This window comes from candidate division WOR-3 bacterium (assembly GCA_026418155.1).
Classification (GTDB): Bacteria; Hydrothermota; Tepidihabitantia; order Tepidihabitantales; family CAIPLT01; genus JAOABV01.
Genome location: JAOABV010000001.1, coordinates 1 through 57,671, shown reverse-complemented (window position 1 = coordinate 57,671; position 57,671 = coordinate 1). Strand labels below are relative to the sequence as shown.

52 protein-coding genes and 1 other RNA gene (1 of these 53 running past the window's edge) are annotated in these 57,671 nt (G+C 36.1%); 28 read left to right on the top strand and 25 right to left on the bottom strand.

Going from position 1 to position 57,671, the window contains the following annotated elements:
* From N2201_00265 to N2201_00245, 5 genes are all read left to right on the top strand, one after another.
* Positions 1-351: the final stretch of an asparagine synthetase B gene (locus N2201_00265; protein MCX7784658.1), read on the top strand. The gene continues 906 nt to the left of window position 1, outside the view; 351 of the gene's 1,257 nt are visible here — the last part of the coding sequence; the start codon falls outside the window, past its left edge; the stop codon is at positions 349-351.
* A gap of 225 nt (positions 352-576) precedes the next feature.
* Complete coding sequence (locus N2201_00260; GenBank protein ID MCX7784657.1) at positions 577-3,105, top strand: carbamoyltransferase HypF; 2,529 nt, start codon at positions 577-579, stop codon at positions 3,103-3,105.
* A 445-nt stretch (positions 3,106-3,550) separates the two neighbouring features.
* A complete protein-coding gene (gene dnaA / locus N2201_00255) occupies positions 3,551-4,918 on the top strand; it encodes a chromosomal replication initiator protein DnaA (protein ID MCX7784656.1) in 1,368 nt (455 codons plus the stop codon).
* A gap of 310 nt (positions 4,919-5,228) precedes the next feature.
* Positions 5,229-6,236 (top strand): cysteine synthase A, encoded by a 1,008-nt coding sequence (gene cysK / locus N2201_00250; GenBank protein ID MCX7784655.1) that lies wholly within the window; start codon positions 5,229-5,231, stop codon positions 6,234-6,236.
* Between the two features lie 477 nt (positions 6,237-6,713).
* Complete coding sequence (locus N2201_00245) at positions 6,714-6,848, top strand: hypothetical protein (protein ID MCX7784654.1); 135 nt, start codon at positions 6,714-6,716, stop codon at positions 6,846-6,848.
* Between the two features lie 212 nt (positions 6,849-7,060).
* Here N2201_00245 and N2201_00240 read toward each other — a convergent pair whose 3' ends face one another.
* Positions 7,061-8,128, bottom strand: coding sequence for a T9SS type A sorting domain-containing protein (locus N2201_00240; protein MCX7784653.1), 1,068 nt, complete (start codon positions 8,126-8,128; stop codon positions 7,061-7,063).
* Positions 8,129-9,046: 918 nt separating this feature from the next.
* Here N2201_00240 and N2201_00235 point away from each other — a divergent pair.
* The 6 genes from N2201_00235 (at position 9,047) to N2201_00210 (ending at position 15,131) form a co-directional block, all read left to right on the top strand.
* Positions 9,047-9,985 (top strand): ABC transporter ATP-binding protein, encoded by a 939-nt coding sequence (locus tag N2201_00235; protein ID MCX7784652.1) that lies wholly within the window; start codon positions 9,047-9,049, stop codon positions 9,983-9,985.
* A gap of 35 nt (positions 9,986-10,020) precedes the next feature.
* Positions 10,021-10,782, top strand: a complete 762-nt coding sequence (locus tag N2201_00230) for an ABC transporter permease (protein MCX7784651.1) — start codon at positions 10,021-10,023, stop codon at positions 10,780-10,782.
* 116 nt (positions 10,783-10,898) lie between these two features.
* The gene (locus N2201_00225; GenBank protein MCX7784650.1) at positions 10,899-11,576 is read left to right on the top strand and encodes a hypothetical protein; all 678 of its coding nucleotides are present in this window, start codon (positions 10,899-10,901) and stop codon (positions 11,574-11,576) included.
* A gap of 112 nt (positions 11,577-11,688) precedes the next feature.
* Positions 11,689-13,122 carry an ATP-dependent protease ATPase subunit HslU gene (gene hslU, locus N2201_00220; GenBank protein ID MCX7784649.1) on the top strand — a complete coding sequence of 478 codons (1,434 nt, stop codon included), beginning with the start codon at positions 11,689-11,691 and terminating at the stop codon, positions 13,120-13,122.
* Between the two features lie 274 nt (positions 13,123-13,396).
* Positions 13,397-14,323, top strand: coding sequence for an ornithine carbamoyltransferase (gene argF / locus N2201_00215; GenBank protein ID MCX7784648.1), 927 nt, complete (start codon positions 13,397-13,399; stop codon positions 14,321-14,323).
* Between the two features lie 73 nt (positions 14,324-14,396).
* Entirely contained in the window at positions 14,397-15,131 is a 735-nt protein-coding gene (locus tag N2201_00210; protein MCX7784647.1) for a metallophosphatase family protein, read from the top strand.
* A gap of 127 nt (positions 15,132-15,258) precedes the next feature.
* Here the strand turns inward: N2201_00210 and N2201_00205 are convergent, their stop codons facing one another.
* The 9 genes from N2201_00205 to N2201_00165 all read right to left on the bottom strand — a co-directional run bounded on the left by N2201_00205 (position 15,259) and on the right by N2201_00165 (position 25,744).
* Positions 15,259-17,028 carry an NAD(P)H-hydrate dehydratase gene (locus N2201_00205; protein MCX7784646.1) on the bottom strand — a complete coding sequence of 590 codons (1,770 nt, stop codon included), beginning with the start codon at positions 17,026-17,028 and terminating at the stop codon, positions 15,259-15,261.
* A gap of 238 nt (positions 17,029-17,266) precedes the next feature.
* On the bottom strand, positions 17,267-17,923 hold the full coding sequence (locus N2201_00200; protein ID MCX7784645.1) for a hypothetical protein: 657 nt from the start codon (positions 17,921-17,923) through the stop codon (positions 17,267-17,269).
* A 73-nt stretch (positions 17,924-17,996) separates the two neighbouring features.
* Positions 17,997-18,893 carry a hypothetical protein gene (locus tag N2201_00195; protein MCX7784644.1) on the bottom strand — a complete coding sequence of 299 codons (897 nt, stop codon included), beginning with the start codon at positions 18,891-18,893 and terminating at the stop codon, positions 17,997-17,999.
* A 26-nt stretch (positions 18,894-18,919) separates the two neighbouring features.
* Complete coding sequence (locus N2201_00190) at positions 18,920-20,797, bottom strand: tetratricopeptide repeat protein (protein ID MCX7784643.1); 1,878 nt, start codon at positions 20,795-20,797, stop codon at positions 18,920-18,922.
* Between the two features lie 89 nt (positions 20,798-20,886).
* Positions 20,887-22,260 carry an acetyl-CoA carboxylase biotin carboxylase subunit gene (accC, locus tag N2201_00185; GenBank protein ID MCX7784642.1) on the bottom strand — a complete coding sequence of 458 codons (1,374 nt, stop codon included), beginning with the start codon at positions 22,258-22,260 and terminating at the stop codon, positions 20,887-20,889.
* Positions 22,261-22,464: 204 nt separating this feature from the next.
* Entirely contained in the window at positions 22,465-23,022 is a 558-nt protein-coding gene (gene efp / locus N2201_00180) for an elongation factor P (protein MCX7784641.1), read from the bottom strand.
* A gap of 76 nt (positions 23,023-23,098) precedes the next feature.
* The gene (locus N2201_00175; protein ID MCX7784640.1) at positions 23,099-24,199 is read right to left on the bottom strand and encodes a Xaa-Pro peptidase family protein; all 1,101 of its coding nucleotides are present in this window, start codon (positions 24,197-24,199) and stop codon (positions 23,099-23,101) included.
* A 452-nt stretch (positions 24,200-24,651) separates the two neighbouring features.
* A complete protein-coding gene (locus N2201_00170; protein ID MCX7784639.1) occupies positions 24,652-25,410 on the bottom strand; it encodes an integrase core domain-containing protein in 759 nt (252 codons plus the stop codon).
* Positions 25,411-25,438: 28 nt separating this feature from the next.
* Positions 25,439-25,744, bottom strand: coding sequence for a helix-turn-helix domain-containing protein (locus N2201_00165; protein ID MCX7784638.1), 306 nt, complete (start codon positions 25,742-25,744; stop codon positions 25,439-25,441).
* 247 nt (positions 25,745-25,991) lie between these two features.
* Here N2201_00165 and N2201_00160 point away from each other — a divergent pair, with 247 nt between their 5' ends.
* From N2201_00160 to recR, 9 genes are all read left to right on the top strand, one after another.
* Positions 25,992-26,543: a LemA family protein gene (locus N2201_00160; GenBank protein ID MCX7784637.1), complete on the top strand. Its 552-nt coding sequence runs from the start codon at positions 25,992-25,994 to the stop codon at positions 26,541-26,543.
* A 29-nt stretch (positions 26,544-26,572) separates the two neighbouring features.
* Positions 26,573-27,475: a M48 family metalloprotease gene (locus N2201_00155; protein ID MCX7784636.1), complete on the top strand. Its 903-nt coding sequence runs from the start codon at positions 26,573-26,575 to the stop codon at positions 27,473-27,475.
* 205 nt (positions 27,476-27,680) lie between these two features.
* A complete protein-coding gene (locus N2201_00150) occupies positions 27,681-27,857 on the top strand; it encodes a hypothetical protein (protein ID MCX7784635.1) in 177 nt (58 codons plus the stop codon).
* On the top strand, positions 27,805-29,316 hold the full coding sequence (locus tag N2201_00145) for a tetratricopeptide repeat protein (GenBank protein MCX7784634.1): 1,512 nt from the start codon (positions 27,805-27,807) through the stop codon (positions 29,314-29,316). The genes N2201_00150 and N2201_00145 overlap by 53 nt, the downstream gene beginning before the upstream one ends.
* Before the next feature lie 277 nt (positions 29,317-29,593).
* The gene (locus N2201_00140) at positions 29,594-30,565 is read left to right on the top strand and encodes an ABC transporter substrate-binding protein (GenBank protein MCX7784633.1); all 972 of its coding nucleotides are present in this window, start codon (positions 29,594-29,596) and stop codon (positions 30,563-30,565) included.
* A 132-nt stretch (positions 30,566-30,697) separates the two neighbouring features.
* Positions 30,698-30,964: signal recognition particle sRNA large type (gene ffs / locus N2201_00135), an RNA gene on the top strand.
* Between the two features lie 40 nt (positions 30,965-31,004).
* A complete protein-coding gene (dnaX, locus tag N2201_00130) occupies positions 31,005-32,747 on the top strand; it encodes a DNA polymerase III subunit gamma/tau (GenBank protein ID MCX7784632.1) in 1,743 nt (580 codons plus the stop codon).
* Positions 32,748-32,879: 132 nt separating this feature from the next.
* Positions 32,880-33,179 carry a YbaB/EbfC family nucleoid-associated protein gene (locus N2201_00125; GenBank protein MCX7784631.1) on the top strand — a complete coding sequence of 100 codons (300 nt, stop codon included), beginning with the start codon at positions 32,880-32,882 and terminating at the stop codon, positions 33,177-33,179.
* Positions 33,180-33,271: 92 nt separating this feature from the next.
* Positions 33,272-33,865: a recombination mediator RecR gene (gene recR, locus N2201_00120; protein MCX7784630.1), complete on the top strand. Its 594-nt coding sequence runs from the start codon at positions 33,272-33,274 to the stop codon at positions 33,863-33,865.
* A gap of 57 nt (positions 33,866-33,922) precedes the next feature.
* Here recR and N2201_00115 read toward each other — a convergent pair whose 3' ends face one another.
* Complete coding sequence (locus N2201_00115) at positions 33,923-34,897, bottom strand: heparan-alpha-glucosaminide N-acetyltransferase domain-containing protein (GenBank protein ID MCX7784629.1); 975 nt, start codon at positions 34,895-34,897, stop codon at positions 33,923-33,925.
* A 1,033-nt stretch (positions 34,898-35,930) separates the two neighbouring features.
* Between N2201_00115 and rmuC the strand changes: the two genes are divergently transcribed.
* The 8 genes from rmuC (at position 35,931) to N2201_00075 (ending at position 41,955) form a co-directional block, all read left to right on the top strand.
* Positions 35,931-37,010 carry a DNA recombination protein RmuC gene (gene rmuC, locus N2201_00110; GenBank protein ID MCX7784628.1) on the top strand — a complete coding sequence of 360 codons (1,080 nt, stop codon included), beginning with the start codon at positions 35,931-35,933 and terminating at the stop codon, positions 37,008-37,010.
* Positions 37,011-37,310: 300 nt separating this feature from the next.
* Positions 37,311-37,601 carry a 30S ribosomal protein S16 gene (gene rpsP / locus N2201_00105; protein ID MCX7784627.1) on the top strand — a complete coding sequence of 97 codons (291 nt, stop codon included), beginning with the start codon at positions 37,311-37,313 and terminating at the stop codon, positions 37,599-37,601.
* A gap of 15 nt (positions 37,602-37,616) precedes the next feature.
* Positions 37,617-37,847: a KH domain-containing protein gene (locus N2201_00100; protein MCX7784626.1), complete on the top strand. Its 231-nt coding sequence runs from the start codon at positions 37,617-37,619 to the stop codon at positions 37,845-37,847.
* A 111-nt stretch (positions 37,848-37,958) separates the two neighbouring features.
* On the top strand, positions 37,959-38,675 hold the full coding sequence (gene trmD / locus N2201_00095) for a tRNA (guanosine(37)-N1)-methyltransferase TrmD (protein MCX7784625.1): 717 nt from the start codon (positions 37,959-37,961) through the stop codon (positions 38,673-38,675).
* A gap of 86 nt (positions 38,676-38,761) precedes the next feature.
* The gene (rplS, locus tag N2201_00090; protein MCX7784624.1) at positions 38,762-39,115 is read left to right on the top strand and encodes a 50S ribosomal protein L19; all 354 of its coding nucleotides are present in this window, start codon (positions 38,762-38,764) and stop codon (positions 39,113-39,115) included.
* Between the two features lie 80 nt (positions 39,116-39,195).
* Positions 39,196-39,822: a ribonuclease HII gene (locus tag N2201_00085; protein MCX7784623.1), complete on the top strand. Its 627-nt coding sequence runs from the start codon at positions 39,196-39,198 to the stop codon at positions 39,820-39,822.
* A gap of 66 nt (positions 39,823-39,888) precedes the next feature.
* On the top strand, positions 39,889-40,254 hold the full coding sequence (locus N2201_00080; protein MCX7784622.1) for a YraN family protein: 366 nt from the start codon (positions 39,889-39,891) through the stop codon (positions 40,252-40,254).
* Between the two features lie 159 nt (positions 40,255-40,413).
* Positions 40,414-41,955, top strand: a complete 1,542-nt coding sequence (locus N2201_00075) for a YifB family Mg chelatase-like AAA ATPase (protein ID MCX7784621.1) — start codon at positions 40,414-40,416, stop codon at positions 41,953-41,955.
* Between the two features lie 294 nt (positions 41,956-42,249).
* On the opposite strand, the gene N2201_00070 is transcribed toward N2201_00075, so the two are convergent.
* From N2201_00070 to N2201_00005, 14 genes are all read right to left on the bottom strand, one after another.
* Positions 42,250-44,496 carry a M14 family zinc carboxypeptidase gene (locus N2201_00070; protein MCX7784620.1) on the bottom strand — a complete coding sequence of 749 codons (2,247 nt, stop codon included), beginning with the start codon at positions 44,494-44,496 and terminating at the stop codon, positions 42,250-42,252.
* Positions 44,497-44,689: 193 nt separating this feature from the next.
* Positions 44,690-44,965, bottom strand: coding sequence for a hypothetical protein (locus tag N2201_00065; GenBank protein ID MCX7784619.1), 276 nt, complete (start codon positions 44,963-44,965; stop codon positions 44,690-44,692).
* A gap of 294 nt (positions 44,966-45,259) precedes the next feature.
* Entirely contained in the window at positions 45,260-46,273 is a 1,014-nt protein-coding gene (locus N2201_00060; GenBank protein MCX7784618.1) for a T9SS type A sorting domain-containing protein, read from the bottom strand.
* A 390-nt stretch (positions 46,274-46,663) separates the two neighbouring features.
* Positions 46,664-47,320 carry a phosphate signaling complex protein PhoU gene (gene phoU / locus N2201_00055; protein MCX7784617.1) on the bottom strand — a complete coding sequence of 219 codons (657 nt, stop codon included), beginning with the start codon at positions 47,318-47,320 and terminating at the stop codon, positions 46,664-46,666.
* A 9-nt stretch (positions 47,321-47,329) separates the two neighbouring features.
* Complete coding sequence (gene pstB, locus N2201_00050; GenBank protein MCX7784616.1) at positions 47,330-48,118, bottom strand: phosphate ABC transporter ATP-binding protein PstB; 789 nt, start codon at positions 48,116-48,118, stop codon at positions 47,330-47,332.
* The gene (gene pstA / locus N2201_00045) at positions 48,112-48,969 is read right to left on the bottom strand and encodes a phosphate ABC transporter permease PstA (GenBank protein MCX7784615.1); all 858 of its coding nucleotides are present in this window, start codon (positions 48,967-48,969) and stop codon (positions 48,112-48,114) included. The genes pstB and pstA overlap by 7 nt, the downstream gene beginning before the upstream one ends.
* A gap of 96 nt (positions 48,970-49,065) precedes the next feature.
* Positions 49,066-49,944, bottom strand: a complete 879-nt coding sequence (gene pstC / locus N2201_00040; protein MCX7784614.1) for a phosphate ABC transporter permease subunit PstC — start codon at positions 49,942-49,944, stop codon at positions 49,066-49,068.
* 818 nt (positions 49,945-50,762) lie between these two features.
* The gene (locus N2201_00035) at positions 50,763-51,593 is read right to left on the bottom strand and encodes a phosphate ABC transporter substrate-binding protein (protein ID MCX7784613.1); all 831 of its coding nucleotides are present in this window, start codon (positions 51,591-51,593) and stop codon (positions 50,763-50,765) included.
* Positions 51,594-51,683: 90 nt separating this feature from the next.
* Entirely contained in the window at positions 51,684-53,081 is a 1,398-nt protein-coding gene (locus N2201_00030) for a hypothetical protein (GenBank protein MCX7784612.1), read from the bottom strand.
* Positions 53,071-53,472 carry a hypothetical protein gene (locus N2201_00025; protein MCX7784611.1) on the bottom strand — a complete coding sequence of 134 codons (402 nt, stop codon included), beginning with the start codon at positions 53,470-53,472 and terminating at the stop codon, positions 53,071-53,073. Before N2201_00025 ends, N2201_00030 begins: the two co-directional genes overlap by 11 nt.
* A complete protein-coding gene (locus N2201_00020) occupies positions 53,465-53,779 on the bottom strand; it encodes a hypothetical protein (protein MCX7784610.1) in 315 nt (104 codons plus the stop codon). Before N2201_00020 ends, N2201_00025 begins: the two co-directional genes overlap by 8 nt.
* 365 nt (positions 53,780-54,144) lie before the next feature.
* Positions 54,145-54,597: an arsenate reductase ArsC gene (locus N2201_00015; GenBank protein MCX7784609.1), complete on the bottom strand. Its 453-nt coding sequence runs from the start codon at positions 54,595-54,597 to the stop codon at positions 54,145-54,147.
* A 112-nt stretch (positions 54,598-54,709) separates the two neighbouring features.
* Entirely contained in the window at positions 54,710-56,458 is a 1,749-nt protein-coding gene (locus N2201_00010) for a cell wall metabolism sensor histidine kinase WalK (protein MCX7784608.1), read from the bottom strand.
* A 6-nt stretch (positions 56,459-56,464) separates the two neighbouring features.
* Positions 56,465-57,148, bottom strand: coding sequence for a response regulator transcription factor (locus N2201_00005; GenBank protein ID MCX7784607.1), 684 nt, complete (start codon positions 57,146-57,148; stop codon positions 56,465-56,467).
* Positions 57,149-57,671 lie beyond the last annotated feature (523 nt).

The window sequence follows — 57,671 nt, the reverse complement described above, 5'->3', positions numbered from 1 at the left end:
CTCTTCGATTTTTCGGCTAAGTATGACCCAGTTCCAACAATGCTGGTTCAAAACCATGTTGCTTTGGTCAAAGAATTTCTGGGACAAAACTGCGGATTCCGGCGAGATAAAATAAAGAAAAATGTCTTGATATTAGGTGAAGTTCCTAATACCGAAGAAGTTAAATACATCCACGGAAAATTTGGTAAAGGCACATTTACTTTTTTAGGTGGTCATGACCCTGAAGATTTCGCACATCGCATTGGCGACCCTCAGACTAATTTAGAATTGCATAAAAACTCTCCTGGCTATCGACTAATATTAAACAATGTCTTGTTTCCTGCAGCCCAAAAAAAACCACTTAAAACCTAAGAATAAAATATACCTAACCCGGTTTCGCATTATTGCCACCAAGGACTTACTCTTTGAGGACTTCAAATCAAAACATAAGAATAAAATTGCTCACCTTTTGGAGAAGAACGGTTTTGTGACCGTTCTCCCAAACTTTGAAGACTTCAAATCAAAACACAAGAATCAAATCACACCTAATCCAAGAATTAAAAGCATTCTTTTAGCGAACAACTACTCTATTCTCAAATGAAAACTCTCTCAATTTTAGTTAAAGGACAGGTTCAAGGTATTGGTTTTAGACCCTATGTTTATAATGTTGCTAAAAAATTAAATCTTAGTGGTATAGTCAAAAACACAAAACAAGGTGTCTTAATTTTCTGCCAAGGAAAAAATAGCCGAAAATTTTTAAGTATCCTAAAAACCTCGCCGCCTAAATTAGCCAAAATTGACAGCATTATTGTAAAATCAATCAATACAAAAATCTATACAGATTTTACTATTGTTGCCAGTCAACCTAAAACTAAAAACAATATCTGTGCTGTCTCCATAATGCCTGATTTAGCAATCTGCCAGGAATGTATTGCTGAAATCCTAATGCCTAAAAACCGTCGGTTTTATTATCCTTTTACTAACTGCACGCAATGCGGACCAAGGTATTCCATAATCTTAGATACCCCTTATGACCGACCTCGAACGACAATGGCTATGTTTAAGATGTGTCCGGATTGCGAAAAAGAGTATAAAAATCCTCAGGACCGAAGATTCCACGCCCAACCTAATGCCTGCCATATCTGTGGACCCCATCTTACCCTAAGCCCGATTTCCCAACCACTTACGATTAAAAAAGAAAACAGCCAAAAGATTATTAAAAACGAAATCTCATTACTAAGCCAAGAAAAAATCAAACTTCTCGGTATTAAAAAAGCAAACTCCCAAGAAATTATTAAAAAGGCAGTCTCATTATTAAACCAAGGAAAAATACTATGTATAAAATCTATTGGCGGTTTTCTTTTAGCAGTTGATGCTCAAAATGAATCCGCAGTCCGAAGACTAAGAAAAAGAAAAAATCGACCCCGAAAACCTTTTGCCTTAATGTGCAAAGACATTAAGACTATAAAGCAATTATGCACTATTAACAAAGAAGAAGAAAATTTGCTGAAATCTAATATTGCACCAATCGTGCTTCTAAAAAAGCGCCTAAATCCTAAATTAAAAATAGCAGAATCTGTTGCGCCCAATAATGCTTATTTAGGCATAATGTTACCATATACACCACTACATAAACTATTATTTGAGACTAAAAATGTTTCACATGAAACATTCGGCAATAACAAGCATAAAACTATAAAAAAAACTTCTGGTCAATTAAAAGTACTAGTAATGACCAGTGCTAACCCTAAAGATGCACCGATTATCACAAATGCTATAGATATAAAAAATCGTCTTTCTAAATGTGTTGATTATATTCTTGACCATAATCGTAAAATTGAATCCCGGTGCGATGATTCTGTAGTATTTAATTATCAGGGGCAAATTTTAATAAGGCGCTCAAGGGGTTATGTGCCTTCACCGATTGAACTAAAAAATGTTAATCTAAAACCAGTTTTGGCATTCGGTTCTGACTTAAAGAATTGTTTTGCTTTAGGTGAAGATAAAAAAGTCTACTTAAGTCCTTATATTGGCGATTTTGGTTCTAATGAGAGCATCGATTTCTTTTGGGAGATGCTAACAAAGTATCAGAAGTGGTTTAGTATTAAGCCTGAGATTGTCGCGTGTGATTTACATCCAAATTATGTTTCTTTTCGATTGGCTGAAGCATTTGCTGAAAAACACAAAATTCCTTTATTAAAAATCCAGCATCATTTTGCCCATCTTGTGAGCGTTATGGCTGAGCATAATCTAAAACCTCCGGTTATCGGCTTAAGTTTTGATGGAACTGGATTTGGTCCTGATGGTAATATTTGGGGCAGTGAATTTATGTTGGTCAGTTATCAAAACTACCAGCGCTTAGCACATTTACGATATTTACCCCTGATTGGTGGTGATAGCGCAATTACCAATCCGAAAATGATCTGTGAAGCATATCTTATTGAATTAGAGTTATTAAAAAAAAGACCTAAGGTTTTTACTCATAATCAAATATTCACATCAAGTTTTGCACGGCTATTTGATGCAGTCGCTTATCTGTTGGGCACTTGCTCCTTACAAACTTACGAAGCCGAGGCGCCGATAAGTTTAGAGGCCGAAGCAATAAATTTTGCATCCAGCACTAAAACAAAAGAAAGAATAAGATATGAGATAATTCAAAATTCGATTTCATTAGTTAATAACCGTATTGACTCGCGCTCAAAACAAATTTATCAACCAGCGCTGAGTTTAAATAACCCTAAAGAAAATTTAATAAGACAATCTAATAAAGGTTCTTTACCAAGCCACGATGTTTATCAATATGATACTTTTATAATTGAACCAAAACCAATTTTTGAATTTCTCATTAAACAAAGAGATTCAGGGGTTGAAACTAATAGGTTGTCCTATCTATTTCATCAATGGGTGATTCAAACTTCAGTTGAAGTCGTAAAAAAAATATCTCAACAAACAAAAATATCTCAGGTCTGTCTTGCGGGCGGAGTCTTTCAGAATCGAATAATTCTTAACGGCATTGTCTCCTTGCTTGAAAACTCCGGATTTGATGTCTATTTTAATCGAACCGTTCCAATCAATGACGGTGGAATTGCATTAGGTCAAGCTGTAGTCGCTGGTAAAAAGATTTAGGTCCGCACCCAAAATTCTCGATTAATCAGACAAGGTTTAATTAAATATCTTAAAATGAGAGCAGAGAAAAGTCATATATATTCTTTTCCCAAGTAGAACCAATTGAAAAAATAGACACAAAATTAATTGAAAAAATAGAGACAAAATTAAACAACCGAATTTATTCTTTCAATTCCCAAAATAGGTTTTGGCAACAGAAAAAATTTTTTACTCCCAAAATTAAAAAATATCTTGACTTAACTCTAAACTTTAATAAAATTGATGCGAGCATTTGCGCGATACAGAAAGTTGTTGACGAGAATTAGTTAATTTATTAAAAATTATTATTATAGATTTGTGGAAAAATTAGCTTGTTTATGGTAAGTTTTTATTTTACAAACATTTATAAAATTAAGTTTTGTGGAAAACTTTGTGGAAAACTTTTTATGAAGTGGATAAGTAGTCGATGAGCGAATTGAAAGAGCAAGTCTGGTCAAAAATTATTTCCGGTCTGAGTGAATTAATTAATCAAGATGCGATTACTGCTTGGTTTCGTCCTTTAAGACCACTTAATCTTGATGACGGTTCTTTAGAAGTTGGAGCTCCAAATCAATTCTTTATTGAATGGATTTCTGAATATTATTCAAATGCTTTATCTCAGGTTCTTACTCAATTAAATCTAAAGATAAATTTCACAGTAATACCTGAAGAGTCTTCGCCTGAATCGACCAACACAGAAAATACTTATTCCAATAATACTACAGCAGCCAAACATATCTCTACTCATAATCAGACCTCAAATCGACTTACCAATCAATCACGACTTATTGAGCGATATACCTTTGATAATTTTATTATCGGAGAATCGAACCGATTTGCTTATGCTGCTTGTAAAGCAGTAGCAACAGCACCTGCCAAAACTTATAATCCACTATTTATCTATGGCGGAGTGGGATTAGGTAAAACTCACCTTTTGCACGCTATTGGCAATTATGTCAAAAATAACAATCCCCAAGCAAAGATTTGCTACACGCCCGCAGAACTCTTCTTTTTAGACCTTATCCAATCAATCCAAGAAAGAAACCAATTCGCCTTTAATAATAAATACCGCAACTTAGATTTATTATTAATTGATGATATTCACTATCTTAAAGGCAAAGAACGGTTACAAGAAGAAGTCTTTCATCTCTTTAATTACCTTCAGGGAATGGGTAAACAGATTGTTTTCACCTCAGACCGACCGCCTCGAGAAATTCCTACCTTAGAAGAGCGTTTAGTTTCACGGTTATTGTCAGGTTTAGTCTGCGACTTAAAACCACCAGATTTAGAAACAAGGATTGCCATTCTAAATAATAAAGCCAAAACTGAATCGATAAACATTGACCCGGAAATCATCTACTTTATCGCAGAAAACATAAAAACCAATATCCGGGAATTAGAAGGCTGTTTGATTCGCTTAGCCGGCTACGCATCCTTAACCAATACTCCGCTAACCTTAGATGTCTGTAAACAGGTTCTTTCAGACCTACATATCACCTATGAAAAACCTAAGCCATTGAAAATCATTGATGTAGTTGCGAAACAATTTGGGGTTACTGTTGAACAGTTGCAATCTAAAGAGCGGACTGCGAATTTGGCTTTAGGCAGGCAGGTTGCAATGTATCTTTTACGCACCTTATTAGGAATGTCGCTTAAAGAAATCGGGTCAATTTTTGGTGGTAAGGACCATTCTACAGTCATTCACGCTATTGAAAAAATAACAGAACTTAAAAAATCAAACCCGGATATTGCCCAAAAAATTCAAAAGGTTCTAATGTTAATAAACGGTGGATAAGTTGTGGAAAACTTGTTGAAAATGTAGTAATTATCCACTACAAAGAAAGTAAATTTGTCTGTTTGATCTTTCTTATCCACAAATAACAAAAAAGATTTTATCGGATGTGGATTAAGTTTATATATGTTTATTATGTATTTTAGGTATTCTTTAGTTATCCACATAATAAATAATAATAGTTTTTATCTTAATAATATTATTAAAATTATATATTTTTAATTGCTCTACCTTGTTAAACCTTAAAACAGATTTTATTTAAAAGGAAGTATTTACTCTTGACGAGAGAAAATGTTTGGCTATAATCGTTTCTATGTTAGAAAATTTCATACGCACCGAACCGATCTCCACAGTATTAGATGCTATAGGCAACACTCCATTAATTGAATTAAACATTAAATATGAGAACGAAAACTGGCGGATTTTTGCTAAACTGGAATTCTTAAATCCAACTGGCAGTATTAAAGACCGTATTGCTAAATATGTTATTGAGCAAGCAGAAAGTCGACACGAATTAAGTCCTAATTCAATAATAGTTGAAGCCACCAGTGGTAATACAGGTATTAGTTTTGCAATGGTTTGTGCAGTTAAAGGATATAAGTGTATTATAGTCATGCCAGAAAATGTTAGTATTGAACGACAGAAAATATTAACTATGTTAGGCGCAGAAATATGTCTTACTCCGCAAGAAGAATTTTATCAAGGTGCATTAACCAGAACACGCAAAATTGCAGACAATAATCCCAAAGTATTTTTACCTAAACAATTTGAGAATCCTGAAGACATTGCTTGCCATTATAAAACCACCGGCGAAGAAATAAGCAAGCAAATGGAAAATAAAAGAATAGATGCTTTTGTCGCCGGAGTAGGCACTGGCAGCACTTTAACTGGTGTTGGTAGGAAATTAAAAGAAATAAATCCTGAATGTAAAATTATCGCGGTAGAACCCGAAGAATCTGCGGTATTAACTGGATGTAAAAAGCCTATGCCCCATCAGATATTTGGCATCGGTACAGGTTTTGTTCCGGCATTAGTTGATATTAATCTTATCGACTGGTGTGAACCCATAAAAAGCATTGATGCAGTTAAAATGGCAAGAGAAATATGCCAGAAATCAGGCATGATGGTGGGAGTTTCATCAGGCGCAAATGTTTTAGGTGCAATTAATGTGTTAAAGAAAATAGGCAAAGATAAGATTGTGGTAACGGTCTTACCTGACCGTTCCGAACGCTATTTTTCTACAGAATTATATCAGGGCAAAAAAGATGTGATAATCAGAAATTGCCGTCAGGGTTGCGAAAATCCTTTCTGCATTGACTAAAAATTAACCATAAGTCACTTAACAAAACAAGACAACAAGAGCTAATAGTTATTAACATATTGGATTTTAATAAGATAGATAAAGCATCTAAACATTAAATAGAAAATTAGGTTTTATCAAGGAGTTTTTTATTAATAACTGAGGGTTCGTAAACTCCGCTTTGATTATAAAGGATGGTTGGGAATGACTTACTCGGATTTTTGTAATAAAGATATAAGCAATGGATTAACCGGTATATTGCACTGTAAATTCCATTGGGTAGGTTAGTATCTTTAGTGGGTTTAGGTTGAGTCTGCGCATATTTCCGGTTTTGGCCTAACCCGACCCTTGCTAATCAAATGAGCCGCGGGTCTGTTTCACCGAGAAGGTAAAGGATTAGGTGACTTTATCTACTATCCTATTGATAATCGAGGGGTTAAATCATTAGGTTACTAAAAGGACAATCTGAATATTTGTAGATTGGGTGGTCAGAAGGGTATGCCGGTGGGTTGCCGAGGGGTATGCCCCCCGGCTTGCCTCCTGGCTTGCCTCCTGGCTTGCCGACCGGCTTACCTATTAGGTAACCGAGGATGTCAGGGAAGTGAGTGGTTAAAGCGAAGGTATAGGTCTTGATTACAGGAACTGTCTGTTAAAAAAGTAGTCTGTAACATTAAAAATCTGGAGGAAAAGAATAATCTTGGCTTTATTTTACCAAAATTTCTACAATCGTTGCTAAAATTTTTATTAAGCACGACAATTAAAATTTTTATTTCTTTATCCCTTTTGTGTTAATAAAACTTATTTTTTAATGTTTTCAAGATAACTTATTTTTTTAATATTTTCTTTCATTCATCAAAATATATTTTATCTATTTTTATTATTTTCCTAACAAATTTTTTTCCTTTCTTTTCAAAACCAAGAAAATAGATACCAGATTGAACTATTCTATTATAATTATCTCTTCCGTTCCAATAGATGTAGTGTTCAGACCCAAACGATTTAATTAACCTGCCGGTTTTATCATAAATATTAATATTTTTTATGTCACAACCTAACCGAATTTGAACTGTAATTGAAAATGGGTTAGGATAGATAATTATTTTTTGAGAATTGTCTGGCGTTTCTTCAAGACAATTTGGTCGCTTGCGCGTAACATAATACATAATATAGCAACTATCTTTATAAACGATTGCTGGGTCTTTAACATAAAGATATTCTAAAGGATTGGTTGAGTCGTGTTGAAGCCGAAATCCATTTTCAAGTATCCAGTTCTCTCCATCAGAAGAATAAATAGACCTAATATTACGGTCATTGGGATTGTTGCTAAAACAATAAAAACGATAACCACTGGTAATTGCAGAAATACCATTTGCCATCATCAGGTTATTGATATTAAAATTAGATTGCTGAACAAATTGTAAGCCATTAGTAGAATGGGCGTGCCAATTAAAATTTGCCGGTGCACCACCAGCAAAATATTGTAAAGTTCCATTGGTCCATAATAAAGTAGGGTCAAGCACAGGAAAACCCGCAACTTGAAATCTGATACCGTTTTCCAAATTGAAATGAATACCGTCTAATGAGAATGCAGAATAAGTTTCTGGTTGCATATCATTAATTGGGTCACCAGTAAAATATAATCTAAAAGTATCTCCAAACATAATCACATCAGGGTCGCAAGGCTTTCCGGGCCAGTTCTCTGTGCCAGGAATTATAACTTGATAGTGTTGCCAATTATTTATGCCATTATTAGAAATTGCCACTTTAATACCATCAGACCAATGAGTTATGAGTCCTTGATAAAAAAGATAGACCGAGTTATTCGGACCAATTATAGCATCAGGCACATCAGCCGAATCGCAAAAAATCATATTTAGTTTATGAAATGTAAGACCATCAGCAGAGGTTGCCACAAGTATCCGATTTTGTAAAGGCTGGCCGATTATAAAAATAGGCAGAAGAAATAACAAGTGCTGTAAAATCAAGATAATGCGAAAGTCGCTAAATTACCTTTTGCTCTTGTTCATAAGTGTTTAATAAATCAGTTGGCATAGTGCTTAATGTTACACTTTAACTGATTAAGGTTTTTAATTAGCGCCGTTACACTGACTTGAATCTGTCATTAGGTTTGGTAGTTTAATATCAAGGACTGGACTATTCTGATGTTTTGTCCAAAAAGATTGCGCAAGAATTCGAGGAATAAAGGATAAAAGCGACCTAAAAATGATTCCATTTTACATTGATTATAAGTATTATTTAGCCCAAGTCAACAATGAGAAATAGAAGTTGCTAATAATCTTTCTCGGTAGGGTATAATATTTTGTGTAAATTTTAGTTTGATATGTTAAAGAAAACAGATAATGAAAGAATAAGTCTGTATGGAAGAAAAAGAAATTACACAAAATTCTTAGCGCTATCTCTATATATATTTACATCAGACTCTGCTATCTCACTATTTCATATACTACTAAATTGTAATCAATCGCACCAAGTTTATGTTTATTAAATAATATAATAATAAAATATATATAATTTCTGATAAATTTTGCGAGCGCAGAGTTGGAATAAATAGTATCTGTCTACCTATGGTAGGGTATAATATTTTGTGTAAATTTAGACTTGCTATGCTAAAAATAAAGATATATCCTCCTATGGTAAATAACGATAATTTCTGCCAATGGTAAGGTTGACAGTTAAATATTTAGTTGACAGTTAATATTTATTAGTTATAATTGACAATAGTTTTGCTCTAATTAGGTGTAGATTTGGATTGTAAACCAGGTACTGATAATAAGACTTTAATAAGTGATTTTCGTAAAAGATAAGACCAGATGGATCGCGTAATTTTTACAGAAAATCTTACTAAAGATTACCGAACTGGTTTTCGGATGCAAAAGGTTCGGGCAATTGAGAATCTCAATTTAGAAGTTTTTGCGCATGAAATTTTTGGTTTTTTAGGTCCGAACGGTGCGGGCAAGACCACGACACTTAAAATTTTAGTTGGTTTAGCCCATCCCACAAAAGGACGAGCCTTAATATTTGGCAAAAGTCCTAATCACATTGAAACTAAAAAGCGAATCGGCTTTTTACCCGAATCACCCTATTTTTATGAATATCTTAATGCTAAAGAGTATTTAGAGTTTTGCTGTCAAGTATCAGGAATTAGAGACAATGTTCGTCAACGGATTAACCGATTGCTGGAACTGGTTCGTTTGGCACCTTTTGCTAAATTACCTATTCGGGGCTATTCTCGGGGTATGTTGCAAAGATTAGGGATTGCGCAGGTTATGGTCACAGACCCGGAATTAGTAATTTTAGATGAACCAATGGGAGGGCTTGACCCAATTGGCCGACGAGAATTTCGCGATATTATTATCTCGCTTAAAGAACAAGGGAAAACGGTCTTCTTCTCAACCCATATCTTAACCGATGTGGAAATGATTTGTGACCGAGTAGGCATTATTCTTAATGGTAAACTTATTAGCACGGGTCAATTGGACACGATTCTCGGTGAGAAAGTTGAAATGATAGATATTGTTGCCGAAGGATTAGACCACAAGACGCTTCGGGCAATAGAAAAAATTGCGACAAAAGTAATTGAAGGAGATAATAAAGCATTGATTACTGTCTCGGATGAAGCATCTGCGGAACGGATTTTGACCATCGTTCGTGAAACCCGTGCGAAATTGGTCTCTCTTCAACCAAGACGCAAGACCTTAGAAGACCACTTCATCAGCCAGATTCAGAAAGAAAGATTAAAAGAAATATAATATGACTTTATAAAATAGAACTATATCAAGCAAGGATGAAAATTACCGGGATAATCTTAAATACATTTCGGGAATCGGTCCGAGATAAAGTCTTTATTACAATAATTGTCTTTGCGATTTTAGTAATTGGCAGTGGCCGAGTAATTAAACCCTTGGCATTAGGAGAAGAAGCCAAAGTGGTGAAAGATATTGGATTGAATGCGATAACTTTCTTTTCCGTATTAATTGCCATCTTAGTCGGAGGACGATTGGTGTATAAAGAAGTTGAAAAACGAACAATATATCTAATTCTCTCTCGACCCATTCCGCGCTGGCAATTTGTATTAGGAAAATACTTAGGCTTGTTGTTAGTGCTTTTTGAAAGTATTCTGATTATGACCGGTGCCTTTTATATTATAATGTTCTTGTTGAATATTCCCAGCAACATCTATCTTCTTTGGGCAATTTTTATGACCTTTTGCCAATTGTGGATACTTACTGCGGTTGCAATTCTTTTTTCTACTTTCTCTACGCCGATTACCAGTTCGATCTTTACTTTTGCAATATATGTGATGGGCCATTTAACCCGCGACTTAAAAGTTTTTGCCAAAGCGAGTAAATCGCCCATCAATGAACTTTTTGCTAATATTATATATTATATCCTACCCAACTTTTCCAATTTTAATGTTAAACCTGCGGTCGTGCATAACTTAATTATTGAAACCAATGCTTTACTCCTCACAGTGCTTTATGCAATCTTTTATTCGGGACTAATGCTTTTCATTGCCAGTCAGATTTTAGCCCGCAAAGACTTCTAAAAATGGATGAAAGATTGCTGGCAATTAAACACTAATTGCACAATTGCCATTTGGGACAGATATTTCTGAAGCAGAGTTTTTTATTAAATAAGATAACAGTATAGATTCTTATAGTGATGACTAACGAGATTATCCGACGAGTTATAGTAATTCCGGTTATTGCCATTGGATTTGTTCTTATTTGGCAGATTCAGAGTATTATCGATGCCTCTCGGCATAAATCACTTCAAGTTCGTATTGTCGAAGAATTGATGTATTTTCCGTCCGGCAAGTTCTTAAAGCCACTTACGATTGAATATGAGACAGCGATGGCAGATTTGGTCTGGTTGCGAGCAGTTCAATATTACGGCCAACATTTAATCACGGACCGGAAATTTATCTGGTTAGACCATATATTTGATATTCTTACCACCCTGGACCCAAGATTTATTGGTGCTTATCATTTTGGTGCAATTGTTATTGCTTGGGATGCTCGGCAATATACTGAAGCCTTGAAATTACTTTATCACGGAATGGCAAACAATCCCCTAAATTGGCAGTTAGTATTTGATGCGGGTTTTATCAATTATATGATAACTAAAGACTATGTCTCGGCCGGATATTATTTTGAAATTGCTTCAAAATTACCTGAGACTTGGACAATAACCGAACGCTGGGCCGCATTTGCTTTTGACCGTGGTGGGGCTAAAGATATGGCAATTGAAATTTGGCAGACAATTTATCAGACAACCCAGAATCGAAAACTTAAAGAAAAAGCTGAACAAGAATTAAGGCGTTTAGGTGTTTTTCCCTAACAGATAACTAATTTAATCAACACTAACATAGATTTTCCCTGATTTACACGCCAACAGCATTTTAATCGGGAAAGTGCTTGACTTTTAGTTAACAAGAAGGTAAAATTTTAATATGTCGATAGAGAATCTTTTGAAAACCACAAGAGATGCTGAGCTTTTTGCTGCTGGCGATGTTGATACGAAATTAGATAATAATTTTTGGACACCATCAGAAATTGTTGAGTATCTTGACCGCTATATTATTGGCCAGAAAAAAGCCAAGATGGCAGTAGCCATTGCGCTACGCAATCGCTGGCGTCGTCAGCAAGTAAGTGGTAAATTAAAAGAAGAAATCTATCCTAATAACATTATTCTTATTGGTCCAACAGGTGTTGGCAAGACGGAGATTGCGCGTCGTTTAGCCAAGTTAGTCCGCGCCCCATTTGTTAAAGTTGAAGCATCTAAATTTACCGAAATTGGCTATGTTGGCCGCGATGTCGATAGTATGATTCGCGATTTGATGGAAATCGGAGTTAATATGGTAAAATCGGAAAAGTTACAGTTGATTGCACCGAAAGCAGAAGTGTTAGCCGAGGAAAGAATCTTAGAACTATTGTTGCCTCAAAGCGAAAGAAAAAGGCCTACAAACGAGACCAAATCTAACTCAAAACGAGAAGAACAATCAATGGCTGAGACTAAAGAAAAACTGCGGAAAATGTTACGCAATGGAAAACTTGACAACCGATTGATTAAAATTGAGACAGTAAAACCAGTTTTACCGTTTATTGAAGTTTTTTCTCAAGCCGGAGCCGAAGAAATATCGATGCGGATTCAAGAAGTTTTTTCCGATGCTATCCCCAAAACTACCAAAAAACGAAAGATGACGGTAAAAGAAGCCAAAAGTGTTTTGGCTAATGAAGAAGCCCAAAAACTTCTTGATATGGATGAAATTGTATCTGAAGCCAAAACCCGCGTGGAAAATTCTGGTATTGTCTTTTTAGATGAAATTGATAAAATTGTTGGGGCGGGTAAATCTTTTGGTCCAGATGTTTCTCGAGAAGGAGTGCAAAGGGATTTGCTACCAATTGTTGAAGGCTCTAATGTCTTTACCAAATACGGTATGATTAAGACTGACCATATCTTATTTATTGCTGCTGGTGCTTTTCATAACGCCAAGCCATCGGATTTAATACCTGAATTGCAAGGACGCTTTCCGATTCGAGTTGAACTTGACCCACTTAATAAAGACGACTTTAAGAGAATTTTAGTCGAACCAGAAAATGCGCTGATTAAACAATATACGGCATTACTTGCAACTGAAGGTGTCAAATTAGAATTTGATGACGAAGCCATATCTGCGATTGCGGAAATTGCGGCACAAGTAAATGAGCAAATGGAGAATATCGGTGCCCGTAGATTACATACAATAATGAATGCACTCTTAGAAGATATCTTATTCAAACTTCCTGCACCCGATGTTCAACAGATTAAGATAACTCGAGATTATGTGCAGAGTCAATTGAAAGATATTATTGAGAATAAAGACTTAACAAAGTATATATTATGAGGACCCGAAAACAGACCACAAAGATATCAAGAACAAAAGGGAAACTTTAGATACTGGTTTTTAAATGATCGGTCACTTTGAGAATTTATCGGATGGGTGTTGGCGTAACAAAAAATGTATTTTGCAGATTTCTTAATTATAAGCAATTCACAAATTACCCCTAACAATCAATACCCAGAGAATATTTTTACCAAAAAAAATTACTTATCTTAGCAACAATCAACACTCAATGAAAATCAGTGGTTAAAACCAAGCAGTTTAGAAAGAAGGATAAATGAAAAAAGATTTAATAAGTATTTTAGATTTATCAAAAGATACAATTCAAAAACTAATCTTTAAGGCAATCGATTTAAGGGACGAACTAAAGTTTGAACCAACTTTACCGTATTTAGAAGGAAAAATATTGGCTTTAGTTTTTGAGAAACCGTCCTTAAGAACACGAGTTACATTTGAAGTTGCGATTCGTCAATTAGGTGGTTCAGCAATTTATTTGGGACCTACCGATATTGGTTTAGGAAAACGCGAGTCAGTGGCGGATGTTGCCAGAAATCTTAGCCGATGGGTAAATGTGATTAGCGCTCGAACTTTTAGTCATAATACCGTAGTGGAATTAGGTAAATTCAGCACGGTACCGGTTATTAACGCGCTTTCTGATTTAGAGCATCCTTGTCAAGTTTTAGCCGATTTTTTAACTATCTATGATAAAATTGGTAAGTTGCAAGATATAAAAATTGCTTGGGTTGGTGATGGTAACAATGTTTGCCATTCTTTAATGCTGGCATCAGCGCTTTTAGGCGTTCACTTAAAAATCGCAACACCCAAAGAATACGGGCCAAACCCATCAATTTTAACTAAAACTTTAGAATTGGCTAAAACCAGTGGCAGTAAAATTGAACTCTTTAATGAACCAGAATCTGCGGTTGCGGAAAGTGAATTTATTTATACGGATACTTGGGTTTCTATGGGACAGGAATCTGAGTCGGAAAAAAGACAAAGAATTTTTAAGAAATTTCAAGTCAATCGACAACTTTTGTCTTATGCACCAGATGTTTATTGGGTAATGCATTGTTTACCGGCACATCGAGGGGAAGAGATTACAGACGATGTGATTGACGGACCACATTCAATTGTTTTAGACCAAGCGGAAAATCGTCTTCATATCCAACGAGCCATCTTGCTCTACTTATTAGGAAGATTTTAAGGATTAAACGAACCGCAATTTTTAGATATTCAGCACAGCCTAAAAAAAGATATAGGTGGTCGACTTTGATTTTATGCGCATAGCCGTTTTTTCGGACATTCATTCTAATTTAGAAGCATTACAAGCAGTGCTAGATTTTCTAAGCCGAGAAAAAATTGACCAGTTTTTATGTTTAGGGGATATTGTCGGCTATGGGGCGAATCCTAATGAATGCGTGGAAATGATTAAAAATCTTAATTGTCTCTGTGTTGCCGGCAATCACGATTGGGGGGTTTTAGATAAAACGGACATTGCAAATTTTAATGAACCTGCCCAAGTTGCATTACTATGGACAAAACACAGGTTGAATAAAGAGAGCAGGGAGTATTTAGCCAAACTTCCACTCAAAGTAGAATGGGAAAAGTTCTTTTTGGTTCACGCCACGCCTAAAGAACCAGCAGACTGGCATTATATATATCGGTTAAATCAAGCAGAGGCACAATTTCAATATTTTAACCAGCCAATTGGCTTGATTGGGCATTCTCATTATCCAATAATTATTGAGCAGAACATCGAACGAAAACAGATTCAAGCAATCCAAACACACCAGGTATCAAGATTTAATATCGATTGCCGGTATCTGATTAATGTCGGTAGTGTTGGCCAACCACGCGATGGTGACTGTCGAGCGTGTGTTGTCATCATTGATAATGAGACCAATGGTATTAGATGTGAACGCATCGAATATAATATTAAATTGGCCCAGCAAAAGATATTAAAATCAGGACTGCCATCAATCCTTGCCCATCGTTTAGCATTAGGTAAATAATCGAGACAAATAATCAACCTTTTTCCCAAAGGCATTTTTATTATTTGTCATACTTTAGGGTGGATATCATAAGTTCAACTCACTTAAAAGAATAAAGATGGACTGAGGGGTCTGAAACAATTATGCTTTACGGCTTGCAATTTTTTATATCTTTTTGAGAATTTTCAGGGCTTAAGATCTGTTTAATGGCTTTGGGCAATTGATTAATTAAGTCAGAGGCGGTTAAACAATATTCCGTTGTGGATTTTACCTTCAAGTCAGCACTTAGTCCGTGAAGATAGACACCAAGACAAGATGCATATATTGGTGTGGCGCCTTGGGCAATAAAACCAGCAATAAGGCCAGTTAAGACATCACCACTACCACCTTTGGCAAGTCCGGAATTACCTGTTGGATTAATAAAAACTTTTCCGTCAGGTGTTCCGATTACAGTTGGGGCACCTTTTAAGACTATGTTGGTGCCAAGTTTTTTTGCCCAGAGTTCACACAAATCGATTCTTTCGCGATTAATTATTTCTGGAGCGATTCCGATGAGTCGACTGAATTCGCCCGGATGTGGCGTAAGGACTATATGGGCCCTTTGGTTTGCCGGTAACTTTAATAACATTGGAATTGTAATATTATTTATGCCATCAGCATCAAGCACGATCGGTATTTTTTTAGACGAGACCATGACCTTTTGAATCAATGCCTTAGTTTCGGGATGGGTTGTAATGCCTGGACCAATTATTAGAACATCTGTTTGGTCAAGGAGTTTTTTTATTTGGTCAAAGCCTGATAAAGCTAAGGTTCCTTCTGAAGTGGTTGGTAGGGGCACTTTAATCACTTCAGTTAATTTTTTCTCTACCGCGGAATTAATGCTTATGGGAAAACATAAGCGAACTAAACCAACGCCAGATTTTAAGGCACTCAGGCTGGTAAGACAAGCAGCACCAGAATAGCCTTTACCACCAGCAAGGACGGTGACTGAACCAAAAGTTCCTTTATGGCCATTTGGTCTTCGTGCCGGAAAAATTTGTTTAATAAACCGAGAAGTTAAAAGGTAAGTTTCTGTTGAGAACAGCGATTTAAGTTTTGGCGGTTTGTTTGAACTGATTATCGTAGTAAAGAGATTATTATAGGCAACGCCCAGGTCAGCAATTTTGACCATACCACAATACGACTTACCAGGATAAAGCCAATGTCCTCTTTTATATAAACCCATTGAGACAGTTTGATGGGCTTTAACGGCAAGGTTCCAAATTTCACCGGTATCGCCATTTACTCCTGAGGGTATATCAATGGCAATTTTATATGCATTAGATTGATTAATTAATTCGATCGCCTCACGAAAAACACCTTCAGGAGTGCCTCTAAAACCAGTGCCAAATATGCCGTCAATGATAAGGTCGGGATTAAAATTTTTTATCAGGGATAATTTTCTGGTATGGGTAACTTCAATGATTTTGATTATTGATGCCAGAGGTTGGCTTTGACTAATAAATTTATTAATGATTTCATAGTTTATTAAGGCATCATTATGATAGTTTGCTTTGGGCAGAATCAAAAGGATAATCTGTATTTTAGGGAATCGATTTACCAAATATCGGACGCTGACAATAGCATCGCCGCCGTTATTACCTGGACCAGCCAAGATAAGAATTTTGGGCGCGACAATATTATGGACTTGAAGATATTCAATCGCACATTCTGCAACCGCGCGACCGGCATTTTCCATCAGCAAAATTAAGGGTATACCAAATTGGCTATTAATTGCCATATCAAGACTACGCATTTGCTGATTAGTAACCACTGGCTCTAAGAGAGATGTTATTTGTAATAAATCGAGAGAATTCTTTTTATCCATCTTTGAGATTGTTCTGTAATCGTATTTGTAAGTAATTTTCTCTTTATCCATTTTTAAGATTCTACCGCAATCATATTTGAAAGCGATTTTCTCTTAAGAGTTCTTTTCATCAGTCCTTGAGAATAGTTTGCAATCATACTTGGAAGCAATTTTCTATTTTACTTGATATTAATAACAGCATATAATCAGTCAGCAATTTTTATTTTAATTGATAGTAATATGGTTTTGCTCGTTTGAATTATAAGGTATTTATCTTTTTGCAGCATAAAAGTCAGGCAGTAAGCAATTTTCATTTTAATTGGCAAGGTGGTTTTAGGACTTCCAACACTTTTTCTCGCACCGCATCTGCAGTTTTTATATTCAACAGGTTTATACCGATACTTAAAACAGGATAGCGAAAGCGCGTGTCGGTTAAGACCGATAAGATTTCAATACTTTTGATTTCCGGGTGGCTTTTGATAAACTCTTCATCAAAGACATCATAAAGATTTTGCCAGCCTAAAGGCAGGAGTCTTGGGGTTGAACCGCTAAGGAGAATGCCAAATTTTTTCATTAACACCGGGACAACATCTTTATAGTAGTTCAGAAACTGCAGACGATTTTCCGCAGCACCTAAAAGCCAACCAGTGTCTTCCGATGGGTCGATGAGAAGGAATACCTGCTGAATGCTAAAAGAATTTTGTAAATTACTATGCAGGGGCATCATAGATAACGCATTTTTACAGAATTCTTTGACGATAGCGTCATCTTCTAAAAGTGCTTGTGCAGGTTTATCGGCGAAAAGAGTTCGGATATGATAGACATTGAGTGCTTTTTGCAACATCTCACTGATATTGTGATAACGGCGAATATGGGATAAAACCAACCCACAGCCAATTTTAGGATTTAAGAGATTCTTGTCAATCACAAGATACCAATTTTTAACAATGCGTAAATTAGACACCATAGTTTACATTTCGCCCAGATGCCAGTTTATCGTGAAGGGAAAAACGGCTAACAGTGATTAATTTTTTTAGCATTTAGTAGCTCTGAAGTTTTTTGCGGAAAACTTCGGCTTCATAAGAATCTTCAGCCAGACATTTGACAAAATCATCAAAGCCATCTTTTTTTAAGAGATAATTGCCATTACCAATTACAATAGCTTTGCTTTTAATCCATTGCGCCATCACTTCAGGCGAATATTTGATTTGGAGATAAGTATCATAATTTGTAATCGGTTTTTTAGTTTTGGGGTCAAGGATAAATCCGATAAGCACATAAGGGTAAGATTGTAAGTCAATTTTATAACATGGTGGTAAGGTAACTTCAGTATGAACGGTCTCCATTTCAGGTGGAATGACTTCGACTTTAATAATATTTTGCGGGTTGAGCAGTTTAGGTAAATCAAATTCACAAGTAAGACCTAAGCGATGGGCAATGATGCAGATTCCCAGATTCTGTAATCTAATCGTAGTATCAGTTGGTTGATAGATTCTTATCATTCGAATCATAAATTTAACTTTTTTTTGAAGGAGCAGTAATTCTCGTAGCATATATCTGGTCATAAAAGATGCCAAGCCTTTCATTCGGTATTTAGGATTTACCATTACATCCCAATAGATTATCTCACTAGTGTGAAGGTTGCGGTCAATTAATGACCGGGCGATGGTTTCGTCTTTTGATTTCAAAAAGAGATTCATTTTACAATCAGTTATTTCTTGCTCTATTTCTAACTGCTTATCTTTTAACGGACCGCTCAGGATTTCTACGGTCAGCCGGTTTGATGGTGATGCGCTATTAGTGTCATAATAGATTTTGTAATCAAAGGTAAAAGGTTGTCGAAGAAACTTATGGTTTGTTTCACTTGCTTTTGATTTTGTCTGGAGCAGATAGGATTTTCTTAGAAAATTCTTTTTATAAAAGTCTCTCCAGTTCATATGATAATTTCGGTTGTAGCATTTGTTTATCGCATTAGATTAGGGTTTATGCGAATGGCTCGGGCAATACATTCGATGGCTTGTTTGGTCTCGCCTTGGTCTCGATAGATGATGCCGAGATTATACCAAGCAGAGGCATGGTCTGGTTTTAATTTTAAGATTTCTTTATATGTTTTGATACTGGTTTCGATTTCACCTAATTCATAATAAGTTTGAGCGAGATTATATAAAGTCCGAATCAATTGCGACTCTTTCTCTTGCGGTTCAAGTTGATTATGCATAGTAATTCTTAAGGCTTTTTCAAAATAGTGTAAGGCTTGCGCATATTGCTTTAATTGAAAATAGACATTTCCTAAACCAAAGACACCTTCAAAATAATCTGGTTGTCGTATTAAAAGTCGGGAATAAATTTTTTGTGCTTGTTCTAATTTTCCATTCTGATAATAGCAATTGGCAAGGTTGTTGTAAGCCTCAATAAGGTCAGGTTTTATGGCGATAACTTTTTCTAAATAGGGGATGGCGTTATCATAATCTTTAAGTAAACAATATGTAAGACCCAACAGATGGTTTATCTCAACCGCATCAGGATAATGTTGAGAAATTTCTTTAATCTGATGAAGGGCTGAATGGACCTGTCCGGTTTTAAGATAGAGTTGAACTAATTTGTTGAGAAAAATTGGATAATTGGGATATAATTTTACTGCACTGTAATACATCTTGTGCGCCTGGTCAATTTCTCGGCCAATTTTCATATGCATATCAGCAATATTAGTGATTGTTTTTGCAATTAAGAACCGATAGTCGTAATGATATTTCACTGCCGGCGGCACAAATAAAATTTGTGAACTATCAGCAATCTGCCACCAGACATTTATTGTCGGAAAGACAATTTCTAAAAGGTATTCATCTTTTTCAGTTATGACAATATAAACAGTAAACCCCCAATGGGTAAGTAAGATAGTGTCTAATATTGCAAAGACATCTTTTGAACCTTTAATTGATTTTGATCGTTGCCAATTCTGGTCTAATAAGTTAGTAAATAAAAAGTTATCTTCATCAAAATTACGAGCCGGCAATGTCTTTGCCATTTGATTGCGTAGAATCGAAAGAAATGTCAATTGGGCATCAAGACTATCTGTACTTTGCCAATGTTTAAGTTGATTGGAAACTACAGGTAGATTGGAGATTCGGGATAACAATACATCAAGCTTCTGAGCATAATAAAAAAATTTTGTATTCGATTTAACACCATTTAACAAAAGGACCGCATAAGTCAGTTCTAAGGCTGTGCCCAATTCTTTTTTGAGCATATCCAAGTTATTGATAAATTGGTCGATATTATCATAATCAACTGCTCGTTCTGTAGGTGTGCGAAAACCGGGACAGGTTAATAATTCTTCTATTTGGTCTTCAAGATACATAGGCAAAATTCCTAAGGCTCGACAGATTGCTTGTTGGTATTCCCAATCTGAGAGCCGAGAAAAATTTAATTTATGATGGATTAATCGTGCCTCAGATTCAGCACGAAGAATCTCAAGATGTTTTTGTAAAGGAGAAAGCGAATTGAATTCACTTTCAGTATAACGCAATAAGACATCATCAAAAAAATAGAGTGGCATCTGCCATTCTTTGGACAGGGTTTTTGAGCAAAAGCGAAAAGAATGATGCGGAAAAGTCGAAAGATTTGCCAAAGACTTTTGTTCATAAGGCATAGTGTGCATCAAGATATCATCCACACCAAGTAAATACTTCGCAAAGCGTTGAGCATAATCTAATAATTCCTTATCAGATTGACGAATAACAGATTTAAGAAATGAAGAAAAAGAGACAGCTGTACTTATCTTAGAAGTAGAAGGCGTATAGTCATTCATACGCAAAACAGATGGTGTAATATCAGTTAACACCAAAACTGCAACACAGATAGATACTGATAATGACAAAATGCCAGCCAGGTGTAATCAATAAACAGTCTAAATTTTTAATCAGTTCAATGTTAGTCATTAGAATTTAATCTTATTTTTTCAACTAATGAAGTTGACAATTTACCTTGCCGAAAATCCGACTGACTTAAGATTTTTAGGTGAAACGGGATGGTCGTTTTAATACCTTCAACAACCATTTCTTTTAGGGCTCGTTCCATTCGTACAATTGCATTTAGCCGGGAAGTATCCCAGGTGATAATTTTGCATATGAGCGAATCGTAATATGCGGGAATGTTGTATCCGGCATATATATGCGAGTCAACGCGAACACCTAATCCTTGGGGAAATTGTAATGCTGTAATCTTTCCTGGTGCTGGCTGGAAATCTTTAGAGACATCTTCAGCATTTATTCGACATTCCAGCGCATAGATATGGGGATTTCTTAATGATGGTAAGGTGGTATCGATTTTTTGTTTGTCTGCAATGAGTATCTGTTGTTTGACAATATCAACGCAGGTGATGATTTCTGTTATCGGATGTTCTACTTGAATACGAGTATTCATTTCCATAAAGTAGTAATCAAAGTTATTAGGGTCATCAGTCCGGGGAACGATAAGGAATTCCATAGTGCCGGCATTTTCATAATTAATAGCCGAGGCACCTAATACCGCGTCTTGGCAGATTTTAAGACGAGATGTTTCATCTAATAAAGGTGATGGAGTTTCTTCAATAAGTTTTTGATGACGTCTTTGAATGGAGCACTCGCGTTCGAAGAGATGAATTACATTTCCGTATGAGTCAGCCAAGATTTGGACTTCAATATGACGCGCATTATCAAAATATTTTTCCATATATACACGAGCATCATTAAAACTGGCTTGGGCTTCAGCTTGGGCTAAACGGAAGTTGGTTTCTAAATCGCGTTCTTGTCTTACGATCCTCATTCCTTTACCACCACCACCAGCAGCAGATTTTAATATTATGGGATAACCGAGAGCGTGAGCAATTTGCCGGGCTTGTTTAATGGATTCAATTGCATCTGGCGAGCCGGGCACAACTTTTAAGCCGGCTTCTTGCATTTTTTTTCTTGCTAGCAATTTATCAGCCATTAAGCGGATAATAGATGATTTTGGACCAATAAATCGAAGATTACAGGCTTCGCATTGTTCAGCAAAGTCAGGGTTTTCGGCTAAAAAGCCGTAACCAGGATGTATGGCATCGCAACCGGTAATTTCAGCTGCAGAGAGAATGCGGGGAATATTGAGATAACTGTTTTCAGCCGAAGGCGGACCGATGCAGATTGCTTCGTCACTGAGTTTAACTGGCAAAGAATCTTTGTCTGCTTCAGAATAGACGACAACCGCTTTAATGCCTAGTTCATGACAAGTGCGAATGATTCTTATGGCAATTTCACCACGATTAGCAATCAGTATCTTCTTAAACATAAAATAACATATCAACGAAAGTAATTGCTTTATTGGATGGAAATATCCTTAACTGATAACAATTACCTTTAATTGCAAATTTTTTAGACTCTTTCAGACACAAATCTTTAGATTCTTTCTTAATAATAATTAGATTGCCTTTAGTTGCAAAATCTTTAGACTCTTTCTCCATAAGAGTTAGATTATCTTTAGGTGTAAAATTCTTTAGACTCTTTCCACATATGAATTAGACCTGGTATCGATTCGGATTTTATCACCAACTTTAATAAAGAAAGGGACTGATATTACAAGACCGGTTTCTAATTTTGCGGGTTTGCCACCACCGGTTGCGGTATCGCCTTTGTAGTCAGGTTCGGTTTCGACCACGGTTAGTTCTACAAAGTTGGGTACTTCTATTGTTAGGGGTTTGGCTTCAACATATAGAATGTCGACGATGGTGTTTTCTGTAAGATAGAGAACCTTATCACCTAAAATCTCTTTTGATAGGGCAAATTGGTCGTAGTGCTCAAGTTCCATAAAGTGATAGTTTTCGCCATCGTTATATAGATACTGGCATTTTCTGCGCTCGACTTGTAGTTCTTCCAGTTTTTCTTCGGAAGAGAGATTTTCTTCAATTGTCTTGCCGGTTAGTAGGTGGCGAAAGGTAGTTCGGACAAAGGCACGGCGTTGGGCAATTTTTACGCGTTGGTATTCGACTATTTCCCAAATGTCATCGCGATATCGAACTAAAAGTCCAGGTCGAAAATCATTAGGTGTAATCATAATAGTTTTATTGGGTTAGGTTTTGTTGTAATTTAATGTGTCGGCTTGGTTTTAATTTTTTTCTTAGCATAATGGGTTAGATTTCAATTAATTCTTTAGGGCTGAGGGTTAAAATTTCGCCGCAATCTTTTTTAACTAAAACTAAATCTTCTATGCGGATACCATATTTTTGGGGCAGATAGATTCCAGGTTCGATTGTTATGGTCTGGCCTGTTTTTAATTTGTCAGTGCTCTTTGTGGTTAACATTGGCTTTTCGTGCACCATTATACCAACACCATGACCTAAGCCGTGTCCGAAATATTCGCCGTATCCTTGGTTTTGAATCCATTCGCGTGCAGTCTTATCAATATCAGCACAACAGACATCACTTTTAATTTTGGCTTGGGCTTTTTTTTGAGCACTGGATACAATATCATAGAGTTTCTTTATTTCTGCAGTTGCTTTGCCCAAAACTATGGTGCGGGTCATATCAGCACAATAATAGTCATAGCGAGCACCAAAATCAAAAAGTATGACATCACCTTTTTTTAATTTACGATTTGTCGGCTGAGCATGAGGTAAGGCACTCCTTTCGGCAAAAGCAACAATCGTAGGAAATGCTATATCTGCTTCTTTTTTTAATTGATAGTCAATTTCATTGGCAAGGTCTTTTTCGGTAACGTTGGGTCGTATCTTAGTTAAAATATTCCTATAAACTTTATCGGTGATGGCAACTGCTTTTTTTATTTTTTCTAATTCTAAATTACTTTTTATTGAGCGTAATTCTTCAATAAATCCATCATCCCGCGGTATTAATTTGACTTTATTTTTTAACTGCAGTTTTAATTTTTGATAATTGGCATAAGTGAGATGATTGCTTTCAAATCCACAGATTGAGATTGGGTCAAGGTCTTCTGTGGGAAATTGGGTAAAAAGATTGCGGTTAACTATTTTTATTTGGCAATTGTAGACTTCATTATATACTTGCGTCTGATAACGAAAATCAGTGTAGAAAATCGGTAGGGCTTGATTTTTCTTTATTAAAAGCATGCCGTTAGAGCCGGTGTAGTTAACTAAATAGAAAAGATTAGATAAATCTGTAATTAAGAAGGCATCAAGTTTATGTTGAGTAAGGTAATGTTTGACTTGCATTAGCCGAGATTTATAAGGTTCTTTTGAGGGTCTAAACTGATTCATTTTTTCAAGTGGTTGACATTAGGATATTTTACTAACATTAAGATAATCTGCCTGAGTTCAGCCATATTTTGCTACTAATCAATTAATTGCAGTTTTGCGTTTGTGCGACATACATCTTTATCAGAGATATTTTATTATGTAAAGTTACATAATTTTGAATAAATAATACATTAAATCCTGCTGTAAGTCAAGAGATTCCCCAATCCCAGAAAAGAAGCATATCTGGTGCAGACAGCGCTGATACGGCAAGAATTTGTGATTTTTAATTCTGGAGATTTTGTTTAAGCCCTTTCGGTTATTTCAACTCTATGGGGACATTGCAAAAGGTCATTTGGGTAGTGTCAAGATTTTGGGGAAGATTTTCCAGAAAGACTATGGTACAAAGGTGCAAAAGTTCAAAGGTACAAAGATTTAAGGGTAAACTTCTTGGTAGTGCAAGATTTAGAATAGAACTACATACATTTTCGGTGCGGCGCCAAGACATGGTATCCACTCCAAGGACCTAATTCTACCGCTACTTTATCTAACATTATCGGTACAACCTTACGAATATTATCATCAATATCCGGCATCTGCTCTTTAAGATACTCAAATGGTGTCTTAAAGTCAAGTGCTGAATGCTCCCGATAATTGTTGTAATAGTAATTGTATCTTAACCCTTCAGTCAGAAGCTCGGCTTCGGATTTGATTTTAAACACTCTCGGAATATAGAACTCTTCATCATCGGTCCGATGCGACCGTTCTAAATGGGCGCTCTCTTCCGGATGCCCTTTGTGATTCTGAACCAACCGACAACCAAAACCAATCAGTAATTTCCGCAACTCTTTTACTTTTAACCACGACCGACCACCAAATTCTTCACCATTATCCACCGTAAAGATAATCTGACACTTCACCCTATGCGAGCGTAACCACGATATCACCCAAAAATAAAAAAATAACCCGTTGATCCAGGACTTCTCTTGCGAATAAGCAATCAACTTAAAACGCGAGTTCACATCCAACGCACTCCACTGATAATTAGGTATCTTAAAAGTATCAAGATGGATAATCTGCTCGATGGTTAAGGCTTTTTGGTCACGGATGTGTTTGACATCAATTTGGACAATCTCAAAAGGTTTGGCTGAATACCAGTCAACACATTCTCTTTTCTCCTTCTTTCTTTTCTTCGAACGGATAAGTTCTTTAATTTGGGCTTGATGTCTTCGCAAGATGTGTCGGATTGTCCTGGCGGAGACATTACAGATATCTGGAGAGTCTTTTTGGTCCGAGATGGATTTTAGTTTTCATTGCGACTACTTTAGTTTCGATTTCCGGATCTGTTTTTCTTAGTTGATGAAGAGGTGTTTTAGGACGGTCTTTTAAGTTGCCTTGGCGGAATTTATCAATAATATCATAGACTACAGAGCGGTTGATGCCGAATGCTTTTGCGGTATGAGAGATATTATTACCGGTGGATTTAAGATATTCGATTACAGATTGACTGGCGTTTTGTGGGTTGATTTTTCTTAATTCTTTATAATTGATAAGGGGTATATTTTGCATATTGCTTTATGTTTTTGAATAAACGTTTAAAATTAATTTTTGCTAATTTCAAGACCTGTTTCACATATCCATTATAATTAAATCTCATAAACTGTATAGTATCTCTTGGACACATTGCATTCGGTATTGACATTCTTAAAAATGAAAGGTATTATTAATATTATTGTCAGATACATTATCAGCGCAAACATTATGTTTATAATTTGTGTTTTAATTGGTTGGATGAATTCAGCATAAGGAGTAATTTATGATTATTCTGTTAATAGTTATTGCGATTATTGTTGTTTGGTTAGTTAGCACTTATAATGTTTTAGTCAGTCGAAAGAATCGAGTTAAAAATGCCTGGGCACAGATTGATGTTCAGTTAAAGCGCCGATATGATTTGATTCCGAATTTAGTTGAAACAGTTAAAGGTTATGCCCAACACGAACGGGAATTGTTGGAAAAAGTTACGCAAGCACGAGCCCAAGCCCTTTCGGCTAAAACAGTCGGTGAGACCGCTAAAGCCAATAATGCGCTCTCCGAAACCCTGAAATCCTTGTTTGCGGTTGCAGAAAATTACCCCACACTTAAAGCTAATGAGAATTTCTTAAGACTTCAAGAAGAACTTTCGGCTACAGAAAATAAAATCGCCTTTGCCCGACAATTTTATAATGATGAGGCAATGGCGTATAAAATTATAATCGAACGGTTTCCCTCTAATATAGTTGCCGGCATCTTCCGATTCCGACCCGAAGAATTTTATACGATTCCAGAAACAGAAAAAGCACCTGTTAAAGTATCGTTTACACAAGACTAATAGCAAATCGCGGATAGCAGTTTTAAGGTATGAGACAAACTCTGTATGATTTAATTAATAAGAATAAAATCCGCACAGGTCTTTTTATTGTTGCTTTTAGTTTAATCTTAGGTGTCGTCGGTTATGTCTTAGTTCAAATCTTTCACTGGGGAACTGCAGGTTATATCTTTTTCGGATTGTTTATCATCTTTTATAATATTCTGTTATATTACAATTCGGATAAAATTGCCTTAGCCTTTTCATCAGCCCAAGTTGCTTCTGCAGATAAATATCCCCAACTTCATAATGTTGTTGAAGAATGCGCTATTGCCGCGGGTATTCCTAAACCGAAAGTTTATATTATCGCTGACCCAATGCCTAATGCCTTTGCTACTGGCCGTAATCCCCAAAAGGCTTCGGTGGCTGTAACTACCGGGCTTTTATCAATGATGAATCGTGAAGAACTTCAAGGTGTGATTGCGCATGAGATTTCGCATATTAGAAATTATGACATTCTGATTATGACCGTGGCTGCGATTATCGGTGGTCTGATTATCTTATTTCGAGATATATTTTTGCGATCAATGTTTTTTATGCCTAAAGGCAGAGACCGAGAACGACGCAGTGGCGGTGGCGTTTTAATAATAGTGGGAATTGCGTTAGCAATTATTGCACCAATTTTAGTCTGGTTGATCCGTGCCGCAATATCGCGCGAGCGAGAATATCTGGCAGATGCTTCTGGTGCTTATCTGTTGCGTTATCCAAATGGTTTAGCCTCAGCCTTAGCCAAAATCAAAAATTATCAAGGCAAACTCCGGTCCGCATCAGATGCCACGGCCCATCTTTTTATTGCTAATCCTTTTGGTTCAGACCGGAGTTCCATCTCTAATCTTTTTGCAACCCACCCACCAATAGAAAAGCGTATCCAACGACTAATGCAATTACAGATGTGAGTAAATAAAAAGATAGCATAAATACTTTGAATAAATTTAGACTTGCTATGTTAAAGATAAATGATGCTCTTTTAATGGTAATGTATATGTTCTGGTTAAATATAGACTTGGTATGTTAAAGATAAAGATGTGTCTGCTTATGGTAGCATATAATATTCTGGGTAAATTTAGACATAATATGTTAAATATAGTTGACTTTAAAGATATGTTAAATTATAATAATCTTAATTTTTTAGTATCGAATTTGGAAAAGATTGATTTTGCTTGTTTAATGAAATATCAGAATGCAGTTTTCATCATTGCCCATAATCTCAATTTTGGAGGTGTTAATGAAGTCTTGGCGATGGATAATTTGCCTTTGGCTTTTAGGAATCGTTTTTAACTGGGCTTATAGTGCAACACCTTTGGATGCCCTTCTGCGCGGGGGTAGAATCCATTTTCAAGGTGGCCGGTATGAAAGAGCCTTTCAGCAATTTCAATCGGCACTAAATAGTTATCCAGGAAATCCTGAAGCCCGGTTCTGGTTAGCATTGAGTTTAGAAAAGTTAGGTAAATCAGTTGAATCAGCCGAGAATTTTGATACTTGTTTTATCGATGCTCGAGATTATGTTGATAAGATGCTTAAGGATAATAATATTCAATATACGGTGTTTAATGCGTTCACCCGAGCAGGTAATATTATGAATCAAAAGGGCAATTACGACCTGGCAATTAAATATTTTACTCGGGCAACAGAATCTGACCCGAAAAATATTCAAGGTTATTTACAATTAGCCCAGATTTATAGCACAGTCGACAGTGTCGCAAAAATTAAAGGGATTGCGGATAAACTTTTTCAATTAGATTCGCTCAACCCACAAATTAATGTCATTTTAGGGAAATATTTCTTTAAAAAGCAGGACTGGGATTCTTCTTTGTTTTATTATGAAAAATCGGTCAAACAATTCACTAATAGCCTTAATAAAGCCAAAGATTTGTTAAGCACGGAATTAAAAATCGACTCGCCTAAAACCGAAACGGTCTTAATTAAGTTATCAGAATTGCGCGGCACAAAACAACTTGAAAGTTATATTGCCGAATCGTTAAAAGCCAAACCGAAAATGACAAAATTAGCCGGTATGAGTAACGAGATTTATCTGATTATTAATCTGCTTAGTAGCAGTTATTTCTATGCCGGCTCATCCGCATTACAAAAAGCAAATACTTTTACCACCGAAACCCAGCAAAAACAATATCTTAGTCTCGCCAGTAATTATTTTAATGAAGTCCTGCGCTATAATCCCTTAGATTATGATGCGTTGTTTAATTTAGGCTTTACCCAATATCGCTCCGGCGCTGATACTGAAGCCGAAAAGATTTTCAGTTCAATCACGCAATTAGCTCTATTGCCATTGTCATCATTAAAAGAATCTTTGGCTCGTAGTCTGATTGCAGGAGTTGATGATATGAAAAAAGGCTATTGGGAAATTAAAACAGAATTGATTAAAGATGTGGAACAAGAACTTGATAAGAGAAAGACTTTTAAGACCGGCTACTGGTATTTATACTTTCCAAGTCTAAAGAATACAACACCGGCTGAACTGGCTTCTAATTTATCAAAGGTTTTTGTCAGCGGATTAGACCCAGTAGCAGTTGAAGAATTGATGTTGTTTTATGGCGCAGTCCAAACTAATCTTAAAAAGTATGATTCTGCAATTGTCTCGTTTAATACAGTTTTAGCCTTAAATCCGAAAAATCAATCCGCTTATCGAAATTTAGCAGTTTGTTACCGGGAAAAAGGTGAACAGAAAAAAGCCTACGAGATACTTCAAGAAGGGGAAAGAATTAAAAAACAACCTTAAGAAAACAATTTCTAATCGGAAAAAAGTGAACAGAACAGAAAAGTGTATGAGATACTCCCAAAAGGTGAAAGAATCAAAAGGCAACCTTAAGAAGGCAAATTTCTAATCGGAAAAAATGAACAAAAAATGTATGAGATATTCCCAAAAGGTAAAAAGTATCAAAAAACAACCTTAAATAAAATATGCTACAGGGTTCAATGTTTGACTGCAGTAACATTTTCTTCAGTCCGACTGAGAAGTGGATGCTAAAACTCTGTGGCAAGATAAGGGGTGAAAAATGACGAAATTACTTAATGCTATTATTGCGATTTTAACATTAGTTTTGATATTTATTATTGTCTATCCGCAGTGGCAGGAAAGTCGTCCCGTTACTGTCCGAATCGGGTGTGATAGCACGGTTAGTTCAGTAGTGTTTGCAGTTACTCAAGAAAAAAACTTTTTTAAGAACGAACGGATAATTCCAGAATTTGTTTATTATTCTGACCCGAACCTAATGCTAAATGATTTGACTTTAGCAAAAATCCACTGTGCCATTGTGCCTTGGCCAACTTTACTGAAATATGTTCCTATTACATCAGATTCATTCAAAGTGTTAAGTTCTGTTGAATTCCGCGTTTCCATTCCGATTGATGCCATCTTTATTAATCCAGTTAATAAGACGAAAATTAAAGACTTAAAAGGACTAAAAAATAAAAGATTCGGTTATCCGCCTCAGGTGCGAGAACTAATACCAGTGGTGTTGAAACAATTAGGCATTAAAGAGACAGAAATTAAATTAATTGAAATGCCTAATTCCGCATTAGTTTCTGCATTGAGCCAAAATCAACTGGATGCAATCTTAGTCTTAGAACCAGAGCGAACTTCGGCTTTGAATCAAGGTCTGGTTGCATTAGTTGAAGCAGTTCTGCCGAAAAATATCGTAGCACCATTTCCCGGCTCAGCCTATACGATAACCGCTAAACTAATTAAGAACCAGAAAAGAATTGCAACTAAACTGAAAGTATTACTTGATGCAACGGTTGCTTTTGTTGATGCTAATGTGGAAGATTCGCGGAAAATGTTTTTGAAGTTCTATAATTTAGACCCGAACCGCTATCAAAATGTCTACTTACCACAATTTCAAAAACTGGTTGAAATCAATAAAGGCGCTGTGATTACTTTAATGAGCAGAATGGTGGAAGCCGGCGTTTTGATGAATTCATTTGACATTCAGCCCTTGTTTCCTGAACCAGCACAATTCAAACAATAGAGTCAGTTAACAAACATCAGATGAAGGAATTTACTTTAGTTCTTTTAATATGAGAAAGCAAATTATACTGGTTCTTTTAATGGGACATTAGAACTAAGTTAATTTACCCAATGAAACCTGTTATCTTTCCGGTCGTGCTAGATGGAGGGCTGCCGGTCCTCTGTAACCCGAAACCCGGCTTATGCGGGATTGATAAGGCAAATAGAGTATTCCCCAAAGAGCCTAAACTTTAATTGGTTTTGACGATGAAGACCGGGTCCGACAATAATTTTGCCTACAAACCCCGCCAGGACCGGAAGGTAGCAACGGTAAGTAGTGCTAAAATTAGTTGTCGGAGTGCCTGGTTGGAGCCAAAACCATTTAAAGACCTCTTTGGGCGAATGCGAATTTGCTGCACGACCGTTATGTTTGATATTATCGACTCTGTTGGTTAATAAGTATGGATTATCAGGTTTTACCGCTAAAATACCGACCCCAAACTTTGGACGAATTATGGATTCAAGAACATATTAAAACAACACTCAAAAAGGCAATTAAAGATAATCGAGTAGCCCATGCTTATCTTTTTGCTGGTCCACGAGGCGTCGGCAAAACAACTACTGCTCGAATTTTGGCAAAGAGTCTGAATTGTGTTAAGGGTCCAACTTTAACCCCTTGTCAAAAATGTTCGGTTTGCCAAGAAATTACTAATTCCCAGAGTTTAGATGTAATTGAAATTGACGGTGCATCTAATCGAGGCATTGACCAAATTCGCGAACTGCGCGAGAATATAAAATATTTGCCAACCGCGTGCCCCTATAAAATCTATATTATTGACGAAGTCCATATGTTAACCGAACAGGCATTTAATGCTTTGCTTAAAACCTTAGAAGAACCGCCCAAACATGTAAAGTTTATTTTTGCCACGACCGCACCTCATAAAGTACCCAGCACAATTTTATCGCGTTGCCAACGATTTGATTTCCACCGAGCAACAGTTGAAGAAATTGTTAAACGATTACAATGGATTGCAGAAAAAGAAAATATTAAAGTCAGCGAAGAAGCACTATTTGCTATTGGTAAACGCGCTGACGGCTCAATACGCGATGCGGAAAGCATCCTGGACCAACTGCGAGCATATAAACCTGAAGGCATTGAATTAAAAGATGTGGAAGACCTTTTAGGCATTATCTCGTCATCCGTCTTCTTTGAGTATACCGAACTGATTTTGACTAATGATAGTAATCCAGAACGGAAAATGTTAGAATTTATCGACCGAATCTTTTCGACTGGTTATGATTTTATGGAATTTTTCTCTGGATTGTTAGAGCACTTTCGGTTATTGTTAATGGTGAAATTAGGCGTTAAAAAACATATATTGGGAATACTTCCCAGTGATTATCCGAAGTTAGCAGAACAAGCCCAAAAATTCAGTCAGGAAAAAATCTTAGCCATAATGAAATTTATTGCGGATAATGAGAACGAAGTAAAAAGAAGTACAGAGCCAAAGATTCTTTTTGAAATTCTTTCTTTGCGACTGCTGGATTTATCAGTTGATACCACCAAATGTCTAAGTCTTTCGAAAAACGAAGTGAATGCAAAATTCACTACCAGAAATACTAATACTCCCAAGACTACTGAGACCATCAATGAAGTGAATTCGAAACTCAGTAACCGAAATTCTAATGATGCTCAAACTATTGAGACAATCTCAGAACCTACTTCAAATTTAATCGGCGAAAGGGTTCCTCAATCTCTCTCGGAAACAAATACGTCTTGGGAACAAATTGATGTTTCAGACGCTTCAGCCTTATTAATGTTATGGCAATGTTTAATTTCTGAGTTAAAGAATTGCCGGCCGTATTTAGCCCAATGTTTGGCAATGGTCTCAGTTGATAAAATGGTCAACAATACAATAATACTCATCTTAGACCAAAAATCGGCTTCAGACCATAAGGATTTTATTGAACAAGAAAAATCCGATATTGAACGTCGCTTGTCGGAGATGCTAAAAAAGCCCATACGCATTGCTTTGCAAATTTCTCAAGTTTGTGTTAGTAATGATACCCTAAAAGAAAAAGAACCCCTAACCTCAGATACCGAACAGGTAAACCAATCAATTCGAGCAGATAAAAACCAACCGTTAACTGACCCAGAAGCAATTTTTAAGTCGGTCTTTCCTAATGGCAAACGCATAAAATAATTTAAAATGCCCTTTGCAAAAGGACTATAATTCTAAAGAATATGCGCTCCTTTGGTGCCAAAGACAAAGTCACGGAAAGTCTTAATCTGTTTGTATTAACTACTGCAAGATTTTTAAGAATAGCATTTTAGTATGATGAATTTCGATTTTAAGAAACTGGCAAAAATTCAAGAAACTATCAATCAAGCAATGGCTAAAGTTAAAGCTGAAGCCTCAGCCGGCGGCGATATGGTAAAAGCAGTTGCTGACGGATATGGCAATATTGTCTCAATTAAAATTGAGCCGGAACTGCTAAAAGATTTAGACCTTGAGATGTTACAAGACTTAATCGTAGCCGCAGTTAATGAAGCCAAAAATAAAGCAAAAGAAGAAGTCCAAAAGGAAATTGAAAGAATCATTGGATTTCCCTTACCACCATTTCCTCAGGTGTGAAACTACTTGCATCTTGCTTAATGAAATCGTAAAATCAGCAAGAGGATTAAATTTCTACTTGAAAATCGAAATATATCATTCTGAATAAAAATATGACCAAGGTTCTTAATAATCTCATTGAACAACTGATGAAATTACCGAGTATTGGCCGAAAAACTGCTCAGCGCATAAGTTTCTATCTGCTTAAAGCCAAAACCGAAGAAGTCGAAGACTTGGCTCAAGCCATCATTGAAGCCAAAAGAAAACTTCATTTCTGTCCGGTGTGTTTTAATCTCACAGAGAATGAACTCTGTGAGATCTGTCAAGCACCTGACCGTGACCGAACTATAATATGTGTGGTTGAAGACCCGGCAGATATTCTTTCCATTGAAAGGAGTCATAAATACAACGGTTTGTATCATGTCTTAGGCGGAGCGCTTTCACCAATTGATGATATCGGACCAGAGGAGTTAAAAATAAAAGAACTGGTGCAAAGATTAACTAAAGAGAAATTCGCTGAAGTTATCATTGCAACTAATCCCACTCGCGAAGGTGAAGCCACAGCCCATTATTTAGTTAAAGTGCTAAAACCGTTAGGTGTTAAAATAACCCGTATTGCTCGGGGCTTACCCATTGGCAGTGATTTAGATTTAGCCGACGAAACAACTATTTCTGAAGCATTTGAAGGCAGAAAAGAATTTCAATAATCAGGATTAATTTCACAAAAGACCATCGTCCCGGATATTTTATTCTGAATGGTTCGCTTAAAGCCAAAAATAAACTTTTCTTGTATCCAGAAAACTAGCAAGGAGAATACAGATAAACAAAATTATGAATGAGATAAAGATAAGCAAGGCTCCATTCTGAAAATTAGGTAATACCTTGTAGATAATTACACTTAGAAGTTGACTGGTAATATAGCCGACTAAAGCGTTTTTACCTAAGGTCTCGAAAATAAAGATGCGGTGATGTCCAATTTCAGTAATAATGTGGAAAAGGAATAATCCCACGATGGCAACTCCAGTAGAAAATATAATATAAGAGATTGAGACCAGATGTTTATTAAAAGGAATAAGCAAAGAGAGTAATGCGCCAACAAAGAGATAGATTAATGCCCAGATGGCTAAAATACCAAAGGGATCTTTCTTTTGTTTTGATTTGAGTAAATACGCCAGCACTGAACCCGTAATAAGAACAAAATTCCAGGCAAGAATGGCATAAGGACCGGCTAAACCGGTTTCTATAAAATTCATAACCCAATTGTGCGCGCCATTAAGAATTGTAATTTGATAAACGATAAGCAATAACAGAGCAATAATTATGCGGAGAAATGGTTTCATAAACATAAAGCCCAAAGCCAAAATTCCAACTGCACCGATTAGTTGTAATACTTCCCATTGGAATTTGCCCATTGCGACAAAATAGCCCAAGAAACCAAACGCAAAGAGGATAAAGTATCTTTTTAAGAAATGGAGAACAGCAGAAAGTTTGGTATTATATCTAATTCTTTTATGCCAAGAGAGTTGATAAGAAATACCAAGGGCAAAAAGAAAAATTGGAACACCTAAGTCAGCAATAGTAAGACCATTCCAAGAAGCATGCCAAAACCAAGAAGGTAGAGTTTTATAGTAGGCAAGAAAATTTCCCAGTATCATAAAGAAGAGCGCAACTCCGCGTAAAACATCTAATGCCCGCCATCGGTCTGGAATTGGTGAAGTATAGATAAACGAGATTTTCAAAATATGTAGTCTTTGCTTAAAAGGTCATATCATTTTGTTGAGCGTAGCAAATAATCTCTATGCCCCCAATAACAACATTATCGTTTTTCGAATACTCGGTAATATTTAGTCATCAAATTAAATCGTCAGATCTATTTATAATTATCATACTATGCGTAGCAAACGATCTTCATATTAAAAGATAGTGACATTACAGTCCCGCAGGTACACAAACTATTTAGTCTTCAAATTAACTTTATATTTATAATTTATAACTATAATATCTTATCTGTCAACAGTAAAGGATAACAAGAACAATAAGAAGAAAACACGGTCGGAATCAGTGATGTCTAATCTAAGTTAAAGATTTAGATAACGAGTTTTCACATAAGCCTCAATTGGTATATTTATAATATCTTATTTTATTAACACTGAGTAAATATATGATAAGAAGAAAACACGATTGAGATGAAGGAAGTGAGGTCTAAATTAAAGATTTAGACAACGAGTTTTCTCATACACTTCAATTGATATATTTATAATACCTTATTTTGTTAATATTGGGTAACTATATGATAAGAAGAAAACACGATTGAGATGAAGGAAGTGTAGTCTAAATTAAAGATTTAGACAAAAGTTTTTCTCATATGTTTTAATTTCTTTCTTAGCACACAACCTTTAGTAAAAATTATTATAATTCCTGATAAATTATAACGCCTTAAATCTCGTTGGATTATTAACAAGATAAGAAGCAAAGACACTTATCAGGGCAAATATTTACTATATTGATTACATCCTACAAGACAATAGGATCTAAGATAAAATATATCTAAGACAACGAATAATCTTTTTAAGCGTTTTCTACCTGATAAGCGACCTTCTCTACCGCATATAAGTCAGATATTGCCTTTCCCAATGCTAAAAACGGGTTAGCCCCACCCTAGCCCCTTAACATAGAAATCTTGAAAACGCCTTCCTAATAGGCCTACAAAAAATCTTGTCAAAAGGTTCTTTTGTTCTTGACATTTCATAAAAATAGGTGTATTTTTCTCGTATGAATATTGTTGTCTTAGTTCTATCAGTTGTTATTATTGGATTGCTTATCTATTTGCTGTTGCGACCACAAAGACCTCAGGCTGAACAGAGTTTAATGATGCTACAGAATCAAATTGAGAGTTTAAGAAATCAGACCAGTGATAGTTTAACAAAACAACAGCAGTTAATTAATCAGCAACTGGCACAAATTACATCACAAATTAATCAACAACTGCAGACAATTGTTCAGCAACTTTCAATGACCACGGGTCATATTGGTGAACGGTTAGATAAAGCCGCAACAGTGATTTCGGATGTTAAAAAAGAAATCGGCGGACTTGCTCAAGCATCGAAACAGATATTTGATGTGGGTAAGGATATTGCTAAATTATCAGAAATTCTGAAAGCACCGAAAACTCGAGGGCTTTTAGGTGAATTTTTTCTAAACGATTTATTGAGCCAGATTTTACCTCAGGATTATTATGAATTACAATATCCGTTTAAGTCGGCTAAAGTGGATGCAGTAGTAAAACTCGGTCCGAAATTAGTTCCCATAGATGCCAAATTTCCCTTAGAAAACTTTTCTCGCATCATCGAAAGTTCAAGTGATGACGAAAGAGCGCGATTCCGTAAGGAATTCTTAAAAGATGTGAGAAAACATATTGATGATATTGCCAATAAATATATTCTACCGGATGAGGGAACTTATGACTTTGCGCTGATGTATATCCCAGCAGAAAATGTCTATTATGAAGTAATTATCAAAGAAAATCCAGAGGAGAAGAGTGTTGCTAAATATGCCTTAGAGCGGAAAGTGATTCCGGTTTCGCCGAATAGTCTTTATGCTTATCTTCAAGCAATTGTGCTTGGTTTACGCGGTTTGAAAATTGAGCAGAGCGCGGAACAGATTTTACAAGCATTACAAAAACTGACCAATGATTTTGATAGTTTTCGCGAAGATTTTGAAACCTTAGGAACGCATTTGAGAAATGCCCAAGGAAAATACGAATCTGCGGAAAAGAAACTTATTAAATTTGACGATAAACTATCAAGTCTGGAATCAATCAGTCCTGAAGAAAACATCAAAAAACTGACATAAGGTCCGGGAAATTATTTTCTCTTCCTGAAGTCACTAAAATAACTAATTTGGGGTTTTGTTTAGAAGCAATTTTCTGAAGCATTCTTATAAAGAAGAAGGAAGATACGGAATACAGAAATGTATTAGTAAAAAGAAAAGGTAGTGTATAATATTTTGTGTAAATTTAGGCTTGATATGTTAAAAATAAAGGTGTATCCTCCTATGATATGATAACACAGATAATTTTAATAAGAAAATTAACTATTGACAGTTTGGGGTTTTTTTATTATTATATTTAATATTTAACGACGAGGTGCAAAATTGGTAAAGATAAGACTGAAACGAATCGGACAGCGTAATCGTCCGTTTTATCGGATAGTAGTAGCAGATTCACGACGCTCGAGGGACGGCAAATATATTGAGTCCGTAGGATACTATAATCCGAAAACTAAGCATCTAACCCTAAATAAACAACGAGTCGAATACTGGCTGTCAAAAGGTGCACAGGCTACAGACACTGCCAAACGACTCTATGCTCGATACATAAAGCAAACGCAAACGCTCGATGCGGGTGAAAACTCATCCGAAACGGATGTCCACGCCCGCATTTAGTCATAGGAGGACACTATGAAAGAACTGATTGAATATATGGCAAAAGCCCTTGTCGACCATCCAGAAAAGGTTTCCATTAAGGAAATCGCCGGGGAAAAAACTTTAATTTATGAATTAAGGGTTGGCGAAGGCGACCTCGGCAAAATTATCGGAAAAGAAGGGCGCACGGCAAAAGCAATGCGAGCGATTATTACTGCCGCCGCAATGAAACAAGGAAAACGCGCTCAACTCGAAATCTTAGAATAAAAAATATCCTTTCACTCAATATATTTGCCGGCCCTCGAGGTATCAATTCATTAATTACCTCGTAAAAAATTAAGATGCGATGTTAATATAATATTTATTGTTTATAATCTACTGATGCTAGTCCACATCATTACAATTTTCCCCGAATATTTTGCTAATCCGATTAACTGCGGCGTTTTACGAATTGCCCAAGAAAAAGATATTGTCCAAATTCAACTTATCAATCTCCGAGATTTTGCTACGGATAATTATCGCACGGTTGACGATTATCCGTTTGGTGGCGGACCGGGAATGATTTTAAAACCAGAACCAATTTTTAAGGCCGTGGAAAGCGTAAAAAAAGATGATTCGTATGTAATTCTTCTATCACCCCAAGGACGACAGTTCAACCAAAAACTGGCTTGTGAATTATCGCAAAAAAAACATTTAGTTTTAATCTGCGGCCGGTATAAAGGAGTTGACCATCGAGTGAGTGAATATTTGGTTAATGATGAGATTTCGATTGGTGACTATGTCTTATCCGGCGGCGAAGTTGCGGCATTAGTTATCTTAGAAGCAACAATAAGACTCCTTCCCGGTGTAGTTGGCGACCGAGACTCGGTTGATTCGGATTCTTTTAGTTCAGGATTATTAGATGCACCATATTATACTCGGCCTCAAGATTTTCGTGGCTATAAAGTTCCCGATGTTTTAGTCTCTGGTGACCATAAAAAGATTAAAGAATGGCGAAGACAACAAGCATTAAAATTAACCCAACAAAAACGACCGGACTTATTAAAGGTTAAGTCTACAAGCCAGAATGAAAACGATTGTTCAGAAGTATGCTAAAATCTATCAATGTCTTTAGGAAAGGATTAACAATTTTTAATAGGACAGATTATCTTGAAATCTTTTAATCTTTTAAGGAGATAATTATGGCTAAAGAAAAGAAAGTTAAAGAGAAGAAGGCAAAAGAAACACCAGAAAGAATCATTGCACCAGATATTAGACCAGGCTCAATTGTAAAAGTTACTCATAAAATTGTCGAAGGCGATAAAGAGCGATTAGTTACTTTTCAAGGCACAGTAATTAAAATGCGTGGGGTTGGTGAAAGCAAAACCATCACCGTCCGCAAAATTAGTCGCGGTATCGGTGTTGAGCGCATTTTCCCTTTGCATTCACCAATTATAACTAAAATTGAAGTTAAAAAACAGACCAAAGTCAGACGAGCGAAACTCTATTATCTCAGAGAGAAAAAAGGACAAGAAGCCAAATTAAAAGAAGGATAGTTGCTAACAGTCTACGATTTTTTTCCAAGTAAGGATTAGTTTGGTAGGTTATTAGTATTGTTGAAATAAATTCCTTTAATTTGAAAGCAACCCCAGATTGGAAACTTTGGCAGAAAGGTATTATTTTTTGTGGTGTCGATGAGGTTGGCCGAGGTGCTTTGGCTGGACCAGTCTTTGCCGCCGCAGTAATATTACCTCCTTTTTCTTTTTTTCCAGAAATCAAAGATTCTAAACAACTAACACCGAAAGCGCGAGAGAGATTTTATTCAATGATAATTAGAAAGGCAATAGCCTATGGAATCGGTAAAGCAAGTGTCAAAGAGATTGATAAACTCAATATCCGTAATGCCGCATTTTTAGCAATGCAGAGAGCAATAGAAAACCTGAAATATAAATTTGATTTAGCACTAATCGACGGATTTGCGATTCCTCATCTCGAGATTCCTAACCAAGGAATTATTAATGGCGACGAAAAAAGTCTTTCAATTGCTTGTGCCTCAATTATTGCCAAAGTTAGTCGGGACCGACTGATGGCAAGACTGCACCAAAAATATCCGGCATACAATTTTATTGAAAATAAAGGCTATCCCACGGAATTTCACCGAAAAGTTCTGATGGAAATTGGACCGTCAGCAATTCATCGGAAAGGTTTTACTCCAGTGCGTTTGGTGTTAGAAAAATTTCAGTTTTATGAATCGATTAAGTAAGAAAACTACGACATAAGATTTTCACAGAAATAGTGATTGAATTAACTTTCATTGTTCACTGCGTTTTTGCATGGAAAAGACGCTAAAATGAAGGAACTGGGTAAAAAAGGAGAATCTTTAGCCGAAAAGTATCTGGAAAAACAGGGTTTTAAGATCTTAGCCAAGAATTATCGCTGTCCTTTAGGTGAAATTGATATTATTGCTAAAGAACAAGATACGATTGTATTCATTGAAGTAAAAACCCGACATTCAGATTTTATTGCCGAACCATTTGAAAGTGTTGGCAGGAAAAAACAAATGAAATTAAGAAATTTAGCCGAGCATTATCTGGCAGAAAAAGATTGGGAAAATTGTGAAATAAGATTTGATGTCTTAAGTATTGTTAGTAGTGATAGGGATGAAAAGATTGAGCATATTAAAAATGCCTTTTAATCGTATTGACTACCCATAAATGGAAGGCGTCTTAATAGGAGTTTTAAGTAAATAAAATAGAAACTGTTAAGTAAATAAAATATAAAAATCGAACATATCAATAATCCATTTTTAACAGTATTGACTAATCTGAATTTTGCCTTATATTGGTATTAAGAAATGTTAGCAAAAGTCTATTCAGCCAGCATTTTTGGCATTGATGCTTATATTGTTGATGTGGAAGTTGATATGAGTTATGGGTTGCATTCTTTTGTGATTGTGGGCTTACCAGATAATGCGGTCAAAGAGTCGCAACATCGAGTAACCGCAGCAATAAAAAATTCCGGATATAAACTTCCGGTGCGCAGAATTACAGTTAATTTAGCTCCAGCCGACATTAAAAAAGAAGGCGCAATCTTTGATTTACCAATTGCCATTGGAATGCTATTAGCCTTAGGTGTGTTTCGTTCTAACATTCTCTCAAAATTTTTAATTCTTGGCGAACTCTCCCTTGATGGAACTTTGCGTCCAATCCGAGGAGCAATCTCAATGGCAATGGCAGCAAGAGATATGAATTTTTCGGGTATTATTTTACCTAAAGAAAACGGACCAGAAGCAGCATTAGTAAAGGGCGCAAATGTTTATCCCGCAGAAAATTTAGTTGAAGTAATTCAATTCTTGTCTGGCACAAAGACAATTGAACCATTGAAATCCGATTTTGAAGATGTTTTTCAGTCCGCATCAGATTATAGTGTCGATTTTGCTGAAGTGAAAGGACAAGAACACGCTAAAAGGGCATTAGAAGTAGCCGCGGCTGGCGGTCATAATATTTTAATGTTAGGTCCACCGGGAACTGGTAAGACAATGTTGGCTCGAAGATTACCGACAATTCTTCCTAAAATGGAATTGGAAGAATCGTTAGAAACAACTAAAATTCACAGTGTTGCTGGCACTTTAGCGCCGAATCAACCAATTGTTGCGACTCGTCCGTTTCGTTCACCGCACCATTCAATTTCTGAAGCCGGATTAATTGGTGGTGGTGCTTATCCCAGGCCAGGTGAGGTATCTTTAGCAAATAACGGAGTTCTATTTTTAGATGAGTTGCCGGAATTTCACCGTGATGTTTTAGAATCATTGCGTCAACCATTAGAAGATGGCTTTGTTACCATTGGTCGGGCAAAATCAACTATCACTTATCCGGCCCGGTTTATGTTAATTGCTTCAATGAATCCTTGTCCTTGTGGATTTTTCTCAGACCCACATAAAGAATGCACTTGCACGATTCATATGATAAAAAAATACCGAGCCAAGATTTCCGGTCCACTTTTAGATAGAATTGATGTCCATATTGAAGTGCCATCCATTAAATATGAGTCATTAGCCAAAAAAGAGCCCGGAGAACCATCAGAAAAGATTCGCCAGCGGGTAAATAAAGCCCGAGAAATCCAATTAGAACGGTTTAAGGAGATAAAGAAGAAAAAGCCAATTTATTGTAATAGCCAAATGGAGACAAAAGAGATTCGGAAGTTCTGTGAGATTGATTCAACCAGTGAAGGATTATTAAAAAATGCGATTGACCGAGTTGGGTTATCTGCCCGGGCATATGATAGAATCTTAAAAGTTGCCCGGACAATTGCTGATTTAGAAGGAAGTATTAACATTAAACCTGCCCACATCTCTGAGGCTATCCAATATCGGAATTTTGATAGAAGTTTGATGTAAAAGGTTAAATATAATCCCAATAAAAAAGCAGGTCCGACCTATTAAAGATTTTTATCTGCTGGCCTGATTGACCGGGTAAGCAAAAGATTAGGCGACTTATTCTGTTATCCTATTGATAATCCAGAGGTTAAATCATTCGGTCACTTAAAGGACGATATAAATATTTGTAGATTGGGTGGTCGGAAGGGTATGCCGGCGGGTAGCCGACCGGTATGCCCCTCGGCCTGCCCCCTGGCTTGCCGAGGGGCTTATCTATAGGTCAACCGAGAATGCCCAATACCGCTCTGGAAAAGATTATAAGACTATGATTCGTTTAGTGAATCTTTTTTCGTCGATATTTAGTTTAAGAAAGTATATACCTGAAGGTAATTTCTTTCGTAAGTTATCGGTTCTTTGCCAATTGATTTGATACATCCCTGGTTTATGGATGTGATTGGCTAATTGCACGCGCTCTCGACCAGTAATATCATATAATTTTAAGACAACTTTACTTTCATAAGGCACACTATATTTAATCAGGGTATTGTCTGAGAAAAGATTTGGCATTATATTGAAAGTAATATAATCTTTCTTTTTGGTTTCGGCAAGAGCAGTTGACAAAACCTCAACACCATCGAGCATACTATATTCACCCCAGCCATTTGTTACATTATGGCCTCGCACTCGATACCAGTAATGTCCGGGTTGAGATACAGCAACTGAATAAAAAGTGTCAGTTATATTAGAAGAGATGATGCGAGTGTTATTAAACATCGGCACTGGATAGACATCATCAAGATAGAATCCATTTTTCAAAACACTGCCATCAGTCATTACTCTAAATTGGATGAAGATTGATTTGCCGACATATGGCTCTAAAGAATAAGCAATTCTTCTCCAACCACCAGAAGTATCGGTCATGCGAGTTCCTAATTGGAACCATTCTCGAGTATTAAAAGAGACTTCAGCAACTGCAACATCATAGTTTCTTTCAAGATTATACCAACACCAGAAAGTCAAAGAGTCGCCAGGATTAACTAAATAAGGATAAGTTGTGCGAATATAGTTGGAAATGTTATTGGCTGAATCTGAATACATACTTCTTAAACCCGAGTATGCTCTTCGGTTGCTTAATATAAATCCTTGAACTTGCCAGGCTGGTAAGAGCGTATCAAATTGGTCTTGAAAAACACTGTAATTTGATAATTCTTGCAGTTCCCACATATTTGGCGTATTAAACTCTGGATTTTTGGGCTTCCAAGAGACAACAAAATTACTTGAGGTGCTTGTGTCAGGTACATTTATTTGTGGTGGTGGCACATAACCTTTCATTAAAATTCTGACGCTATCAGAAAAATTTGTCAAGAAGACCACGGCCTTGAAATTCTGTCTTATGATATGGTCAACATCAGTGAGTGCTTGGTAAAATGAAGTGCCGATTTCATTAGTAAAAGCCAGACAAGGAACACCATTAACAAATTTATTCCAACCGTATATCCAATCATCACTGCCACTGGAGACCGGATAAAGTAAAGGACTCTGTTGCGGAGTATAGGTGCCGCCGGATAATTTTTGAATCATATTTGCCATTTGCGTGCCGACTCGTTGATATAAGGTATTATCAGGCGTTGGAATATTTTGATAACCCCAAGGCCAGAGAACCAGTTCTGAATAAGAATGAAATGATAAAGAGGCATTGATATTATGGGTTCTAAAGAAGTTAACCAGGGCTTTTATTTCCGGACTGGACGCACCAAATTGTCCCATAAAGGTTTCGCTGGAAGGTGAATGAGAACTTTGGGCACCAGAGGTTAAAGCGCCCCAAAGTCCAAATCGGTCACCATTACACGCGCCAAGATAGTTACGGTTCAAATCTGTGCCAATCGAGCCACCAAATGGTTGTCGATTCTTACGCCACGAGCGTCGTAAAGGATAGTCATAATAATAGCCATCAGGGTTGATAACTGGAAAGACCCAGATTTCGTGATTATTAACTAAATTTTGAATTTCTGGAACAGTTCGATAACCCCGAAGGATGGAATCAATAATAAAAAGGCACATTTCTATTGTTGCCCATTCTCGAGCATGATGTAGCCCGCAAAAGAAGACACCGGGTTCTTGGGGTTCGGAAATACTGGGATTATCAGAGATTTTCACACCGTATATTTGACGATTTTCGTAAGACAGGCCAAGGCTTTCCAAAACACAAATCTGAGGTGCGGAACTGACAAAACTTCTTAACATTAAATTCACTGAATCTAAACTGCGATATTGGGCTCGGGAAAGAATTTCCGCTTTCTGGAGTTCTAAATCTTCAATTATAACTTGACTTTTCAATCCTGATGTCAGTACTGTGGGGTAATCTTCAGATTCTACGATTAGTTCATACCATTCTTGTGGTTTAGCCCCAGCAATTTCAATGTTGGTATACTTAAAGTCAATATGTCTTGATAGTTCTTGGTAATTTTTTGCATAAACTCGGACAATCATTGTCTTAGCATTTACTACAGAAATGCTAAAAAAGATTAATAATAATCCGATAATATAAAACTTCTTCTTCATATTTTGCTCCATTAATTAAAAAATTTCATATAAAATTATAAATCACGATAATATCTGTGTCAATCTTGGAGTATCAATCAATCTGAAACAGCATAAAAAATTGATTTCAGCATATTAAAATACATATTATCGTTGGTATCTATGAGTATCGCGATAATCAAATATTAGTAGAAATTGACTTTAGCAGAAGTTTCTATCTTTTCCATTTTACAGTTAGGTCTTTTTTAGGCATGAAGTTTTTCTTTGAGAGATAATAATATCTCCGATTATTTTGATGGATGACACTATCCGGCAAATAAGAAAACTGCACGTCTTTAAGATTTTCCGCAACATCAATAATAAAATTTGCTTGCTCTAAGGGAATTCGCCAATATTTTGTCGTTACAAGAATATATCTACATTGATTTCCTTTTAACGCTTGCTGATAAAAGACCTTTAGAGTTTCAATGGTTTGTGGTCTAAAATCCATAATAAAATAGATACCCGAATCAGTCTTTGTATAATTGAACTTCTCAAGATTAATTGAATCAGGATAAGTGTGCAACTCGTCAACTGGAAACGGATAGAATATTTTTGCTTTGAGGCTTTGTTTTGATTTGTTCTTAAAAAAATAATTACCAGAAATAGCAACTTTTCCCGAATCGACAGATATTATAATATTTTCCTTTAAGAATTTTACGGGATTACTTGTTCTTGTTTGGCAGGTAAAAAGAACAATTAATCCAAATAAAAGAAACCGATGAAATGAGAAACTCGTAATTTCCTACTTTATTGAGATAATCTTGCGAGTAAAAGTTTGTTTTCCGGAATTAATCTTAAGAAAATAGATTCCCGAAGAAAGATTCAATTCGAATTGGTTTTGATTATTGGGTATTGTTTTAACTAAAATGCCTTTCGCATCATAGATTTTTCCAACAAGATTTTTCTTTAAGGGCAAAGAAATCAAAGAATTACTTTTTATGGGATTAGGAATAGAAAACAGAAGAGATTGGGCTAAATAAGAGTCTTCTTTTTTAATACTCATCGTTGGTATTGTTATATTTATGCCCGAAACATTTTGACTATATCCGACATAGACCGAATCCGGATAGCTACCTGCTGGTTGATTAGAAGAGTTCCAGACTGTTATCCAATACTTGCCTTGGCCTAAACCCGCAATAGTATAATTTCCATTAGAATCAGTTAAACAAGTCATTCCGCCAGTAGGACCATCTGCCTCTACTGGACGATTTATAAGTGGCTGACCTTGGGAATTAAGCACTGTGCCGGAAATTGAACTCCAATTATCGTTGGGTAAACCTATAGTTGGAGTAGAGTCAATATACCAGTTAATTCTGTCCCAATACATTGAACTCCAAGCCGGGCTACGATAAAGACACGCACTACCATTATAAGGTGGTGTTGGAATCGTTTGCCAATTTGTTGGGTCGTAGGGCCAAATAACTCGGTCCGAAAGCCAGCCGAAATTGTTGTAAAGGCTTATAGTATCTATGGTCTCGTTTAATTGAAAAATCCCTGTGGTGTTAGAACGATTAATAATTACATAGCCATCAAGAGGAATTATTATTCCTGGATTAATTGTTGCCATTCCAGCACGAGACTGAATGGTCCAACCGCCAATATTTATTGGGTAAGAAAATCCATATGGAGTTAAATGAAGTTCAATTGCTTCTTGATTATCTGGTGCGGTTTGAATTTCATTAATATAGGTTATAATAATTGGGTTAGCATTGACGGCAGAAAAAAATAATAATAAACAAATTACACTTAATCTCATATACCCTCCCATAATAATCTCAGCACTATTCGACAAATTATTAGTTCCATAACAAATTCCTCTTATATTTGGATTTTAACTAAAACCCACAATCCCGTCAAGTATTTTGTTAGAAAAAAGAGACCTCTGAAAAAGTCGATTCTTACATTGAGTATATTAAACTTGCTGAATATTTTTCTTGTTCTTTATCCGGTTTCTCCGATACAGATGCGTGCCACAAGTTCTTCAGTGGCGCTTTTTCAGAATACTTTGTTAGATTAGGTTTTACATAGGAATTTAAGACAGAAACTAATTAAGAATTATCTTATGCTTATTGTGGTAGTATATTAGTCTTTGCTTCCCTTCGGAGGCAGCTTTGTTTCATCTTCTATTATTTTTACTAATTAACATTCACATTTTATGGTGTTTAATTACCCGTCCTTCAACAATAAATATCACATCCTCGCTGATATTAGTTGAGAGGTCAGCAATGCGCTCCAGATTATGGGCAATCCGAATTAAATGCAACGAGCGCTCAATCGTTTTCGGGTCCGAGGTCATATAAGTTATCAATTCGCGAATCACTTGTTCTAATAAACTATCGACCACTGAATCCTGTTCACATACTGATTGGGCTAATTTTGCATCCTCATTGACAAATGCCGTGATACTATCTTTGAGCATCTTAATTACTAAATCAGCCATTTTCGGAATATCAATTAAAGGTTTAACCTGTGGTCGTTCGATTAGATATAAAGCGCTTTCAGCAATATTAACTAAATGGTCACCGATTCGTTCTAAATCATTATTAATTTTCAGAACCATCAAGACAATTCTTAAGTCTTTCGCCTTAGGTTCATATTGGGCAATAAGATTAGTACCAAGTTCTTCTACTTCTAATTCTAATTGGTTGGTTTTGGGTTCATCCTTATCAATCAGTTCTTGTAATAGGGATTTCTCTTTTTTCAGGAGTCCGGTCATTACTTTATCAATCATATGCTCAACCAGCGTCGCATAATCGATTAACGATTTTTTTAATGCCAACAATTTCATATCTAATAACATCATAATTTCTCCTTAGCCAAACTTTCCTGTAAGATAGGCCTCAGTCCTTTTGTCTTTGGGAGTCGTCATAATCTTTTCCGTCAAATCGAATTCCACCAGTTCGCCTAAATAGATAAAGGCAATATAATCCGAGATGCGAGCGGCTTGAGCAATATTATGAGTGACTTGAATTATGGTGACATTGTTTTTTAATTCCACAAGCAAATCTTCAATTTTAGCCGTTGACTGTGGGTCTAAAGCAGAAGTTGGCTCATCTAAGAGAATGATTTCTGGGTCAGTGGCTAAAGCCCGAGCAATGCATAACCGTTGCTGTTGTCCGCCAGATAAACTGAACGCATTATCGTGTAAGCGGTCTTTGACTTCATCCCACAACCAAGCATCCCGCAAACTCTTTTCTACCTTTTCCATCATTTGACTTTTAGATAATTTGCCTTTGATTTTTAACCCGAATAAGACATTTTCTAAGATAGATTTCGGAAATGGATTCGGTTTTTGAAAGACCATACCGACTTTCATCCGTAATTCATAAATATCAATCTTATCCGAGTAGATGTCAACGCCATCAATTAAAATACTGCCTTTTATTTTGGCTTCAGGAATCAAGTCATTCATTCGATTAAAACATCGAATTAAAGTGGATTTACCGCAACCAGAAGGACCAATAATTGCGGTCAGTTTTTTACATGGTGTTGACATATTGATATTTTTTAAGACATGTTTTTCGCCAAACCACAAATTAAGGTCCTTGACACATAACAAATCACAAATATCAACACATTGGTTGTTTTTATTTGTTACCATTTTTTTCTCTTTCTAATTCGGTATCGAATAATTATTGCGACTAAATTAACGGTTAATACTAAAAGCAATAAAACAACTGAAGTGCCATAGGCAATGGGTACTTGCTGTTTAGGAGCCGTGCCTTCAGTCATTAAAGCATAGATATGGTAAGGCAAAGCCATTACTTCGTCAAGAATTGAAGTCGGCAATTTTCGGGTATAAAATGTTGCTGCGGTAAAAAGAATTGGTGCGGTTTCACCTGCTGCCCGCCCAACGCTAATAATTGCACCGGTTAGAATATTCGGCAGAGCAGTCGGTAATACTACTTTAGTAATGGTTTGTCTTTTAGTGGCACCTAAGGCATATGCCGCTTGGCGAAAACTATCCGGTACCATCTTAATTGCTTCTTCACTGGCATTGATAATAATCGGTAAAATTAAAATTGCTAAGGTCAAAGAACCAGATAAGATAGATACGCCAAAACCGAACATATTAACAAATATCGCCAAGCCGAAAAGTCCAAAGACAATCGAAGGCACACCGGCTAAGGTATTAATTGCGGTGCGGATAATATTGACCAAATGTCCAGATTGGGCATATTCGGATAAATAGATTGCCGCAAATACGCCTAAGGGCAATGCAACAATAATTGTTAAGAGCACTAAATAAAAAGTTCCTAAAATTGCCGGGAAAATACCACCCGCAGTCATTCCTTCTTTGGGCGGTTGAGTTAAGAAAGAAATCGATAAGACCTTACTGCCTTTAGCCAATATCATTACTAAGAATATGATTAAAAACAAGATACTAATTAGAAGGGCTATGCGCACTAAGATAAGCCAGACTGCCTGATTTAATCTGCGTTTCAGTTTCATAGGTTTTGTGACTGCATTACATTAATTCAGTAATTAAATTGGAGATGAAAGTAATGATAAACAGGATGTGCGTAGAATTTAATCTTAGTTTCGGTCTCATAGGTTTTGTGACCGCATCACTTTTCTTTTGATTGATTCAGTAATTAAATTGGAGATGAAAGTGATGACAAACAGGACGATGGCAATGCCAAATAATGCATGATAATGTTCACTACCTACTACAGTCTCACCCATTTCTGCTGCAATCGTTGCGGTCATAGGTCGGACTGGAGAAAAAATTGACTTAGGAATTATTGCCGAACCACCAGCCACCATTAACACAAGCATCGTCTCACCAATTGCCCGACCAAAACCGAGTATGATGCTGGCATAGATGCCCGATTTGGCTGCAGGTAAAATAACTTTATAAATTGTTTCCCATTTATTTGCACCCAAGGCATAAGACGCCTCGCGCAACTCATTAGGAATTGATGAGATAGCATCTTCAGAAATACTGGCAATAATTGGCACAACCATAATACCTAAAATTATTGAAGCCGTAAAAGCATTTAGTCCAGTTGAAAGATTAAATAACCGCATTACAAATGGTGCTAAAAACGCCATTCCAAACAAGCCATAAATTACTGAGGGAATGCCAGCCAAAAGTTCAACAAAAGGCTTTAAGACTTCGCGAGTTTTGAAACCAGCGATTTCCGATAAATATATTGCAGAGCCAACACCTAAAGGAATTGCGACAATTAAAGAACCAGCAGTTACAATAAATGACCCAACAAGTAATGCCAAAATTCCATAACTCGGTTCATCATGAGTCGGATGCCAACTGGTTGTAAACAGAAATTTTATAATCCCGTAGATTTTAAAGATGGGATAACCTTCCTTAAAAATGCTAAAAATAATACCAAAGAGAAAGATAACCGAGCATAATGCAGCAAAAAGTGCCAGATATTTGAATAGGGATTCTTTAAATTTCATCATATAATTCTAAAAACTGTTAACGCAAATAAACTTTACATAGAAAAGTATCAGGAAGAACTGAAATTTGTCAATACTTTATAAGAGCGAGAATAAAAAAAACAATTTGTTATTGAAATCACTGAGTATATTTCTTGTTTTTCTGGGGCTTACGTAAGTTAGATAATACTTTATCAGATGTCTCATTAAGCAAAAACACGGAAAATGTGTCTTGGAACTTGCAAAAAATTAAGAGATTTCTGTAAATTCTTGAGCAAAAATTTATTTTTATTCCGAGAACTCATAAGTGCCCATACGAAAAGAATGTCAAAGAGAACAGAAAGTAAATTTGATAATTTCAATGTTTTTACTGAGCAGAAATTTGTCCTTTTCAGAAGTTCCATAAGTGAAAAACGAGAGAAAGTGCTATAAATATCCAAAAGGCTTAAAAACATTTAGTTTCTTTAGTGGCAAAAGGCTCTATTCCGAGAAAAAGTAAGTGTGAAGAGATAATATATAAATTTGTATTTCAAATTATCCATAAAGGATAAGCACAAAAAAATGGCAAGATGTGCCAAAGTTCATTTTAAGAGTAGACATTATTTTAAGTTTGCTTTTATATTCGTATTATATATATTCGTATTATATGGAGTGGTAATAATAAATCTACCAAACAATAATAGAAAATCTTACTACAAAAAATGACACTTTGGCACATCTTTAAACCAAATCATATCATTGCATGCGCTCAGAATAGCAAAGTCGGCTTTTCGTATAGAAAAACAAGCAAGAAAAATTCGTATGGAAAAACGAGCAAGAAAAAGTCGAATGAAATCTGGGTTTTATTTATTAATCGGTACAAAGCCCGCCTCGTTTACTAATTTCTGACCGGTGTTCGATAAGATAAAATCAATAAATTCTTTGACCAAACCTTTTGGTGAGCCGTTAGTGTACATAAATAAAGGTCGGGCTAATTTATAAGTGCCGTCTTGGACTGTTTTATTGCTTGGCATAATGCCATCCACCTTCAAAGACTTAATTCCTTCAGAGAGATAGCCGACCCCGACATAGCCAATTGCGCCAGGTGTTTCTTGGACCGAAGTCGCAACTGCCTTATTCGAAGCAAGCATTAAAGCGTCATCCTTCGGTTTATCGCCACCCAGCACTTTCTCTTTGAAGACTTCAAAAGTTCCTGAGGCAACATCTCGAGACACAACGACAATTTCGCGGTCCGGACCACCTAAGGCTTTCCAGTTAGTGATTTTACCTGTGTAAATATCTTTAAGTGTCTTTAAGGTAATTTCATTAATTGGATTTTGCGGGTGGACAATAATCGCTAAGCCGTCTAAAGCAATGATGTTACCAACTGGATTAACACCTTTCTGTTTTGCAGTTGCTAATTCTTTATCCTTAATTGGTCGAGAAGACATACCAATATCAACCGATTTAGCAATGAGTGAAGCAATACCAACACCCGAACCACCGCCGCGCACGGAAATATTTACTTTCGGATTAATATCCATAAAGGCTTCAGCACATTTTTGGGCAATCGGTAAGACTGTGGTTGAACCCGCCAAGGTAATGTTTTTCTTGGCTCCAAATAAACTGGTTGTAGATAAGATAGTTAAACTGACCACCAACAAAAACTTTACTAAATTAAATAAGTTTTTCATTTATACCTCCAAGAGATTGTTTATACAAATAAACACGAACCGCATAAATAATCTTATTTTTTGTAGTATTCGCAGATTCGTGTTTCATTTTTAATTAAGGATTGTGGAACTATATTTCCACTTTAATTGAACACCAATCTGGTCCTCGGGCTTTTTGACATCAGGAATTGACGGATCTTCCTTTTTGAAAGTTTTACGCTGCCAGTTTATTTGCAAAGTTAAGACAGGGTCAGCACTTAGTCCTCTTAGGATATTGTAATTACCACCAATTACCATCGTAGAGAAAGCACTCTTATAGTCTTTAACATCAGTGTTGCTATCCCAAAAATCATAGCGAAAAACCAGTTCAACATCCAAACCGGTTAATTGGTTTAATGAGAAAATAGGAGTTAAGGAAAAACCTTTACTTTTGTAAATATAAGTTGTAGTCGTTATGGTATCCGGAATATTGGGGCGGGACACTTTTTTAGTAATAGTGGAATCATAATAATTGGTTAAATACTCACCCCAGATTTCAACTGGTCCAAATGCAAGTTTGGTAATGCCGGCAATTACTCGTCGTTTATCATAGACATTTTTGAATAGCGATTCAGCACGACTGGTAGTAGTAGTCTGTCGCACTAAACCAGTTACGCCTGGCTTATCTACGATTATTGAACCACCCAAGGTAATACCAGCAATTGGGGTTAACCGGAGATTGAACAATGGTGCGAATTGAGTATTAACTTTACTTTGGGTCTTAGTGTAACCTTCGCCATTATACAAACCGACTGCATATTCGCCAAATCCCTTTGGTAGATAGCCTGTAAATGCGATTCCGTAGTCAACTGATGCCGCAACTTTTTCTTTATCTTCAATTGCCTTCTCAATTACTGGATAAGCCCAGTCGTAGACCAGACCAAAATAGTTTTTCACTAAACCGATTTCGAGGTTGCTCTCTTTAATTGGTATTGGTTCGGCAAATTGTAAAAATCCGTATTTTACTTTGATGCCAGCGCCATCATTATATTTATCGCTTGAGAAAAAATCAAGGGTAAAACGGCCCTTGATTTTATCGCTTAATTTCGGTTCTAAGGTGAGATAACCGCGGTCAAACGAGAATTGATTAAGGGTTGTTTTGTTGTCTTTCCGATATACCATATACCGATTCCAGATTTCACCGGCAACTTTGGTTTCGCCGGCTTGTAACCCTACTGTCCAAGTTAAAAATAAGAGAGTTAATTTGATGACAGTTTTTTTAAGCATAATAACTCCTTTTTGATATATATTTTTTATGACATATTTATCAAACCAGAATTTACCAACGGCTTTCTTTCTTATATAGTTTTTTAAGATATATTTTTCAAGCCAGAACTTATCACCGATAAATAATTTTATGGTATTATTAAGATTAAATTTAATTTCTTTATCGAGGGGATAGTTTTCTGGCTTTGGATGAAAATATGGTTGATTATTATTCATATTTTCATCTTTTCGATTAGCAGGCATAATCCTTGCCTAAATCGATATTTTTATTAGAAAAAGGCGGAAGGGAAAATGGACCTTTTTCTTTCTTATGACCTTTGCGTCTTTTCCATTTTGATAATAATGTTGTAATTCCCATTCCCATAAAGAATAGGACAATTAGCACATTAACAATAAATGTGAAGTAATCGTTAATCTGTTGAAATTTGTTGGGTTGATTAGTTGTAGAGGACGTTTGCGGATACTCAGCAGTAACAACGATTTCAGGCATCATCCCTTCAGCCGAAAGGAGTTCTTGTCCATTATCTGCATATAGTCGTAATTCGGAAATTTTATTCGCTTGAGCGGTTGTAATATTAGCAGGAGAGAACGATAGTGCTGAAACTGTCAAAAACATTGTGCCAATGTTAAACATTATTATCTCCTTCCTTTAATTTTTTATATATATTTAATAATAATTGATACATAAATTTTGTGATGACCTTAAAGATGCATGGCGGTTTTATTGCCAAGGCATCTTTTATTAGTTTTTGTCGGACTTTGCCTCCTTTCTTTACATATTTTGTGTTAACCCCGCGCTGATTTAAAAACCACAAGGAGGGCACTATGTGGTGAATTTTTAGGAGATGTGGTAAATCAGCGCGGAGATTAACACTTTTTACAATACGAAGTGGCTCAAGAAATTTACTGGTGGCAAACGCCAAAATAAAATTATCATTCATACGCCTAAAATATACCAGCCTCCAGTTAAGAGAATATAAACGGATTGTTAAGATTTGGTTAAGGTAGATATAGTTGGTTTTGACTGGATTGACGCAAGATGTAGCGTCAGCAACAGGAATTAAATTTTAATATTGTTAATCCTAAAACCAATTGCCCTGACTTGTTTAATCGGCAATCCTTTGGACAAACACTTGGGTTGTTCCTTGTGCAATCCTTTGGGCAGACCGAGGGGTCAGCCAGTCGATAGCCCATCGGCTTGTTTAGGGGCTTGCCCGGGGGTATACCCCTTAGAATACCTTTTGTGTTAACCTTTGAATTACCTAATAGCCTGCCGATTAAATTGCCTAATAGATAACCTAAGAAGTCAAGCGGGGTTTTCGGAATTTTCTGTATTTTCTTTGATTATTTTAGCAAAGGTCTCCTCAATCCACATTTTTATCTCATCTCTTACTTTCCTAAAGATATTTAGGGTTTCTTCTTCATTGCCAGTAAAGTCTGAAGGGTCTTGAAAACTTTGGTGTAGTCGTTTTTTACCACCCGGAAAGAATGGACAGGTTTCTTTAGCGCTGTCGCAAACAGTTATTACATAATTTATTTCTTGATTTAGAAACTCCTGCACACTTTTTGACCGATGGTGTGAAATATCAATGCCAATCTCCCGCATCACTTTAATTGCATAAGGATTTACCATGGTTGGTTGAGTGCCGGCGCTATATGCTTCGTATCTATCGCCATATAAATGATTTAGTAATCCTTCAGCCATTTGCGACCGTGCAGAATTATGGGTACAGATGAATAAGACCTTTTTCTTATTCACATTCACGGTTATATGCTCGTAAATCTTTACACGCAACTATATTGCGGAAGTGTAATAATAAATCTTGTTCCTTTGCCAACTTCGCTTTCGACTTTGATTTCGCCATTATGGGTTACGCGCTACTATATTGCGGAAGTGTAACAATAAATCTTGTTCCTTTACCAACTTCGCTTTCGACTTTAATCTCGCCATTGTGACTTAAGACAATGTGTTTGACAATTGCAAGTCCCAGTCCAGTTCCGCCCAGTTTACGCGAACGAGATTTATCAACCACATAAAATCTTTCAAAGATTCTATCCCAATGTTCTCGGCTAATGCCAATACCAGTATCTTCAACTATAATTTTTAGATTGTCGTCCACCTTTTGAATAATAATATAAATTTCTCCCTTTTCTCGATTATATTTAATGGCATTATCAATTAAATTGGTAAACATCTGCTCAATTAAAAAATAATCTGCGAACCATTCTTGAGCGTCGGACTCAATTTTGAGATTAAGTTTTAATTTTTTGCTTTTAAGGTTAGCGCTAAACATTTTCTTAAGATTACTCAGCATTTCGGGAAAATTAATTTTTTCGACCTCGAGTTTCTGTTCTCGGTTTTCTAAATCTGAAATTACCAATAAGTCTTGCACGATGTTGATGAGACGGTCAGCATTACGACTAATGGTCCTAACAAATTTTTGATGTTTTTTGCTAACTTCGTCAGTTAGAGTATCAGCAAAACCTTTAATACTGGTAAGTGGGGTTTTTAATTCATGGGAAACATTGGCAATAAAATCGGCTTTAATTTTCTCAAGTTTTTTGACTTCGGTGATGTCATAAAAGACGAAAATGGCTTTATTTCGGCCGTTTTGCCCTTCAATTAATTTACCACTTACCGCATAGATGTTGTTGTTAAGTTCGATTTCTTGATTACGCAAGATTTTTTTATCTCTCAGTTCTGCAACTAACTGATTGAATAGGTTGTGCTTAATTATTTGCCAATAGTATTGGCCAATGACATTATTCACATTAGCAATGGTTTTGAAACTTTCGTTGGTTGCAATAATTTGGTCTTTATCGTTTAACACTAACAGTCCTTCGGTCATTGCGCTTAAGACCGATTTAATCTCTTCGCGCTCGGAATGTAATGTGTTAAATAAGGTATTGAGTGAATCGGCCATTTTATTAATTGCCTTTGTTAAATCACCAATTTCATCTTGTCGATTACTTATGATATGTGTTTGAAATTCGCCGTTTTTAATACGCTCTGCAGTTTTAGTTAAAAGACGAATTGGCTGAATTACATTCTTTGAGAAGATAAATGCTAAAATTAATGCTAAAATTGTTAATATGGCTGCAAAATAAATAATTTTCCTATTAACAGCCGATAAATCTTTCTGTATTGGGCTGAGATAGGCACTGGTTCTAACTACTGCGAGCACTTTATTATTATCAGTTATGGGAACTGCGACATAGAGCATATTTTGTTGCATAGTTTTGCTAAAGCGAATTTTTTTGCCCAATCCGGTTTGAATGGCTTGGATAAATTCCGAGCGGGTGGAGTGGTCTTCCATCTTATCAGCCGAATAATCTGATTCGGCAATGACGACGCCATCATTTCGGATAATCGTAATTCGGGTTTTAATTTGAGGTGCGAGATTATTGATAAAGGAATCAATCTTTTTGTATTTTTTATTAATCAAATCGTCTTTAATCTCAGCACGGATAATCTCTGCCTGTTTTTGTAAATCTATTTCCAAACTTTTTAGATAGTTTTTTTTATACTCGTAAGATGTAATTAAAATGATAATTGAGGTGGTCAGAATAATAATTAACGCATAAGTTAGAAATTGGCGTAAGAATAGATTAAGTCTCAAAATGGATTACTCCTTTTCAAATTTATAACCTACACCGCGCATTGATTTGATATATTTACCGTATTTGCCCAGTTTTTTTCGTAAGTTACGAATATGGACATCGATTGTGCGGTCAAGCACAACGCGGTCGTATTCCCAAATTTCATCTAATAATTGCTGGCGACTAAATACCCAACCCGGTCGAGAAATTAAAGCGGACAATAGTTTAAACTCAGTGGTAGTCAAATTAATCTTCTTTTTATTAATTGTCACCAGATATTTTGATAAATCAATCATTAGATCATCGATTTCAACAATTTTCGCTTGGAGTTGTTTAGACTCAAATCGGCGTAAAACGGATTTAACTCGTGCGACCAATTCCCTAAGACTAAATGGTTTAGTAATGTAATCATCAGCCCCTAACTCCAAACCAAGCACTTTGTCGGCCTCAGTGCTTTTTGCGGTAAGCATAATTATTGGAATTGAACTGGTTGACTCTTCTTTCTTTAAGAATTTACAAACTTCTAACCCATCAATTCCAGGCAACATTAAATCCAAGATAATTAAATTGGGTTTAGTCTTTTTAACATATTCTAATAATGCCTCACCATCATAAAAAGGCTCAACCTTAAATTTCTCTTTTTCCAAATGGTGAGTGATTAAATCGACAATATCTTCTTCGTCATCAACTACGGCAATCAGTTTTGGCATATAAACATTATAATTAGATTAAATTAAAAGTCAAAATCTATCGTTTAAACTATCTGTTATTGAATGTCGGAGTTAATCTTTTCACTGATACTCTAAGATTAAATTTATCCAAGTGCCAACCACTGCCTTTAACTCAAAACATAAATCGCAAGACTCAAAACTAAAGTTCAAAATTAAAAAGTAGAATCCATTTCGATATTTTTCTTTTCACTTTTGATTTTGTTGTCAGGTTGAGCAAAGCATCTCAAAAACTGAGGTATAGATACGGTTTAAGACATTACATTTTGTTCAGAATGATATGTCAGGTATTTGTTAATCCGAGCCCAATCCGGCCGAATAATTTCAAAAACGAAAAGTGCTATTAGCCAAAACTTAAATTCAGCGTTTCTCCTGCCTATTTTGAAGTTCGATTAGAACTCTTGTAAAAGTTATACATAGAGTTTAACAAAATCTGCAACGGAATTTTGATTTATCTTTTTGATTTTCAAGTTGATATATTAAAGATTAAGCAAATGATGGTATG

What these genes read in the sequence shown, in the direction of transcription:
- N2201_00260 (MCX7784657.1), top strand. Translation starts at nt 577, where the DNA reads ATGAAAACTCTCTCAATTTTAGTTAAAGGACAGGTTCAAGGTATTGGT.
- dnaA (MCX7784656.1), top strand. Translation starts at nt 3,551, where the DNA reads ATGAGCGAATTGAAAGAGCAAGTCTGGTCAAAAATTATTTCCGGTCTG.
- cysK (MCX7784655.1), top strand. Translation starts at nt 5,229, where the DNA reads ATGTTAGAAAATTTCATACGCACCGAACCGATCTCCACAGTATTAGAT.
- N2201_00245 (MCX7784654.1), top strand. Translation starts at nt 6,714, where the DNA reads ATGCCGGTGGGTTGCCGAGGGGTATGCCCCCCGGCTTGCCTCCTGGCT.
- N2201_00235 (MCX7784652.1), top strand. Translation starts at nt 9,047, where the DNA reads ATGGATCGCGTAATTTTTACAGAAAATCTTACTAAAGATTACCGAACT.
- N2201_00230 (MCX7784651.1), top strand. Translation starts at nt 10,021, where the DNA reads ATGAAAATTACCGGGATAATCTTAAATACATTTCGGGAATCGGTCCGA.
- N2201_00225 (MCX7784650.1), top strand. Translation starts at nt 10,899, where the DNA reads ATGACTAACGAGATTATCCGACGAGTTATAGTAATTCCGGTTATTGCC.
- hslU (MCX7784649.1), top strand. Translation starts at nt 11,689, where the DNA reads ATGTCGATAGAGAATCTTTTGAAAACCACAAGAGATGCTGAGCTTTTT.
- argF (MCX7784648.1), top strand. Translation starts at nt 13,397, where the DNA reads ATGAAAAAAGATTTAATAAGTATTTTAGATTTATCAAAAGATACAATT.
- N2201_00210 (MCX7784647.1), top strand. Translation starts at nt 14,397, where the DNA reads ATGCGCATAGCCGTTTTTTCGGACATTCATTCTAATTTAGAAGCATTA.
- N2201_00205 (MCX7784646.1), bottom strand. Translation starts at nt 17,028, where the DNA reads ATGGATAAAGAGAAAATTACTTACAAATACGATTACAGAACAATCTCA.
- N2201_00200 (MCX7784645.1), bottom strand. Translation starts at nt 17,923, where the DNA reads ATGGTGTCTAATTTACGCATTGTTAAAAATTGGTATCTTGTGATTGAC.
- N2201_00195 (MCX7784644.1), bottom strand. Translation starts at nt 18,893, where the DNA reads ATGAACTGGAGAGACTTTTATAAAAAGAATTTTCTAAGAAAATCCTAT.
- accC (MCX7784642.1), bottom strand. Translation starts at nt 22,260, where the DNA reads ATGTTTAAGAAGATACTGATTGCTAATCGTGGTGAAATTGCCATAAGA.
- efp (MCX7784641.1), bottom strand. Translation starts at nt 23,022, where the DNA reads ATGATTACACCTAATGATTTTCGACCTGGACTTTTAGTTCGATATCGC.
- N2201_00175 (MCX7784640.1), bottom strand. Translation starts at nt 24,199, where the DNA reads ATGAATCAGTTTAGACCCTCAAAAGAACCTTATAAATCTCGGCTAATG.
- N2201_00165 (MCX7784638.1), bottom strand. Translation starts at nt 25,744, where the DNA reads ATGCAAAATATACCCCTTATCAATTATAAAGAATTAAGAAAAATCAAC.
- N2201_00160 (MCX7784637.1), top strand. Translation starts at nt 25,992, where the DNA reads ATGATTATTCTGTTAATAGTTATTGCGATTATTGTTGTTTGGTTAGTT.
- N2201_00155 (MCX7784636.1), top strand. Translation starts at nt 26,573, where the DNA reads ATGAGACAAACTCTGTATGATTTAATTAATAAGAATAAAATCCGCACA.
- N2201_00150 (MCX7784635.1), top strand. Translation starts at nt 27,681, where the DNA reads ATGTTAAATTATAATAATCTTAATTTTTTAGTATCGAATTTGGAAAAG.
- N2201_00145 (MCX7784634.1), top strand. Translation starts at nt 27,805, where the DNA reads ATGAAGTCTTGGCGATGGATAATTTGCCTTTGGCTTTTAGGAATCGTT.
- N2201_00140 (MCX7784633.1), top strand. Translation starts at nt 29,594, where the DNA reads ATGACGAAATTACTTAATGCTATTATTGCGATTTTAACATTAGTTTTG.
- dnaX (MCX7784632.1), top strand. Translation starts at nt 31,005, where the DNA reads ATGGATTATCAGGTTTTACCGCTAAAATACCGACCCCAAACTTTGGAC.
- N2201_00125 (MCX7784631.1), top strand. Translation starts at nt 32,880, where the DNA reads ATGATGAATTTCGATTTTAAGAAACTGGCAAAAATTCAAGAAACTATC.
- recR (MCX7784630.1), top strand. Translation starts at nt 33,272, where the DNA reads ATGACCAAGGTTCTTAATAATCTCATTGAACAACTGATGAAATTACCG.
- rmuC (MCX7784628.1), top strand. Translation starts at nt 35,931, where the DNA reads ATGAATATTGTTGTCTTAGTTCTATCAGTTGTTATTATTGGATTGCTT.
- N2201_00100 (MCX7784626.1), top strand. Translation starts at nt 37,617, where the DNA reads ATGAAAGAACTGATTGAATATATGGCAAAAGCCCTTGTCGACCATCCA.
- rplS (MCX7784624.1), top strand. Translation starts at nt 38,762, where the DNA reads ATGGCTAAAGAAAAGAAAGTTAAAGAGAAGAAGGCAAAAGAAACACCA.
- N2201_00075 (MCX7784621.1), top strand. Translation starts at nt 40,414, where the DNA reads ATGTTAGCAAAAGTCTATTCAGCCAGCATTTTTGGCATTGATGCTTAT.
- N2201_00070 (MCX7784620.1), bottom strand. Translation starts at nt 44,496, where the DNA reads ATGAAGAAGAAGTTTTATATTATCGGATTATTATTAATCTTTTTTAGC.
- N2201_00065 (MCX7784619.1), bottom strand. Translation starts at nt 44,965, where the DNA reads ATGGATTTTAGACCACAAACCATTGAAACTCTAAAGGTCTTTTATCAG.
- N2201_00060 (MCX7784618.1), bottom strand. Translation starts at nt 46,273, where the DNA reads ATGAGATTAAGTGTAATTTGTTTATTATTATTTTTTTCTGCCGTCAAT.
- phoU (MCX7784617.1), bottom strand. Translation starts at nt 47,320, where the DNA reads ATGATGTTATTAGATATGAAATTGTTGGCATTAAAAAAATCGTTAATC.
- pstB (MCX7784616.1), bottom strand. Translation starts at nt 48,118, where the DNA reads ATGGTAACAAATAAAAACAACCAATGTGTTGATATTTGTGATTTGTTA.
- pstA (MCX7784615.1), bottom strand. Translation starts at nt 48,969, where the DNA reads ATGAAACTGAAACGCAGATTAAATCAGGCAGTCTGGCTTATCTTAGTG.
- pstC (MCX7784614.1), bottom strand. Translation starts at nt 49,944, where the DNA reads ATGATGAAATTTAAAGAATCCCTATTCAAATATCTGGCACTTTTTGCT.
- N2201_00035 (MCX7784613.1), bottom strand. Translation starts at nt 51,593, where the DNA reads ATGAAAAACTTATTTAATTTAGTAAAGTTTTTGTTGGTGGTCAGTTTA.
- N2201_00030 (MCX7784612.1), bottom strand. Translation starts at nt 53,081, where the DNA reads ATGCCTGCTAATCGAAAAGATGAAAATATGAATAATAATCAACCATAT.
- N2201_00025 (MCX7784611.1), bottom strand. Translation starts at nt 53,472, where the DNA reads ATGTTTAACATTGGCACAATGTTTTTGACAGTTTCAGCACTATCGTTC.
- N2201_00020 (MCX7784610.1), bottom strand. Translation starts at nt 53,779, where the DNA reads ATGAATGATAATTTTATTTTGGCGTTTGCCACCAGTAAATTTCTTGAG.
- N2201_00005 (MCX7784607.1), bottom strand. Translation starts at nt 57,148, where the DNA reads ATGCCAAAACTGATTGCCGTAGTTGATGACGAAGAAGATATTGTCGAT.